Here is a 55,560-nt window from a genome sequence, read left to right on the forward strand (position 1 = left end):
GCACGAACCCGTCACGGGTCTGCACCGCTGAGCGACCGCGACCAACAGCGAGAGCCACCGATGAGACAACGCCCCGACCTACCGGCCGTCCTCGACGTCCAGGTGACGACGCACGGCCAGCTGCCCGGCGCCGACGACTATGCCCGCACCAAGATCGGTGAGCTCGGCCACCTTTGCCACGAACCGGTGCTGCACGCCCACGTCAGGCTGAGCGAGCACGGCGACCCCGCGGTGGCCCGCCGGGTGATCGCGCAGGCCAATCTCGACGTCAACGGCCGACCGGTGCGTGCGCAGGTGGAAGGCGTCACCGCGCGGGAGGCGATCGATCGTCTCGAGGCGCGGTTGCGCCGGCAATTGGAACGCGCCGCCGAACACTGGGAGGCCAAGCGGGGCGGTGTCCCCGGCCGCGGCCCCCGCGAATGGCGGCACGAAACGGAGCCGACGCACCGGCCGAAGTACTTCCCCCGGCCCGAAGGCGAACGCCGAATCATGCGGCACAAGTCCTACAGCCTGCCCACCTGCACGGTCGAAGAGGCCGCGCTGGAGATGGAGCAACTGGACTACGACTTCCACCTCTTCACCGAGGAGGGCACCCGGCGGGACAGCGTCATCTATCGCGAAGGCCCGGCCGAATACCGCCTGGCACAGGTCGATCCGGCCGCCGCCGACGAGCTGGCGCCCTTCCAGCTGCCGCTGACCATCAGCCCGCAGCCGGCCCCGCGGCTGACCGTCGACCAGGCCATCGAACGGATCGGGCTGCTCGGGCTGCCCTTCATGTTCTTCGTCGACACCGCCCGGGACCGGGGGAGCGTGTTGTACCACCGCTACGACGGGCACTACGGGCTGATCACACCGGCCAGCTGAACACCGCTAGACCAACTGAATCCGCGGCGGTCCCGGCATCCCCCTGTCCGGGACCGCCGCCTCAAAATCTTTGCGGCTCAGTATTTTTCGCTCTTATGCGCCGCGACGGTGGGTCCTGTCGCCCGCGGCGTAGCGCAGCAGCGCACCCACGCCGTCCGCGGGCGCGATCAGCTCGCCGGCCCGGGTCAACGAGGCGCCGACGGCGATCGCATTGAACGGCAACGCCTCATCGGCGCGGGCGACCCGCCCCACCGGTTCGCCGAGTTCGGACAGCGCGTCGGCGTCGGGCGCGATCGTGGTCAGCGCCGTGCCGGTGACCACGGTGGCGTCGGCAAGCTCGCCGACGATCAGCGTGGCGACGTTGCCGTCGCGCAGTGCGCGGCAGACGGCGGCGAGGCCTTCGGCCGCGCGCCCCGAGCCGCGGCCGACCTCCGCCTCGAAACGTTCGGCGAGGGCGGACATCTCGAGGCCACGGCGACGGGCGAACTCCTCGCCCGTCAGTTCGCTCAGCTCTTCGTCGTCGCAATGACTCTTCCGGGTCCCGGCGTGCAGCTGCGACACCCGCTCGGCCACCCGCTCCGGCAGCTCGGCCGCCAGGTCCGCAAGCGAACGCACCTCGCCACACAGGAACACCACTTCCGGGTCCGCGTCGTCCACCAGGCGCGTGAGTTCGTCGGCGACCGCGCGGCAGTTCATCCGGATGGCTTCCTCGGTCGTGTGCTGCAGGTCGCCGTAACCGTTCCAGCCGGCGGTGACCGGTTTGTGCACCGGATAGCCGCCGCCGTCAACGGTTTCGGAGCTGACCGTGCCCCCGCGATGCAGGCTGATGTCGGCCCCGGCGCGATCGATCGCGGCGAACACGTAGGTGGGACGCCGCATTTCGGCGTCGATCAACGGAACGAGGTATGGGTAGTCGGACAACCGGATCACGGTGGCCGGCGGCGGGCTGAGCAGCTTCTCGTTGATCAGTACCTGCTCGGCCGTCGCGATCACCGCGCGGCCGCGCCGCCCGACGGTCGGCCGATGGTGCAGCACAGCCTGCTCCACCATGTCGACGATGTCCGCACCCGCGCCCATGTCGTGCAGCTGCTGGCGGATACCGTGCCACTTGGCGTCGAGCTGCTCGGCGGCGTCCAGGGTGTCGTGCGAGTCGTCGAAATACACCGAGGCGAACGGGCCTTTCGCTTTGACCAGCCATCTGAGGCGATCTGTTTGCATGTCATCCCTCTCCACTGCTGCCATTGCGGCTATGCGCCAACCGTAGGAACGACGGCCGCGGCTCCACGAGAGTCGTTAGCCCCGAGATGCGGGTCTTAGGTCCCGGGTGAAAGGCGCGGGCCGTCATTGCGCGTAGAGGGCCTCGAGGCGATCGGCGAATTTGTCGATGACCACCTTGCGCTTGAGTTTCATGCTCGGCGTCAGATCGCCCGACTCCACCGTGAATTCGCGGTCGGCGATCGCGAACCTCTTGATCTGCTCCCAGCGGTTCAGCTCGGCGTTCAGCGCGTCGATGTATCCGGCGATCAGCTCCTGTGTCTTGTCGTCGTGCGCGATGTCGGCGAAGGACTTGCCCGCCAGGCCGTTCTTGTTGGCCCAGTCGGTGATCGCCTCGGTGTCCAGGCTGATCAGGGCGACACAGTATGGCTTGCCCTCCCCGTAGACCACGATCTCGCTCACGTACGGGCAGGCACCTTTGAAGCGCGCGTCGATCGCCGACGGCGCCACGTACTTGCCCTGCGACGTCTTGAACATGTCCTTCTTGCGGTCGGTGATTCGCAGGAACCCGTCGGCGTCGATCTCCCCGATGTCGCCGGTATGGAACCATCCGTCCCCGTCCAGCGCCTCGGCGGTGGCGTCCGGCAGGTCGTGGTAGGCGGTCATCACACCGGGCCCCTTGAGCAGGACCTCACCGTCTTCGGCGATCCGCACGTCGGTGGCGGGGAACGGCCAGCCGACGGTCCCGAATCGATAAGCGTTGGGGCGGTTGATAAATGATGCCGCCGCGGTTTCGGTCAACCCGTAGCCCTCGAGCACGATGATCCCGACGGCGTCGAACCACTGCGCGACATCGCGGTCCAGCGCGGCGGCGGCGGAGACGAAGAAGCGCAGGCGGCCGCCGAAACGCTCCCGGATCGTGGTGAACACCAGCCGGTCGGCGACCTTGTAGGCCAGCGACGACGCCAACGAGGGCTTCTTCCCGGCCTGCCGGGCCTCTGACACCTTCGTGCCGACCCCGATGGCCCAGTCGAAGACCATCTTGGTGACCTTGCCGCGATCGGCGGCCATGTCCTGGATCCGGGCGTGGGCCTTCTCGAAGATGCGCGGCGCCGCGCCCATGATGGTCGGCCGCAGGGCCGCGAGGTTGTCGATGATCCGCTCGACGCGGCCGTCGATGGCGGTGGGGAAGCCGATCTGCAAGGGCAACGCCAGCATCACCTTGCCGAACGCGTGCGCCAGGGGCAGCCAGAGGAAGTTGAGGTCGTCGGGACCGAGGATGTCCAGCGAATCGATGGCGGCGGCGGTGTACGTCCACGCCCCGTGCGTCAGGCGCACGCCCTTGGGCCGGCCGGTGGTTCCGGAGGTGTAGATGAGGCTGGCCAGCTGTTCCGGGCCGACGGCCGCGACCCGCTCGTCGACGGCGTCGGGCGTGTCCGCGAGCAGTTGCTTGCCCAGCAGGTCCAGATCGGCCAGCGAGATCACCCAGTCGCCGTCGCCGTTGCCGTCGATGAGGACGACCTTGCTCACGTCGGGCAGTTCGGCCCGGTGCTCGAGCAGCTTGTCCAGCTGGGTCTGGTTTTCGGCGATCACGACGCGGCTCCCGGAATTGGCGACGATGTAGGCGACATCGGTCGCGTTCGTCGTCGGATACACCGTGGTGGTCGCGCCGCCGGCGCACATGATCGCGAAATCGGCGAGCACCCACTCGTACCGTGTCGCGGAGGCGAGCGCGACGCGGTCCTCGGGCCCGATGCCCAGCGCGATCAGCCCCGCGGCGAGGTTGGTGACGCGTTCGCCGACCTGCTGCCAGGTCACGCTCGCCCAGGTGTGGTCGAGCGGGTACCGGAAGGCCTCCGCGTGGGGGGTGGCGGCGACGCGATTGACGAACATCTGTGCCACGGATGGCGCGCGGTTCTCGATCTTGCGGAAGTCGGGCCTCTCCATTGAGGCCAACGGTGCTTTCATGACGCGATCCATTGCTGCCGAACGGATACCGGGACGTGGTCGATCCGGTAGGTACCGTTCGATCCTGCGAAGGCGCGGGGGTTACGCGGTAGAGACGAAAGTCATGTGGGGATCGGCAAACGTCCCCGGACGGGCGTCAGTCGGCCAGGGCTATCTCGATGGACAGGCATTCACCGAGGGCGTGCGCGGCGGACCAATCGCCGCCGCGGACCGCGCGCTCGAGGTCGTCGACCAGCGGGCTGTGGGCGCCCAGCTCGGCCAGCCAGGCCGACACGGTCGCGGGGATCTGATGGGCGGGTACGCGCGCGACATGTCCCTCGTGCAGGCGGTCGGTGAGCTGATAGATCGTGGCCGGCGGCCTGCGCTGCGACCAGTGCTGCCGCCACTTCGCTGTCTTCATGTTCCCTCCCCGCTAGCCTCAACGGTCCATCCGACCAGACCCGAGGGTCCGGCCGTAGAGGCCAAGAGCACGATCGCCCAAAGGCTTTGGTCTCGCTTCCAGCCTGCCGAGGTCCCAGTCCGGCAGGGTCTTATGTCACTGCGGTCACCTACCTACTTCTCCCGCCAGGACGGCGCTGGTCGCGTACCGTACATCGGGAGATGGTGCATCGCCACGTTACTCGTTTCAAGGGCGCCGGATCGCCAAATCGGCGAGATGACCGATTTAGCAACGGATTCGCAATCGGGGCGTGATTCGGGCCGCGGCCTCGGGTGGAGAGGTGGGCAGACGTGAGGGCTGTCAGCGCCGACGAGCTGGCGGCGCTGCCCGTTTTCTCCGGCGTTGCGGCGGAGGACCTCACCGGCCTGGCCGGGCTGTTGGAGCCCCTGCATGCGGTCGCCGGTGAGGTGCTGATGCGGCAGGGCGAGCGAGCGGAGTCGTTCGCGATCATCGCGTCCGGCCGGCTCGAGGTGAGACACGTCGGGCCGAAAGGCAAAGTCACGACCACCGAGCTGTCGTCGGCGACGATCGTCGGCGAGATCGCGTTGCTGCGGCACGCGCCCCGAACGGCGACGGTGACCGCGCGCGAGGACGTGCGGGGTTACATCGGATACGGCGCCGCCTTCGACTGCATGCTGGCGATGCCGGTCCTCGCCGACCGGATGCTGCGCACCGCGCGGCAGCGATTGGCCGCCTTCATCGCCCCCATTCCGGTGTCGACCAGGGACGGCGCGCCGCTCTCGTTGCGCCCCGTCCTGCCGGGCGACGCGGAGCGGTTCAAGACCAGCGGTTCCTTCTCCCGGGAGACCCTGTACCGGCGGTACCAGGGTGGCGCCCCGACCGATGCGCGCCTGGCCTATCTTTTCGAGGTCGACTACGTCGACCACTTCGTCTGGGTCGTCACCGACGGCGTGGCGGGGCCGGTCGTCGCGGATGCCCGCTTCGTCCGCGACCAGGACGACCCCGCGTCGGCCGAGGTCGCGCTCACCGTGGCGGACGGCTACCAGGGTCGCGGGATCGGGACGCTGCTGCTCGGTGCGCTGGCCGTCGCGGCGCGCGTGGACGGCATCAAGCGTTTTCATGCCCGGGTGCTGTCCGACAATCCACCCGCCCGGGCGCTGGGCGACAAGGTGAACGCGCGCTGGGCGCACGAGGAACCGGGTGTGGTCACCACGACGGGCGAGATACCGCGCTTTCGTGATCTCCCCCTCGATCGCGCCGTCTATCAGCAGATCCGGGATGTGGCCCGTCAGGTGATCCAGGCCTTCGACTAGCGGTCGCAAGTGACGAATGCCCCGCGATTCGATGGCTTTGCGCCCTTCCCGGAGGCGCGGATGCGCCCGCAGCATGGGACGTGTTCGCCAGTTCAAGGAGCCGCCCCGTGGAGTCGCTCACCGTCTGCGCTGTGAGGCCCGCCGGCCGCGCCCGCGCGGTGGCTGGCCGGTGCGCTGGATGAACGATGGCGACCCAAGATTGCGCCCCTGCGGTCCTCGCGCTGGTGCGCGGTCTGGTGGCGGAGGTTCATGCCCGGGCCGCGCCGCCCCGCGTCACGCTTGACAGCTCGTTCGACACCCTGGGAATCGGCAGCCTGGAGCTGGCCGAACTGCTACTGCGCGTCCAGGACAAATTCGGGGTGACGCTCCCGCCGCACATCCTGGCCAGCGCGGAGACGCCGCGTGACCTGGTGGCCGCGCTCAACCCGGCCCTGGTTCTGAGCCGTCCCGCGGTGCGGGCGGACCGTGGCGCCGTCCCACCGCCGGCCACCGCATCACCCGCCGCGGAGCCGGAGTCCGCGCCGACCCTCAACGACGTTCTCAACTGGCACGTCGGCGCGAGCGCCGACCGCACCCATATCCGCATCCTCGACGATGCGGGCGACGCCGACATGACCTATGCGGCCCTGCACCGGGAGGCGGCCGCCGTCGCGTCCGGGTTGATCGCGCACGACGTCATGCCGGGCGAGGCGGTCGCGATCATGTTGCCCACCTGCCGGGCGTATTTCGTGACGTTCGCCGGTGTGGTCCTCGCGGGCGCGGTGCCGGTCCCGGTCTACCCGCCGTCGCGGCCGTCCCAGCTGGCCGACCACCTGCGCCGCACCGCCGGCATCCTCGCCAACGCGCGCGCCACGATGCTCGTCACCGTGCCGGAGGCCGTCACCCTCGGTCACCTGCTGCGCTCGAACGTGGAAACCCTGCGTCATGTCGTGGTTACCGAAACACTCACGCGCGCAGTCGAACACGGCACCACATCGCTTCCCCGGCCCCAGGCCGGGGACCTCGCGCTGGTGCAGTACACCTCGGGCAGCACCGGGCAGCCCAAAGGCGTCGCGCTCACGCACCGCAACCTGCTCGCCAACATCCGGGCGATGGGCGGGGCCGCGGCGGCCACCGGCTCGGACACGTTCGTCAGTTGGCTGCCGCTGTACCACGACATGGGTCTGATCGGTGCGTGGTTGGGTTGCATGTATTTCGGCGTGCCCCTGGTGGTGATGAGCCCGCAGGCGTTCCTGATGCGCCCGTCGCGCTGGTTGTGGGCGATTCACGACAACCGGGCCAGCATGTCGGCCGGCCCGAACTTCGCCTACGAGCTCTGCCTGTCGAAGATCCGCGACGACGAGATCGAGGGGCTCGACCTCAGTTGCTGGCGCCTGGCCTACAACGGCGCCGAGCCGGTGAGCGCCTCGACCATAGAACGATTCGGTGATCGCTTCGCCCCCTACGGGTTTCGCCGCGAGGCGATGACGCCGGTCTACGGGCTGGCCGAGTCGTCGGTGGGTCTGGCCTTCCCACCGTTGGGCCGCGGTCCGCTGATCGACCGAATCCGCCGAGACGCATTCGCCCGGTCCGGCCGGGCCGAGCCCGCCAGGCCGGGGGAGCGGGACCTGCGATTCGTCGCCTGCGGCCGGCCGTTGCCGGGGCACGAGATCCGGATCGTCGACGCGGCCGGCAACGAATTGGGGGATCGCCGTGAGGGTCGCGTCGAGTTCCGCGGTCCGTCGGCGACCGCGGGCTACTTCAACAACCCGGCGGCCACCCGCGCGCTGTTCCACGGCGACTGGCTCGACACGGGCGACCTCGGATACACGGTCGAGGCCGACCTCTACGTGACCGGCCGGATCAAGGACATGATCATCCGGGCCGGACGCAACCTGCACCCCGCGGAACTCGAAGAGGCGGTGGGCAACATCCAGGGCGTCCGCAAGGGGTGTGTGGCGGTGTTCGCCTCTCCCGATCCCTCCGGCGGGCCGGAACGGCTCGTGGTGATGGCCGAGACCCGAGCGGTCAGGGACGACGCCCGAGCCGCGCTGCGCTCCGAAATCGCCTCCGCTACAGTCGATCTGCTCGGCGTTGCGCCCGACGAGGTAGTGCTGGCGCCGCCGCGCACGGTGCTCAAGACGTCCAGCGGCAAGATCAGGCGGGCCGCCAGCCGGGCGCTGTATCAGGCCGGCAGGATCGGCGCGCGACCGCGCGCGGTGTGGTGGGAACTGGTACGGCTCCGCCTCCGTGGGGCAGCGCCGTCGCTGCGCCGCGCGCGTCGGGCGGCGGGCGACGTGGCCTTCGCCGGATACGCCTGGGCGGTGTACACCGTCCTCGGCATGCACGTCGCCCTGTTGCTGCTGCTGCTACCGCGGGCGGACTGGCGCCGGCGGGTGGCCCGCGCGGCGGTCCGGCTGCTGGCTCGCCTCACGGGGACACCGATCAGCGTGCACGGCCTCGACGGCCTCCCGTCGGGCACGTCGATCGCGGTGGTCAACCATCCCAGCTGGATCGATCCGTTGGCGCTGGCGGCGGTGATGCCGCAATCGTTCCGCTTCGTGGCCGCCGAAGTCCTTGAGCACCAGGGCGTGAACGGGTTCGTGCTCAGGCGGCTGGGCCACCAGTTCGTCGAACGGCACGAACGTGAACACGGCGTGGCGGACACCGACCGCCTGACCGGCCTGGTGCGTGCCGGTCAGTCATTCGTGATCTTTCCCGAAGGTCGCCTGGCCCGCGCCCCGGGGTTGCGGCCGTTCCACATGGGCGCGTTCGTGGTGGCCGCCCGAACCGGCGTGCCGGTGACCCCGGTGGGGATTCGCGGGACCCGGACCATCCTTCGTCCCGAGCACCATTTCCCGCGGCACGGAGCCATCGACATCACGGTCGGTCAGCCGATCGCGCCCGCGGGCGACAACTGGGCCGCGGCGGTCGAACTGCGACACGCCGTCCGCGACGCCGTCCTGATCCTCTCGGGGGAGCCGGACGTCGAATGATCCGACGGTCCGGACTATTCGTCGTGCTTGCCGACCGCCTGGCCGGCGCTGCGCACCACGCTGCGGAAGAATTCGATGCGCGCGGTGACCAGTTCGTCGGCCAGGTCCAGGGCGGCGTCCACGACGGTCTTGCGTCGTGACTGCTCGGGGAGCACCGGGCTGATCTGGTCGACGAACTTGCGGACCGCCTCGATCGCGTGCTTGCGGCCGGTCTCGACCGATTCGAGCACGTCGTCGGAGAGTTCGGCCCAGCGCGGCTCGGACTTTTGCGGTGCCTCGCTCATGATCCCACTCCTAATCGACAAGGGGGCGTCGGAGATGCCTGTGGCCGCTCCGACGTTACGACTGGCCGGGCGCAGGCGCGAGTGACGAAAGACCCTTCGGGCCCGGTCATTGGGCCCGGGGTGCCGCGCTGCCGTCGGCTTGCCGGCCAAGGACTTTCGCGGCCGCTGCCGGGCCGTAAGTCCCTAACACGCCGATTTGGGCGCCTGCTAGTTTGCCCCCATGGCGGTATCGACCAACGACGGCGGTTCCCGGCGCCCGGGTGTATTGCCCTTGAGCCCGCCCGGAGGCGTCGGCTTGAGCAGCGCCGTCAAGCCGTTCACCAGCACCGGCCGGTACCTCGCCGAGTCGTGGCGCGATTACCTCGGGCAGGCGCCCGACGAGCTTCCGATCGCCCGGCCCACCCTCGCCCTGGCGGCACAGGCGTTTCGCGACGAGGTCGTCCTGATGGGCCTGAAGGCGCGGCGCCCGATCAGCCGGCCGGAGGACTTCGAGCGCATCACGGGCGAGGTGGTCGCGGGGCTGAAGTTCTACGGCGACCGCGGCTGGCTCGACCATCCGAAGAGATTTTTCCGCCCCCCGCCTCCGCTCAAGGACGTCACGATGCGGCAGGTCACGAAGGGCAGGCGGACCTTCTACCGGATGTCTTTCGACAGCGGATACCTGCCCCGGCCGGGTGAACCCGGCGCCCAGCGGTGGACGAGCTACACCGCGAACAACCGCGAGTACGCCCTGTTACTGCGCCACCCGCAACCGCGGCCCTGGCTGGTCTGCATTCACGGCACTGAAATGGGCCGCGCCGCTTTGGATCTCGCATTGTTCCGGTCCTGGCGATTGCACGAAGACCTGGGGCTGAACGTTGTCATGCCGGTGCTCCCGATGCACGGCCCGCGGGCCCGGGCCCTGCCGAAGGGCGCGGTGTTCCCCGGGGAGGACATCCTCGACGACGTGCACGCGACGGCGCAGGCGGTGTGGGACATCCGGCGGCTGTTGTCCTGGATACGCCGGGAAGAGCCGGAATCGCAGATCGGGCTGAACGGGCTGTCGCTGGGCGGCTACATCACCGCACTTCTCGCCAGCCTCGAACCGGGCCTGACCTGTGCGATCCTCGGTGTTCCCGTCGCGGACCTGGTCGGGTTGCTGAGCCGGCACTCCGGCCTCGCCGCCGACGATCCGCGCCGTCAGACGATCGAACTGGCGGAGCCCATCGGGCGGATGACGTCGCCGCTGTCGCTTGCCCCGCTGGTGCCCCTGCGCGGCCGCTTCATCTACGCCGGCGTCGCCGACCAGGTGGTGCATCCGCGCGAGCAGGTGGTCCGCCTGTGGGAGCACTGGGGCAGGCCCGAAATCGTCTGGTACCGCGGCGGACATACCGGCTTCTTCCGTGCGCGACCGGTACAGCGGTTCGTCGAGGCGGCGTTGCAGCAGTCGGGCCTGTTGAACGGGGCCGCGACGCAGCGCGACCTCCCCGCCTAGCCGCGGCGGCCGAAGGTGAACCCGCTGGATCCGTTGGACGCGGCGATGATGACCGCGGAGGCGGTGTCCAACCCGATGCACGTCGGCGCCGTGCTGATCCTGTCGCCCCCCGCCGGTGCCGGGCCGGACTACGTCGACGAATTGCACCGGGCGACGCTCGCCGGGAACGACTCGATCGATCCACGGCTGCGCCGGTACCCGCACCGCGGCGTGGACACCGGCGGGCTGTGGGTGTGGCGGCACGCGGATTCCGTTGACGTGAGCCGGCATTGCCAGCGCCGGACGGTGATCGGGGACGGGTTCTGGCGGCTGATCGGCGAGCTGGACGCTTTGCGCCTGGACTGGAGCCGGCCGATGTGGATGTCGTATCTGATCGACGGCCTCGACGGGGGCCGCTTCGCCTTCTACATCAAGGTGCATCACACCGTGACCGACGGGGTGGCGGGTTTCCAGATGATCACCGACGCGCTGAGCAGCGATCCCGATCGCCGTTCGATGCCACCGTTTTACGCGGACTGCCGCCCGCAGGCCGCGCCGCCGGCCCCGGGCGGGCTGGTGTCCCGTCTCATCGCACCGTTGCGATCGCTGACCGGCGCGGCGGCGTCGGGCGTGGGGCTGGTCGGGCGGGTGGCCACCGGCGAAATCGCTACGGTGCTGGACACTTTGGTTGGGCACACCACCGTGCTGCCCCTCGGGGCGCCCTACACCCGGTTCAACGGCCGCCTGGGCCCCGAGCGTGCGGTCGCCGCGGGCAGCTGGGCGAAGGATCGCATCCAGGCGGTGCGGCGGGTGGCCGGCGTGACCGGCAACGAGGTGCTCACCGCGATGGCGGCCGGTGTGGTGCGGCGCTGGCTGTGCGACCGCGGCGAACTGCCCAAACGCCCACTGGTGGCCGCCTGCCCCATCACGGTGCGCGACCCCGACCACGACACGCCGAACGACCGGCATGGCAACAGGTTCGGCCTGTGGATGTGCCCGCTGGGCACCGACCTGGACGATCCGCTGGCCCGGCTGGACGCGATCCATCGGTCGATGTCGGAGGGGAAGCACTGGGTGGCCAAGCGGGGAGCGGCGGCGTCGCTGCTGACCAACGCCGGGAGCATCGCCGCGACGGCAATCGGCCCACTGCTGCCGTTCACCCCGAAGATCCGCACCGGTTACAACCTGCCGATTTCACACGTGCGCGGCCCGGCGACCGAAATGTATTGGAACGGCGCCCGTATCGAGGCGATGTATCCGGTGTCGACGGTGTACGACGGTCACGCGCTCAACATCACGACGTGCTCGTACGCCGACCGGATCGGGTTCGGCTACGCCGCGGGCCGAGAGGTGGTGCCCGACATCGAGACGTTCATCCCGATGACCGAGGAGTGCCTGGCCGAGCTGGAGCGCGCGCTCGGCGCCGGCTGACCGCGGCACGCGGTTCGCCAGGGCCACGCGCCGAACGAGGACGAACGGCCCTAGAGGACGGCGCGCTCGGGCCCATAGGTTGGGCATCGGACGCCGGTGGACCGGGCGTCCCGCGAGCGGTTCGGACCTCGATTTCGGCGGATACAGGTGGCAAGGCTGTGGCATTTTTCAAGGTGGTCGCAGTCGACTTCGACGGCACCCTCACCTCGAGCGCCAACCTGGACCCGGCGACCCTGCAAGCCGTCGACCAGTCGAGAAGCGACGGCCTGGCGATCGTGGTGGCCACCGGCCGCATCGGCGCCGAATTGCGCGCGGAATTCCCGCAATTGGCCGACCACGTCGACGCGCTGGTGCTGGAGAACGGCGCCGTCGTCGTGTTCGGCGGCCAGGCGCACGCGCTGGCGCCGCCGGTCGATCCCGATCTCGACCGGGCGCTGGACGAGCGGGGGATACCGTACCGGAGGGGCGAGGTGCTGGTGGCCGTCGCCGGTGAGCACCTGGCGGCCGTCGTCGAAGTCATCGCCGAACTGGGAATGGACTACCAGCTGATCCGCAACCGGGCCGCCCTGATGGTGCTGCCGGCGGGGATCACCAAGGGAACCGGGCTGACCGCGCTGTTGGAGATGATGAATCTGTCCCCGCACAACACCGTGGCGGTGGGCGACGCGGAGAACGACCTGTCGTTGCTGGCCGTCGCCGAGGTCGGCGCCGCGGTGGCTGACGCGGTCCCGTCGTTGCGGCGCTTCGCCGACGTGGTTTTGGGCGCTCCGGGGGGCGCGGGCGTCGCCGGGTTGCTGGCCGGCCCGTATCTGTCTGGCGCGGAACGCTTGTGCCCCCCGCGCCACTGGCTCGAGATCGGCGCATTCGACGACGGGACCCCCACCCGGTTGCCGGGGAGCCAGGCGCGCATCCTGGTGACCGGGCCCGCCGCGTCGGGAAAGAGTTACCTCGTCGGCCTGATGGCGGAGCGATGGCTCTCGGCCGGCTACTGCGTGCTGGTCATCGACCCCGAAGGCGATCACCTGCAGCTGCAGCAACTCAGCCACGTGCAGGTCGTCGACGGTGGTCACCACCTGCCGGAACCGGCCGAGCTGGTCGACGCGCTGCGCCCGAACTCCGGCCTGGTGGTGGACCTGTCGGGCCTGGCCGAGCCGAGCAAGACCGACTACGTGCGCCGGCTGCGGTCGACCGCCGAGGCGCACCGCGAACAGTACGGATTTCCGCACTGGGTCATCTACGACGAGGCCCATCTCCTCGGCAACGGGGAGGAGGCGCACTGGGCCCGCCGCGGCGGTTATGTGTTGTGCTCGTTCGTCCCGGCGTCGTTGCCCGCCCACGAGCTCGACAGCAGCGACGTGGTGCTGGCGCTGACGAGGCCCGACACCGCGACGGATCTGGGGTCGCGGCGTTGCGCCACCGTCCGATTCGGCTCGGGGCCGCCGCGCGAATTCACGATCGGCGAACGCCACACCAAGCACGTGCGGCACCGCCACAAATACGCCGATATCCGCCTCCCCGCGGAGCGGCGGTTCTACTTCCACACCACCGACGGCCTGCCGATCGCCCCCGCCGCGACGATGCACGACTTCACCGTCGCGCTGCGGCGGCTCGACCAACAGGCGCTCGAATACCATCTCGAACGAGGCGACTTCTCCCACTGGCTGGAAGGCACCATCGCCGACAAGGAGCTCGCGGCGCGGGTGGCGGCCTGGGAGGACGACCTCGAGGCCCGCCGCGCCGCCGACGTGGAGCGCATCCGCCAGCAACTGGTGCGGGCGGTGGAGAAACGTTACCTGCCTTCCGAGCAACGCCGGTGAGCCGGCCGGCGCGGGGTCGCGTCAGCCCGTGGCCTAGTTCGCGATCCGGGCGGCCCGACGGCTTTGTCGGGGCTGCAGAGGCTTTCGCGACAGGGCGCGGGTCACCAAGCGCGCGACGCCGAGTTCGATGCCGCGGGCCAGCTCGTCGACGTCCGGTGCGGCTTCGTAGTCGGCGGTGATGCCGATCGCCAGGTCGTCGACGTAGCTGAGCATGCTGATCACCGTGCGCAGCTGCAGTGCGATCGGCGGGATCGGCAGCAACTGCTCGACCGGACGCCCCAGGACCTGGAGCCGCTGGCGCGGACCGGGCACGTTGGTGGCCAGCGTGACGACGCTGCGCTGCGGGAGCCGGGTCAGCGCCCGCACCGTCCACGCGTTCACGGCGAACGGCAGGTAATTGGTCAGCGTGACAAAGGCTTTCGCGGCTTGCCGCTCACCGCTGGCCTTGAGCCTGCCGAGCCGCGCGTGCACCGACTTCAGTCTCCTGACCGGATCGCGTTCTTCGACCGGCAGCGAAGAAAGCATCGCCGAGACCCGGATGTCGGTGCGGTCCATGGTGTTTGGCGAACGAACCGACACCGGGATCATGGTGCGCAGGGAGTTGCGCCGGAGTTTCTCCCCGCGGCGCAGCAGCACGGTCCGGAAACTGTCCGTTATCGCGGCCAGCGCGACATCGTTGAGCGTCACGCCAAAGGTCTGGCAGACTGTCTCGACGTCTTTCATCGACACCCGCGCCGCGCTGTAGCGGCGCATGGTGCTGACCGGTCCGCGCAGCGACGTCCCTCCCGCCGGCGCGAGCAGGCCGGCGATGAATTCGGTTGCCCCCATGGCGGTGTGCGCGGCGGTAGTGGTGGTGGCCACCGACGCGCGCCACACGCCGCGGGCCCACGTCCGCGGGTCACGACTGAGCCCCGCCGACGAGACGATGGACGGGGCCGGTTCCCTGGCGGCGCGGATGTCGCCGGCGTACGTTTCGCCGGTGCCCGGGTCCGCAAGGCGGGTGATCATCCGCACGATGGCGATCCCGTCGGCCAGGCAGTGGTGAATCTTCACCAGCATGGCCCACCGCCCAACCGGCAGGCCCTCGATGACCCAGCACTCCCACAGCGGATGATCGCGGTCCAGCCGGCGTTCCATGAGATCGGCGATCAAGCGGAACAACGCCGAATCGTCGCCCGGGGGAGGCAAAGCCACCATGCGCACGTGATGGCCGATGTCGAAATTGGTGTCCTCGATCCATCCCGGCGCCGCCAAATCGAAGGCATGCTTGCGCACGAGCTGGGTGAACCGGGGCACGTCGCGAATGCGTTCGGACAGCGTCGCGGCCAGTTCCTGCGGGTCCGGCACCGGCCCGTCGATCACGGCCAACGTGCCGATCGCCATACTCACGTGCCGGTCGGCGTCCTCGGCCTCCAGGAAACTCGCTTCCAGGGTGGTTAGCTGTTCCATGCCCCGCTCATCTCCGCTTCGCACTGATCGGGATCACTATCCGTCGCGCGGCGCGAGGGCCGATAGTGCCGTTGGTCCCGAAGCGGTGGGACCGGTCTGCCTCCGGCGGGCCGGCTAACGCCGGGCCGGCCGCGAAGCGCGGCCCACATGGCCCAGGATGCGTTCCAGGACGATGTTGGCCAGGTCGCCGTCGTCGGCGACGCGCGCCAGGCCGCGGCGCCGAAGGAACGTGTCGAGGCGTCGATCGGGCGACCAGTCGGCATAGATCGGGCCGAGATAGCGCGACTGCAGGAATTCCCACGCCAGTGCGTCCACGTCAGAGTCGGTCAACAACAACGGTGGGGTACCACCCATGGCCGTCATACTCCCTTGTTCAGCCGCAACCGGCACCAGCCAAGTTACGTCAGACGGCGCCCCCATTCCGTCACGCGCAGATTGCGGATCGGGTCCAAAGTCATCACCGGATTCGGCCGTGCGGGCCCGGGCCACGCTGCCCGGGCCCGTGCTTCGGCCGACTACTTGGCGGCGACCTTGACGTGCTTCTCCTCGGGTACGGGCTGCGAAACCGGCACGGACACAGTCAAAATGCCCTTGTCGTACGTGGCCTTGATGTCGTCCTCGTTCGCGCCCGACGGCAGCGACACGGTGCGCACGAACGAGCCGTAGGAGAATTCCGAACGGCCGTCGAATTCTTTCTTCTCGCTGCGCTCGGCCTTGATCGTGAGCTGACCGTCGCGGATGGTGACATCGACGTCCTTGGCCGGGTCGATGCCGGGAATCTCGGCGCGCACCTCGTAGCGGCCGTCAACCATCTCGTCTTCCAGCCGCATGAGCCGGGTGTCGAACATCGAACGGATTCCGGCGAACGACGGGAACCCCGAGAAGAAGTCCGAGAACTCGGGGAACAGCATGTGCGACTTCTGCGTCGCGGGCACGGTGGTGGTCATGGTCTTTCTCCTGAGATGTCTGTTGCTGAAACGGACGCCTCCGATCCGACCATGCGAGCCGGTTCCGCGGTAGGGACGGAAGTCCCTATCACGTTTCGGGCGACGACTTTTGGCCCGGCGGGGATACTCGAGTGATGGTCGGGACAGCGCGGTCCGCGCGGTGGCCGTCGAACGTCCGGCGCCGGGACGGGCGCCTGGTGCCCTTCGACCTCGCTCGCATCGAGGCCGCGATCGCCCGGGCCGCGCGCGAGGCCGGACACCGCGACCCGACGCTGCCCGGCCCGCTGGCCAGGTCGGTCGCCGACGCCCTGGCGGGCCGGTTCCGCGGCGGGATCCCGACGGTCGAGGGCATCCAGGACCTGGTCGAGGCGCGGCTGACGGCGGCCCGCCTGGACGACGTTGCCCGCGCCTACGCCGCGTACCGCCGGCACCATGCCGAACTGCGCGCGACCAAAGAGCTGCTGGGCGTGCGCGACGAACTGAAGTTGAGCGTGGCCGCCGTGACGGTGCTGGGCGAGCGCTACCTGCTGCGCGACGATCAGGGCAAGCCCGTCGAATCGACCGGCGAGATGATGGATCGCGTCGCGAACCACGTCGCGGGCGCCGAAGAGAAGTTTCGGCCCGGCTCCTCGGCGCTGTGGGCCCAACGGTTTTCGGCGCTGCTGCGCGGCCTCGAGTTCTTACCCAACTCGCCGACGCTGATGAATGCCGGCACCGAACTGGGCCTGCTGTCCGGGTGTTTCGTTCTGCCCGTAGATGATTCGCTGCACTCGATCTTCACCGCGCTCGCCCAGGGCGCGGACATTCACCAGGCCGGTGGGGGGACCGGCTACGCGTTCGGCCACCTGCGGCCCGCCGGCGACCTGGTCGTCCGCACCGGGGGAACGGCCAGCGGGCCGCTGTCGTTCCTGCGGCTGTTCGACTACGCCGCCGCGGTCATCTCGATGGGCGGTCGCCGGCGCGGCGCGTCGATGGCCGTGCTCGACGTGTCGCACCCCGACATCTACGACTTCGTCACCGCCAAATCCGGCTCGCCGAGCGAGCTCAACCAGTTCAACCTGTCGGTGGGGGTGACCGACGAGTTCCTGCGCGCCGTCGGGCGCGGCGGCAGCCACCGACTGGTCAACCCGAGGACGGGCAGGACGGTCGCGACGGTGGCCGCGGCCGACCTGTTCACCGCCATCTGCGAAGCGGCACACCGGTGCGGCGACCCCGGACTGGTGTTCCTCGACACGATCAACCGCGCCAACCCGACGCCCGCGCTGGGGCGGATCGAGGCCACCAACCCGTGCGGCGAAGTCCCGCTGTTGCCGTACGAATCGTGCAACCTGGGCTCCATCAACCTGGCCCGGATGGCCGGCGGCGGCGGCGTCGACTGGGAACGACTCACCGCGGTGGCGGAGCTGGCCGTGCGTTTTCTCGACGACGTCATCGACGTCAGCCGCTTCCCCTTCCCGGAGGTGGAGGCCGCCACCACGGCCACCCGCAAGATCGGCCTGGGGGTGATGGGCCTGGCGGAGCTGTTGGCCGGCCTGGGCATCCCGTACGACAGTGAGCGCGGGGTCCGGCTGGCCGCCCGGATCGCGCGCACCGTGAACCGGGCCGCGCACGCCGCCTCCGAGCGGTTGGCCGAGGAGCGCGGACCGTTTCCGGCCTTCGGCGTCAGCCGGTTCGCGGGCTCGGCGCCGCGGCGCAACGCCCAACTCACCTCGATCGCCCCGACCGGCACCATCTCGCTGATCGCCGGGACGAGCGCCGGGATCGAGCCGATGTTCGCGATCGCCTACGTCCGGGCGGTGATCGGGCGGCGCCTGCTCGAGGTCAACCCGTGCTTCGACCGGCTCGCTCGCGACCGCGGTTTCTACCATCCCGACCTGGTCGCCGAAATCGCCCGGCACGGCGGCGTGCGCCAGGACCCGCACGTGCCCGCCGAAGTTCGGGCGGCGTTCCCCACCGCCGCGGAAATCACCCCGGCGTGGCACCTGCGGATGCAGGCCGCGGTGCAGCGGCACGTCGACGCCGCGGTGTCCAAAACCGTCAACCTGCCGGCGGAATCGACCGTCGACGACGTCCGCGCGATCTATCTGGCCGCGTGGGAGGCGAAGGTGAAGGGCATCACCGTGTACCGCTACGGCAGTCGGGCCGGACAGGTGCTCAGCTACGTCGGTACCGACCAGGCGCTGCTCGCCGCCGACGCCACGTTCAGCGGCGGATGCCTGGGGCGCCGGTGCGAATTCTGACGCGTCCCACGCGGGCCGGTCGTCCGCCGCGCCCGGGGGTCCAACGGCCCTAGCGGCGAGCACGGCGTGGCCATACCGTCGGGTGAGGGGCGCAGTCAACCGCCCCGCCTCGACGACTTCGGAGGTCTGTGTGCGCGATGCGATTCCGATCGGGCGGATCGCCGGTTTTCCGGTGAACGTCCACTGGAGCGTGCTGGTGATCCTGTGGCTTTTCACCTGGAGCCTGGCCAGCACGCTGCCCGGCAGCGTCAAAGGGTATTCGCACGGCGCCTACTGGCTGGCCGGGGCGTGCGGCGCGCTGGTGCTGTTGGCCTCGTTGGTGGCGCACGAACTCGCGCACGCCGTCGTCGCGCGCCGCGCCGGGGTATCCGTGGGCAGCGTGACCCTCTGGCTGTTCGGCGGGGTGACCACCCTGGGTGGCGAGGCGAAGACGCCCAAGGCCGCCTTCCGCATCGCGATCGCCGGCCCGGCCACCAGCCTCGCGCTGGCGGCGATCTTCGGGGGCCTGGTTGTGGCCCTGCCGATCGTGGGGGCCGCCCCCATCGTGGTCGGCGTCGCCTCCTGGCTGGCCGGCATCAACCTGTTGCTGGGCCTGTTCAATTTGCTGCCGGGTGCGCCGCTGGACGGTGGCCGGGTGCTGCGGGCGTTCCTGTGGCGCCGCCACGGGGACAGCGTGCGCGCGAGCATCGGCGCGGCCCACGCCGGACGGGTGGTGGCGTTCATCCTGATCGGGCTGGGACTGGCCGAATTCCTGCTGGGCGGGATGGTGGGCGGCGTCTGGCTGGCCTTCATCGGCTGGTTCATCTTCGCGGCCAGTCGCGAGGAGGAGACGCGGATTTCGACCCAGCAGATGTTCTCCGGGGTGCGGGTCGCCGACGCGATGACGGCCCGGCCGCACACCGCCCCGGGATGGATCACCGTCGACGATTTCGTCCAGCGCTACGTGCTCGGCGACCGGCACTCGGCGTACCCGGTCGTCGACCAGAGCGGGTCGGTCACGGGTCTGATCACGTTGCGGCAGTTGCGCGACGTCGCGCCCGGGCGGCGCGGCACCACCACCGTGGCCGAGGTCGCGCAACCGCTGCACGAGGTGCCCTCCGGCGCGCCGCGGGAACCGCTGACCGCGCTGCTGGAGCGGATGGCGCCGGCCGGTCCGCGCAGCCGCGCCCTGGTGTTCGAGGGCGACGAGGTGGTCGGCATCGTGACGCCCACCGACGTGGCGCGGCTGATCGAGGTCTACCGGCTCGCCCATCCCGACGACGCGAGACCGGCCTCGGCGCAGAGCATTTAGGCGACGCCGCTCACCGTCGGGGCTCGCTTGTCCGGCTTGCGCAGCTGCCGGACGCCGAGTTCGTCGACGGACACGGCCTCCCCCGAACCCCTCGTTTTTACAAGTAAGGTTGTGTAAACTACAGCGCATGACGTACGTGATCGGGAAGCCATGCATCGACGTGATGGACCGCGCCTGCGTGGACGAGTGTCCCGTCGATTGCATTTACGAGGGCGGCCGGGCGCTCTACATTCATCCCGACGAATGCGTGGACTGCGGAGCGTGCGAACCGGTGTGCCCGGTCGACGCGATCTACTACGAAGACGACCTGCCCGAGGAGCTCAAACCGTACCTGGCCGACAATGCAGCGTTCTTCGCCGAAACGCTGCCGGGACGCGATGCGCCCTTGGGATCCCCGGGCGGGGCGGCGAAAATGGGTCCGCTCGGTGTAGACACGCCTTTGGTGGCCGCTCAACCGAGGGCCGACCAAGCGGAAGGAGCGTGAGGGTCCCGTGAAGTTGCCGCCCACGTCGATCCGGGAATCCGCGAGCCGCCGCCGCGAGGTGCTGCGGGTGTTACGGAGGTCGCCCGATCCGATGAGCATCGCCGCGATCGCCGACGTGTTGGGTGTGCACCCCAATACCGTCCGCTTCCACCTCGACAGCCTGGTGGGTGACGGGCAGGTGGAGCACGTCGAACTCGACCGCAAGGGTCCGGGGCGCCCTCCGCTGATGTTCCGCGCCGTCCGTCAGATGGACCGCGGCGGCACGCGGCACTATCGCCTGCTCGCCGAGGTGCTGGCGACGGCGTTCGCCGCCGAGCCGGACGCCGGTGCCAAGGCGGTGGCCGCGGGCCGGGCCTGGGGGCAGAAGCTCGAATCCAGCCTGGAAGCGGTGCCGGCCGGGCCGGCCAGCGCCGAGGAGGCCATCGACCACCTGGTCAACATGCTCGACGAGCTCGGCTTCGCGCCCGAACGCCGAACCGCCGACGGGGAGCAACAGGTCGGCCTGCGGCACTGCCCGTTCCTGGAGCTGGCCGAAAACCGGACGGCCGTCGTCTGCCCGGTGCACCTCGGCCTGATGCAGGGCGCGATGGACGCGTGGGGGGCGCCCGTCTCGGTCGACCGGCTCGAGGCCTTCGTCGAGCCCGATCTTTGTGTGGCGCACCTGGCGTCGCAGCCGGCGGCCACATGAGTGCCGCAGCGGCGGTCGCCGTCGCGGTCACCTTCGTGTGGCTCGGCATGGTCCTGGCCATCTCGTTCCTGGAGGCCCCGCTGAAGTTCCGCGCGCCCAACGTGACGCTGCAGATCGGGCTCGGCATCGGGCGGCTGGTGTTCCGGGCCCTCAACACCGTCGAGGTCTGCTTCGCCCTGTTGGTCGTGGCGATCGTGGTCGCCGGCCCGGCGCCGGTGGGCATCACCGCGGCGCTCTTCGTCGCCGCCGGCGCGCTGGCCGTCCAATTGATCGCGGTGCGCCCCGCGTTGACGCGCCGGTCCGACAGCGTCCTCGCCGGCTCGGACGGACCGCGCTCCCGGGCCCACTACGTCTACGTCGGCTTCGAGGTGGTCAAGGTCGTCGCGTTGATCGTGGCGGGGATACTGCTATTGACGGCCTGATCGCGTCCGCTCAACCGCAAAGGACTCAGCTATGGAATCGATCTCGTTGACCGGCCTCGCGTCCGAAAAGCTGGCCGAAGCCAAGGAATCGCACAGCGGTCGGGCCGCCCACACCATCCACGGTGGCCACACCCACGAACTTCGGCAGACCGTGCTGGCTTTGCTTGGCGGCCACGAACTTTCCGAACACGACAGCCCGGGTGAGGCGACGCTGCAGGTGCTGCAGGGCCACGTGCGCCTGACCACCGGCGGTGACGCCTGGGAAGGCAAGACCGGCGACTATGTCGCGATTCCGGCCGAACGGCACGCCCTGCTCGCGGTCGAGGATTCGGTGGTCATGCTGACCGTGCTGAAGACCATTCCCTCGGCTCACTAGCCGGATGCTTGCCACGCCCTGGTCGCGGGAATTCGGGCTGCGGGTACCGATCGTCAACGCGCCGATGGGCGGCGTCGCCGGTGGCCGCCTGGCCGCGGCGGTCACCGCCGCCGGCGGTCTGGGCATGGTCGGGATGGGCAGCGCCGCCACCCGGCAACTGCTCGGGGCGCAGCTGCAGCACGTGCGCGGGACGTTCGGCATCGGCCTGGTCGACTGGGTGATGCGCACCGAAGCGGGTCTGCTCGAGGATGCCCTGGCCGCGCGGCCGGCCCTGCTGTCGGTCAGTTTCGGCACCGACTGGTCCTGGGTCGCCAGGGCGCACGACGCCGGGATCCCCACCGCCACGCAGGTCTACGACAGCCTCGGGGCGCGCCAGGCGGCCGACGCCGGCGTCGACGTGCTGGTGGCACGCGGCTCGGAGGGCGGCGGCCACGGGGAGACGAAGCTCGCGACCCTGCCGTTGCTCGACAGCGTGCTGGACGCCGTCTCGGTGCCGGTCCTGGCGGGCGGCGGCGTCGCGTCGGCGCGCAGCCTGGCCGCCGTGCTGGCCGCCGGTGCGAGCGGGGCGTGGGTGGGCACGCGCCTGGCCGCGTGCCCGGAGGCGCTCTCGGGCGAGGGCAGCCGCCGGGCGCTGATCGCGGCCCGCGCCACCGACACCGCGGTCACCCGGGCCTTCGACGTCGCCCAGGCCCGGCCGTGGCCCGCGCGGTTCCCGTCGCGGGTGCTGACCAACGATTTCGTCGCGCGCTGGACCGGCAAGGAGGACGCGCTCGACCCGCAGGCCTGCGACGAGCTCGCGGCCTCCATCGCCGCCGACGACCGCCGGGTCGCCCCCGTGGACGCCGGTCAGGGCGTCGGGATGATCCGCGACGACGCTTCGGTGGCCGAGGTGATCGACGAAATGTGTTCGGGTGCAGAGCGTTTGCTGACGGCCTGGGGCTCGTAGCGCCCGGGCGTCGCGAGCTCACGACCGGTTATCGCGCCCGGCCGTCACGCTTGCGTGACGCTCGGCGGGCGGCGCCACGCTGGCGTGACACTCGGCGGCGAAGGGCGACGGCCTGGGGCTCGTAGCGCGCCGACGAGCCCGGCGGCTCAGACCCCGCGCAGATAGCGTTTCGCGATGACGCGCTGGGCCACCGACACCACCGGCCTTGCGGCCTTGCTCCACCAGGTCGCCGGCCGGGAGAACGCCGTCACCTCCGCGAACACCGCGTCGGTGGCGGGGTCGCGCCGGACGACGAAACGCTCCTCGCCGGACTCCGGATGACCCGGCAGCGTGCCGTAGGCGAACCCGCGGATGTCGGGCTCGTCGATGACGTACACCACCCGGCACGGCGCGGGCAGGAAACCCATGCGCACGACCACAACCGTGTCGAGTGCCGCGACCTCGGAGCTGGCCCGCACCCGCAGGCCGGCCCCGCGCTGCATGCCCCAGCGCATCACGGCGTCGGCGGCCCGTTCGAAGCGCTCCCGGCCCGTGCCGATCTGGGCCTCCGTGTGCAGGTGGCCGTATGCCGCGGGCAGCTTGCCGGACGCGGTCGCCCCCACCTCGGCGTACGTCAACGGGAGTTCCTCGAGCGCCGTTAAGTCCATTCACCCAGCTTGCCACGCCGACATGCGCGGCCACATTCGCGGCGTACGGTCGTAAAAGTGACCGCACAAAACTCGAAAACAGTTGCAGAAGCGTCCGGAACGTTCACTCTCGGCGGCGACCTGACGGTCAATCGGCTCGGCTTCGGCGCGATGCGCCTGACCGGCAAGGGCGTGTGGGGGCCGCCCGCCGACCGCGACGAGGCCGTCCGGGTGTTGCGGCGGGCCGTCGAACTCGGCGTGAACTTCATCGACACCGCGGACTCCTACGGCCCCTACGTCGCCGAGGAGATCATTCGCGAGGCGCTGCATCCGTACGACGGGTTGGTGATCGCGACGAAGGCCGGACTGCTGCGTACCGGACCCGACGTCTGGATCCCGCTGGGCAACCCGAGCTATCTGCGCCAGGAATGCGAGATGAGCCTGCGCCGCCTGGGCGTCGAGACCATCGACCTGTTCCAGCTGCACCGCATCGACCGCGATTTCCCGCTGGCCGACCAGGTGGGCGAGCTGCTGACCCTGAAGAACGAAGGAAAGATCCGCCACATCGGCCTGTCCGAGGTCAACGTCGATCAGCTCACCGAGGCTCAGCGGACCACCGAGATCGTGTCGGTGCAGAACATGTACAACCTGTCCGCGCGGGGCGCCGAACCGCTGCTGGACGCCGCGACCAGCCAGGGCATCGGCTTCATCCCGTGGTTCCCGCTGGCCGCCGGCCCGCTGGCCGCCGCCGACGGGCCGCTGCAGCGCATCGCCGCCGAGCACGACGCGAGCCCGTCGCAGCTGGCGCTGGCCTGGTTGCTGAAGCGGTCACCGGTGATGCTGCCCATCCCGGGCACGTCGAAGGTGGCGCACCTGGAGGAGAACGTCGCCGCCGCCGAGATAGAGCTGTCCGACGAGGAGTTCGAGACGCTTTCGAAGGCCGGGGCCCAACAAACGGTCTGACTTCGGCCCGCGAAACTGTATTCCACGACGCGTTTCGCGGGTAGGGCCGTCCCTAATTGCAGTCTCGCGGCCCGGATACGGTGTCCGGGTGACCAGCGAACGCGCCGGGCATCGCGGCGGGGGGTTCAACCCGCCGGAGCCGACGACCAAGGGCGGGCCGGATTACGGCAGGTTCGTCGACGCCGTGCGCACCCTGCAGGACCACGCCCGTGCGGTCGACGCGCCCGACGCGGTGATCACCGAGGCCGCCGACCTGCTGGACAAGGTGTCCGCGTTGCTGAGTCCGTTCGACGCCGACGAGTGGGAATCCCCGTCCGGGCGCCGCATGGACCTGCCGATGCGCGGCAACATCCTGACCGTGCCCATGCAGGCCCGCAAGACCGACGACGGCCGCATCCGGGGCACCGCCCGGTTCGCCCGATTCCATCTGGGCCGCAACGGCGCCGTGCACGGCGGCTGCCTCGGGATGCTGTTCGACAGCGTGCTCGGGCTGACGTCCTCGGTGCTCACCGGGGGCCCCTACCAGCGCACCGCCTACCTCAAGATCGACTATCGCCAGATCGTGCCGATCGAGAAGGATCTGCAATTCGACGCCGGCATCGACCGCGTGGACGGCCGCAAGATCTTCGTGTCGGGCCGGCTGACCGACGGGGACACCCTGCTGACCGAAGCCGACGCCCTGTTCGTGCGGCTCAAGCCGGGCCAGCCCTGACGGTCGCCGCCATGCCGCGTCGAAAACCGTTGTTTGGTAAGGCGTATGACTGCCCCACGCACAAGCCGGGCCGGGCGCCTGCGCCCGCGCATCGCCCGATTCCGCGTGGGTACACGCAACGTTGGGCCGTGTCAGGGAAGGGGGTTTCGGCGTGGCGCTGGCCGACCTGACAATGGCCGACCTCTTCCGTGCGGTCGACCTGACCGGCGTGCTCGGCAACGCCCTGCTGGGCGGCGTCGTCGCCCGCAGGGAGAAGCTGGACCCGGTTGGCTTCGCCGCCCTCGCCGTGCTGTCGGGCCTGGGCGGCGGCATGATCCGAGACACGTTGCTGCAGCATGGCACCCCCGTCGCGCTCACCGACTACGCCTATCTGTTGACGGCCGTGGCGGGAGCCGCGATCGCGTTCGCGTTCCGGGTGGAGGGCCGGGTGTGGAACTGGGTGTGGCCTGTCGTGGACGCCCTGGCGTTGGGATGCTGGGCGGCCACCGGCGCGCACAAGACGCTCGCCGTCGGCCTCGGCTGGCTGGCCGCGCTGCTGCTGGGCACGATCTCGGCGGTCGGCGGAGGCGCCGCCCGCGACATCGTGATGCGCCGCGTGCCGGGCATCTTCGGCGGTAACACCTTGTACGCCACGTGTGCGCTGGCCGCGAGCGGTGTGCTGGTGTGCTTCAACTACCGCAACCACCCGACCGCCGGCCTGCTGGTGGGAACGCTGACCGGGACCGTGCTGTGCTGGCTGGCGCAGCGCCGCGGCTGGATGTTGCCCGCCGTTGGCGCCTGGTCACCGGCGACACTTTTCTCCCAGCGTCCATCACGCCGGGCGAGGCCCGGGGCCCACGACACCGAGGAGGACTTCGAGGATGGTTGCTGACTCGGCGTCCACGCTGGTGCTTGCGGGGCTGCGCGATGCCCGTGGCTGGCAGGAGGACTTCTACCGCAACCTGCACCGGCACCCGGAACTGTCGCACCGGGAGCACGACACGGCGATCGCCGTCGCCGAACGGCTGGGCGGCTGCGGCTACCACGTGCACGAGGGCGTCGGCGGCACCGGCGTCGTCGGGATTCTGCGCAACGGCGACGGCCCGGCCGTGTTGCTGCGCGCCGACATGGACGCGCTGCCGGTGCGGGAGGCCACCGGGCTGCCGTATGCCAGCACGGCCACCAGCACCGACGCGGACGGCAACGACGTGCCGGTGATGCACGCCTGCGGGCACGACGTTCACGTGACCTGCCTGCTCGGGGCGGCCGCGCTGCTGGCCGGGGCCCGCGCCCAGTGGACGGGAACGGTGATCGCGTTGTTCCAGCCCGCCGAGGAGGTCGGTGACGGCGCGCGCGGCATGGTCGACGACGGACTCGCGAGGTTGGTCGGCCCAGTGGACGTCGCCCTGGCCCAGCACGTCCTGCCCCTGCCCGCCGGCCGGGTCGGCGTGCGACCCGGGCCGGTGCTGGCGACCGCGGACAGCATGCGGATTACCGTGCACGGCCGCGGTGGACACGCCTCTGCGCCCCAGGCGACCGTCGACCCGGTGGTGCTCGCCGCCATGATCGTGATCCGCCTGCAGACCGTCGTCTCCCGTGAGGTCGCGCCCACCGATCCCGCGGTGTTGACGGTCGGCAGGATCGAGGCGGGAACCAAGAGCAACATCATCGGCGACCGTGCCGTGCTGGACCTGAACCTGCGCGCCTACAGCGAGCAGACCCGCACCAGGATCCTCGACGCGATCCGGCGCATCGTCACCGCCGAATGCCGGGCGTCCGGGGCGCCCGCGGATCCCGAGTTCGAACTGTTCGACCACTACCCGGCGACCGTCAACGATCCGACGGCCACCGAGCGGGTGCGCGCCGCGTTCGACGATTATTTCGGCGACCGATCGTGCGAGCTGCCCCTGCAGCCCGCGAGCGAAGATTTCAGCGACCTCCCCGCCGCGCTCGACGCGCCGTACTGCTATTGGGGTATCGGCGGCGTCGACCCCGACACCTATCGCAAAGCCGAGCGGGCCGGCCGCGTCGGCGAGGACATCCCGGTCAACCATTCGCCGACGTTCGCGCCCGTCATCCAGCCCACCATCGACACCGGTACCCAAGCGCTGACCGTCGCCGCGCTGGCCTGGCTCGCGCGGTCATAGTCCCTGCGCCGCAACCGCTTTCCCGTCGGGGCCTCATTGGCCGCGCCGGTCTTGCGGCGCGCTCACCGGCAGTGTCACCTCTTCGTGGTCGAGTTCACGTTCGAGCACGCGCAGACTCCGATCCGGCAGCATGCCGGCGTCGCGCCAGCGCACCAATTCGTCGCGCTCCGCACTGATGGCCGCCCGCCGGACCGCCACGGCGGCCTCGTATTCGGGGTAGTCGGGCAACTCGTCAGAATCCGAAAGCAGATCGAGCCGGCGTTGATACCGGTCCAGCCGGATGCACAACTGCCGCCGCACCGCCTCGACGGCCCGGGCGTCGGCATCGTCGCCGGCCTGCTCGCCCATCTCGTCGAGCATGTCGAGGGCAGCCCGCACGGCGGCCGTGCGCGCCCGGTTACGCAGCCGCACCTCGTCGACGGCCTTGGCGTGCACGCCCAGGGCGCGCACCACCGGGCCGAAGGTGCTGCCCTGCCCGATCAGCGTGACCAGCACGACGACCAGGGTGCAGAACAACAACAGGTCCCGCACGGGAAACCGCCCGCCGGCGTCGGTCGTGAAGGGCACCGCGAAGATGGCGGCGAGGCTGACGACACCGCGGGTGCCCGCCCAACTCAGCACGAAAATCTCGCGGCCACTGAGTCGATCCGCGTCGCGGTCGCGCCGGCGGCGGGCTTCGGCCGGGTCGCCCGCATCGTCGTCGGCGGTCCCCGAGACGTTTCCCAGCCGGGTGTGCAGCGACCCCGGCAGCGACTGGGTGAGCAGCAGCCACAGCGGCCGCACCAGCAGCACCACCGCGGTGGTGACGGTGGTCGCCACGACGATCGTCGACACCGAGTAGCCACCCAGGCCGTCGAGGATGGCCGGGAACTGCTGACCGATCAGCAGGAAAACCAGGCCTTCCAGCAGGAAGTTGGCCAAGCGCCACACGGCGCGGGTCTGTAACCGGCTCGCGCCCGACTCCGACCGGGGCGAGTCGTGGCCCACGATCAACCCGCACACCACGACCGCGAGCACGCCCGACGCGTGGACCTTCTCGGCCGCCAGATAGGTCAGGAACGGTGTGGCCAGCGAGATCGCGTTGGCCGTCATCACGTCGTGCGGCAGCCGCCGCAACAGGCGGCGGCCCCAGGCGAACGCCAGCCCGATCACCAGGCCCCCCACGGCCGCCAGGGCGAACTCCCGGATCGCCGACGGGAACGAGAAGCCCCCGCCCCTGGCCACCGTGATGGCCACCGACAAGGTGGTCAGCGCGGTCGCGTCGTTGAGTAACCCCTCACCTTCGATGAGGGTGACGATGTTGAGCGGCAGACCGACCTTGCGGGCGACCGCCAGCGCGGCCACCGGGTCGGTGGGCGCCACCGCGGCACCCAGCACCGCGCCCGCCGCGAGCGTCGCCCCGCTGACGAGCACCGCGACGGCGGCGCCGACCGAGGCGGCGGTCAGGAGCACGAGAATGACCGACAGGCTGATCACGGTGCGCAGGTTGCGGCGAATCCCGACCAGCGACGACTCCAGGGCCGCGTTGTACAGCAAGGGCGGCAGGATGCAGGTCATCACGATGTCGGGCCGAAGGCCGACGTTGGGTCCCGGCAGCAACCCGTAACCGATACCGACGAGACTGAGCAGCGCCGCGCTGGGCAGCCCGGTGCGTTCGCTGATCCAGTTCACCACGACGATGGCGCCGACCGCGGCGAGCAGCAATGCCAAAGCCGTCTGCGCCCCCATCGGCCCCATTCTGCCTTGGCGCCCGTCCGGCCAGGCCCGCGTCGGGCGCAGTAGCGGCCCTGCTCGGCTCCGGGCCACCCCCGATAGCATGGTCGTCGACCCGACGAGCCCTGGAGACCGCCACCATGACCGCCCCCGCAAACCCCGCCCCGGGAGCCGACGGCGGCGACCCGCAGCGCCCGGCCGCGCCGGGCGTGCGATCGCCGCGAGCCCCCCTGCGGGTGCCCGCCGGGACCACCGCGGCCGCCGCGGTGCGGGAGGCGGGGCTGCCGGGCCGGGGGGTGCCCGACGCGATCGTGGTGGTGCGCGACGCCGACGGCAAGCTGCGCGACCTGAGCTGGGCGCCCGACTCCGACGTCGAGGTCATCCCGGTCGCCGCCGACACCGACGAGGGGCGCAGCGTGATCCGGCACTCGGCCGCGCACGTGTTGGCCCAGGCCGTGCAGGGCCTGTTCCCGGACGCCAAGTTGGGGATCGGGCCGCCCATCACCGACGGCTTCTACTACGACTTCGACGTCGCCGAGCCGTTCACGCCCGAGGACCTGGCGGCGCTGGAGAAGCGGATGCGCCAGATCGTCAAAGACGGGCAGCTCTTCGAGCGCCGCGTCTACGAGTCCAAAGACCAGGCGCGCGCGGAGTTGGCCGACGAGCCCTACAAGCTCGAACTCGTCGACGACAAATCGGGTGACCCAGACATCATGGAGGTCGGCGGCGACGAGCTGACCGCCTACGACAACCTCAATCCCCGCAGCCGGGAACGGGTTTGGGGCGACCTGTGCCGCGGGCCGCACATCCCCACTACCAGGCACATCCCGGCGTTCAAGCTGACCCGCAGCTCGGCCGCCTACTGGCGCGGCGACCAGAAAAACGCCAGCCTGCAACGCATCTACGGCACCGCATGGGAGTCGCAGGAGGCGCTGGACCGCCACCTCGAGCTGCTCGAGGAGGCCCAGCGCCGCGACCACCGCAAGCTGGGCACCGAGCTGGACCTGTTCAGCTTCCCCGACGAGATCGGTTCCGGGCTGGCCGTCTTTCACCCCAAGGGGGGTGTGGTGCGCAGGGAGCTGGAGGAGTACTCGCGGCGCAAGCACATCGAGGCCGGCTACGAATTCGTCAACACCCCGCACATCACCAAGGCGCAGCTGTTCCACACCTCCGGGCACCTGGACTGGTACGCCGAGGGGATGTTCCCGCCGATGCACCTGGACGCCGAGCTCGGCGACGACGGGACGGTGCGCAAGCCGGGGCAGGACTACTACCTCAAGCCGATGAACTGCCCGATGCACACGCTGATCTTCCGGTCGCGGGGGCGGTCGTACCGCGAATTGCCGTTGCGGCTCTTCGAGTTCGGCACCGTGTACCGTTACGAGAAATCCGGCGTGGTGCACGGGCTGACCCGGGCGCGCGGGTTCACCATGGACGACTCGCACATCTTCTGCACCCGCGAGCAGCTGCACGGCGAGCTGGCGTCGCTGCTGCGGTTCGTGCTCGAGCTGCTCGGCGACTACGGCCTGGAGGACTTCTATCTGGAGCTCTCCACCAAGGACCCGGAGAAGTTCGTCGGCACCGACGAAATGTGGGAGCAGGCCACCAACTCGCTGGCCGAGGTGGCGGCCGAGTCGGGGCTCGAACTGGTGCCCGACCCCGGCGGCGCGGCGTTCTACGGGCCCAAGATCTCGGTGCAGGCCCGCGACGCCCTGGGCCGCAGCTGGCAGATGTCGACGATCCAGGTGGACTTCAACTTCCCGGAGCGCTTCGAGCTGGAGTACACCGCGCCCGACGGCACCCGCCAGCGGCCCGTGATGATCCACCGCGCCCTGTTCGGGTCGATCGAGCGGTTCTTCGGGATCCTCACCGAGCACTACGCCGGGGCGTTCCCGGCCTGGCTGGCGCCCGTCCAGGTGGTCGGCATCCCCGTCGCCGACGAGCACGTGCCCTACCTGGAAAGCATTGCCGCGCAGCTGAAGTCGCACGGCGTGCGGGTGGAGGTGGACGGCAGCGACGACCGCATGGCCAAGAAGATCGTCCACCACACCGCCCAGTTGGTGCCGTTCATGTTGCTGGCCGGCGACCGCGACGTGCAGGCGAAGGCGGTGAGCTTCCGCTTCGGTGACCGCACGCAGATCAACGGCGTGCCCCGCGACAGCGCTGTCGACGCCATCGTCAAGTGGATCGCCGACCGCGAGAACGCCACCCCCACAGCCGAACTCGTGAAGGTGACCGGCGGTGAGTGATCCCGAGGAGCGCGCCGACGACACCATCCTGGACCGCGGCGTCGGCGAGAGCGATCACCTGCAGCGGCTGTGGACGCCGTACCGGATGACGTATCTGGCCGAGGCGCCGATGAAGCGCGACCCCAACGGGTCGGGCAAGAGCGAGCAGCCGTTCACCGACATCCCGCAGCTGTCCGACGAGGAAGGCCTGGTGGTCGCCCGCGGCGAGCTGGTCTACGCCGTCCTCAACCTCTACCCGTACAACCCCGGCCACCTGATGGTGGTCCCGTATCGGCGGGTGTCCGAGCTAGAGGACCTCACCGTGGAGGAGAGCGCGGAGCTGATGGCCTTCATCCAGAAGGCCATTCGCGTCATCAAGAACGTGTCGCGGCCGCACGGTTTCAACGTCGGCCTCAACCTCGGCACGTCGGCCGGCGGGTCGCTGGCCGAACACCTGCACGTGCACGTCGTGCCGCGCTGGGGCGGCGACGCCAACTTCATCACCATCATCGGCGGGTCGAAGGTGATCCCGCAGTTGCTGCGCGAAACCCGCCGGCTGCTGGCCACCGAGTGGTCCCGGGAGCAATGAGGCGCTCATGAGCAAGGTGCCGTTCCTGTCGCGGGCGGCGTTCGCGCGGCTCACCACGCCGACCGCCCGCGCGTGCCTGCGGATCGGATTGACCCCGGACGCGGTCACCATCCTGGGCACCACCGGATCCGTGGCGGGGGCGCTCACGCTCTTCCCGATGGGCAAGCTGTTCGCCGGCGGCTGCGTGGTGTGGTTCTTCGTGCTGTTCGACATGCTCGACGGCGCGATGGCCCGCGAGCGCGGCGGAGGCACCCGCTTCGGCGCCGTGCTGGACGCGACCTGCGATCGCGTCAGCGACGGTGCGGTGTTCTGCGGCCTGCTGTGGTGGATCACCTTCGGCATACACGACGCACTGCTGGCGGTGGCGACGATGATCTGCCTGGTCACGTCGCAGGTGATCTCCTACATCAAGGCGCGGGCCGAAGCCAGCGGGCTGCGCGGCGACGGCGGCATCATCGAACGACCGGAACGGTTGATCATCGTGCTGGTCGGCGCCGGGGTGTCGGACTTCCCGGTCGTCGCGTGGCCGCCCGCGCTGCCGGTGGCGATGTGGCTGCTGGCGGCGGCCAGCGTGGTCACCTGCGTGCAACGGCTGCACACGGTGCGGACTTCGCCCGGCGCGACGGAGCGCATGCCGTGACCCCGGGACGGGGAGTGGTCACCGCACCGCGCCGGTTCGCCGGGCGCCTGCTGTCGGGCACCGTGACCGACTGGTCGTATGCGGCCGGCTGGATGGCCGTGCGGGCGATGCCGGAATTCGCCGCGCGCTCCGCGTTCGACGCCGGAGCCCGCTACGCGGCGCGCGGCGGCGGGCCGGAGCAGCTGCGCAAGAACCTGGCCCGCGTCATCGGCGTCCCCCCGGCGGAGGTGCCCGACGCGCTGATGCGGGCCTCGCTGGCGTCCTACGCCCGCTACTGGCGGGAGGCGTTCCGCCTCCCGTCGATGGATCAGCGGGAGCTCGGCCGCCGGCTCGAGGAGACGACTAAGGGTGCGCACCATCTGGATACGGCGCTGGCCGCCGGCCGCGGCGCCATCGTGGCGTTGCCGCACAGCGGCAACTGGGACATGGCCGGGGTGTGGTTCGTGCAGACGCGCGGCACCTTCAGCACCGTCGCCGAGCGACTCAAGCCCGAGTCGCTCTACCGTCGCTTCATTGCCTATCGCGAGGGCCTCGGCTTCGAAGTGCTGCCGCTCTCGGGCGGCGAACGACCGCCCTTCGAGGTGCTGTGTGAGCGGCTGCGGAACAACGGGCTGGTGTGCCTGATGGCCGAGCGTGACCTCACCCGCACCGGTGTCGAGGTCGACTTCTTCGGCGAACCCACCCGGATGCCGGCGGGGCCGGCCAAGCTCGCGATCGAAACCGGGGCCACCCTGGTGTCGGCGCACTGCTGGTTCGAGGGCGACGGCTGGGGCATCGACGTGGCCAGTCCGGTGGACTGCGGCAGCGGCGACGTCCGCGCCATCACCCAGACGCTGGCCGATCGGTTCGCCGCCAACATCGCCGCCCACCCCGAGGACTGGCACATGCTGCAGCCGCAGTGGCTGGCCGACCTGTCCGACGCCAGACGGGCGCGGCTCAGGGAGGCCTGATGAGGATCGGGATGGTCTGCCCGTACTCGTTCGACGTCCCGGGCGGGGTGCAGTCGCATGTCCTGCAGCTGGCCGAGGTGATGCGCCGGCGCGGGCAGGAGGTGAGCGTGCTGGCGCCCGCTTCGCCGCACGCGGTGTTGCCCGACTACGTCGTCTCCGCCGGCAAGGCGGTGCCGATTCCCTACAACGGCTCGGTGGCCCGGCTGCGGTTCGGCCCGGCGACCCACCGCAAGGTGAAAAAGTGGCTCGCCGAGGGGGAATTCGACGTCCTGCACCTGCACGAGCCCAACGCGCCGAGCCTGTCGATGCTGGCCCTGAACATCGCCGAGGGGCCGATCGTCGCGACGTTTCACACCTCGACCACCAAGTCGCTGACACTGACCGTGTTCCAGGGCATCCTGCGGCCGATGCACGAGAAGATCGTCGGCCGGATCGCGGTGTCCGATCTGGCCCGCCGCTGGCAGATGGAGGCGCTGGGCACCGACGCCGTCGAAATCCCCAACGGGGTCGACGTCGACTCGTTCGCCTCGGCGCCGCTCCTGGACGGCTACCCCCGGCCGGGCAAGACCGTCCTGTTCCTGGGCCGCTACGACGAGCCCCGCAAGGGCATGTCGGTGCTGCTCGACGCGCTGCCCGGGGTGGTCCAGCGCTTCGGTGACGTGCAGCTGCTCATCGTCGGCCGTGGCGACGAGGCCCAATTACGCAGCCAGGCGGGCGAATTGGTGAAACACATCCGGTTCTTGGGGCAGGTCGACGACGCCGGGAAGGCCTCGGCGATGCGCAGCGCCGACGTGTACTGCGCTCCGCACCTCGGGGGTGAGAGCTTCGGCATCGTCCTGGTCGAGGCCATGGCCGCCGGCACCGCGGTGGTGGCCAGCGACCTGGACGCCTTCCGGCGCGTGCTGCGCGACGGCGAGGTCGGCTGCCTGGTGCCGGTCGGCGACGGCGCTGCGCTCGCGGACGCCCTGGTTTCGGTGCTAGAAAACGATGTGCTGCGCGAACGGTATGTGACGGCCGGTACGGCGGCGGTCCAGCGCTACGACTGGTCGGTGGTGGCCAGCCAGATCATGCGGGTGTACGAGACGGTCGCCGCGTCCGGCGCCAAAGTCGAGGTGGCCGGTTGATGACCGGGCTGGTCGTTGTCATGGCGGTGCTCGTCGGGCTGCTGGCCATCCTGGGCGCCTGGGCCTACCGCACGGCCAACCGGCTCGACCGGCTGCACGTCCGCTACGACCTGTCCTGGCAGGCGCTCGACGGCGCGCTGGCGCGCCGCGCGGTGGTCGCCCGCGCGGTCGCCATCGACGCCTATGGCGGCGCCTCCGAGGGCAGGCGGCTGGCCGCGCTGGCCGACGCCGCCGAGGCGGCGCCGCGGCCCGCGCGGGAATCCTGCGAGAACCAGCTCTCCGCCGCGCTGGCGATCGTCGATCCCGCCTCGCTGCCGGCCGGGCTGATCGCCGAGCTGGCCGACGCCGAGGCCCGGGTGGTGCTGGCCCGCCGCTTCCACAACGACGCCGTCCGCGACACGCTGGCGCTGGCCGAGCGGCGCCTGGTGCGGCTGTTCCACCTCGCCGGCACCGCCGCGCGGCCCAGTTATTTCGAGATCGTCGAGCGGCCGCACGCGCTGGCCCACGGCGACCACGGGGTGCTCGACCACCGGACGTCGGCGCGCGTCGTGCTGCTCGACGAAACCGGGGCGGTGCTGCTGCTGCGCGGTTCGGATCCGGCGATCCGCCGCGCGGACGCGCCGAAATGGTGGATCACCGTCGGCGGCGAGGTGCGCAAGGGGGAGCGGTTGGCCGAGGCCGCCGCGCGGGAGCTGGGTGAGGAGACCGGCCTCCGGGTGCCGCCGGGCGAGATGGTCGGCCCGGTCTGGCGGCGCGACGAGGTGTTCGAGTTCAACGGCTCGCTGATCGACAGCGAGGAGTTCTATTTCGTCTATCGCACCCGCCGGTTCGAGCCGTCCGTCGCGGGCCGAACCGATCTGGAACGCAGCTACATCGACGGCCATCGCTGGTGCGATGCCGCCGACATCGCCCGGCTGGCGGCGGCCGGCGAGACGGTGTATCCGATGCAGCTGTCCGAGCTGCTTTCCGACGCGGCCGCCCTCGCCGGCGGCCGGGCCCCGGGCCCGCTGCAGTCCATCCGCTGACCGCGCGGGCTACAGCCGGTCGACGGCGACGGGGAAGTCGGGCGGCGGGCCCAGCAGCGCCCCGAGTGATTCGGGAATGGCTTGCGCCGCAACCGGAGTCAGGCCACCGGCGGCGGTCACCGAGATGGATTGGAACGGTCCGGGCAGCCCGGTGGCATAGCCGAAGTCGATGAACGGCCGAAGGAACGGCTGGAGCAGGTCGGCCAGCGGGTTGCCCAGGACGGGGATCATGCGCAGCGGGTCCAGCAGCGGCAGGTTCGCGGTGGGGATCAGATAGTAGGTGGTCACGCCGATGTGCGTCTGGATAGCGGTGGCCAGTTGCGCGGCGGTGAGGGTCGGATAGGTGGAGTGCAGGTAGGGGAAGCCCAGCAGGGCGTTGAGGTCCGCCGCGATGTTGAAGATGCTGTGCGGGAAGTACGCGATGGGGTCGTATTGGACCGTGTAGATGGCGGTCTGGTAGAGGGTGTCCACCGGGGTCAGAACGTGGAACGCGCCGAAGCCGGGAATGACGTGTGTGAGGATGCCGGTGCCCGGCACGTTCGGGTCGGACAGCAACACGAACGACAGCAGGTCTGAACTCGGCCGGATGGCCGCGGGCAAAGCGTCGAGGTAGCGCATTTCCAGGGTCGCGATCGTCGCGCTCTGCGAATACCCCAGCACCACAACATGATTGCCCGCGCCGGTTTGGGTCAGGATGGCGTTGTTGAGTATCGCCACGCCCTGCCGGACCGACTGCCCGAAGGTTTCGCTGGTGAGGCCGGTGACGGGCCAGAAGTCCTCGGGCGTGGTCAGCCCCACCGGGCTGTAGCCGGGGTAGTGCGGGGCGATGTAGGTGTTGTAGACCGACGTCACGTAGCCGGGCGTGGGTTGTGGGTTTCCGGTCCCGCCCATGATCAGCGCCACGTTGGTCGACGACGTCGTCGTCGGAGTGCTCTGCAGTGGGCTTGCCAGGCTCGCGCTTCCGGTCACCGTCTGCTGCGCGGGCAGCGCCGGCGCCAGTTGCGTGGCGGCCGCGTTGGAGGCTTCGGCCTGGGCGTAGGAATCGCTGCTGCCGACCAACGTCTGCACCAGCTGCGCGTGGAAAGCCTCCGCGCGCGCGGCGATCTGCTGGTATTGCTGGCCGTACGCGGCGAATAGCGCCGCGGTGCGCACGGACACCGCGTCCGCGGCCGGCGGGAACACCGCGGTCGTCGGGGTGGCCGCCGCCCCGTCGGCGGCGGCGATCGCCGAACCGATTCCCTGCAGGTCACCGGCGGCCGCTGCCAGCGTGTCCGGGGCCGTGATCACGAACGACATCGCGCGGCCGCCTGACTAGCCGACCACCGGTCGCGCCACCGCGGCGGAGCGCTGCGCCTCGGCAGCCGGGGTGAGGCCGGCCACCGCGCGCCCGCCCGCGCTGACCGGGGGCTTGAACGGCACCCTCGGCACACCGGATGCCACCTGGCTCACCCCGGGGGTCGGCAACTCGGCGACCGGAGCGGCCGGCGCGGACGCCTGCGCCTCGGTGGCCCAGCTCGGCGGAACCGACAGCGGCCCAACCGATCCCGCCCTGCCCGCATCCGCCAGCACCGCGGGAGCGCCCAGCTGCGCGGACGGCGGCGCCCCCATCGCCGAGCTTGCGGACGCCAGGGCCGAACCCATCGACGGCATGCCGCCGACGGCACCGCTCATCAGCGGGTTGGCGCCGCCCATGAACTGGCCCAGGACCTGGCTCATGAGCATGCTCATGGGTTGCAGGGCGAACTCGCCGGACACCGACAGCATCTCCAGCGGCGAGAGCCCGGAGGCCGACGACGGGGACAGCCCGAACGACTGGAACAGCGACGACATCAGCTGCGCGTCGGAGATGGCCGATTGCGCCTGGGTCGCCACCGACGCCGCCGCGGTAGGGACGCCGTCGACGGCCTGCGGTACCCCGCCGAGGCCGTCCGGCGGTTCGGCGAAGGACGACAACTGCGCGGCCGCCGCCAGCGTGCCGGCATCGTAGGTGGCCATCGCGGTGGCGTCCTGGGCCCACATCTGGGCGTAGTGCGCCTCGGTGGCCATGATCGCCGGGGTGTTCTGACCGAAGAAGTTCGTCGAGATCAACGCCATCAACTGAGCGCGGTTGGCCGCGATCACGGGCGGCGGCACCGTCATCGCGAACGCCGCCTCGTAGGCGGCGGCCGCGGCCGCCGCCTGGGTCGACACTTGCCCGGCCTGCACCGCGGTGGCCGCCAGCCAGGTGACGAACGGGCTGGCCGCGGCCGCCATCGCGACGGCCGACGGACCCAGCCACGGCCCGCTCGTGAGCGCCGAGACGACCGCACCATACGACGAGGCCGCCCAGCCCAGCTCGGCGGCCAGCCCGGCCCAGGCGGCCGCGGCGGCCAGCATCGACCCCGAACCCGGACCGGCATACATCAGCCCGGAATTGATCTCGGGCGGCAACAGCCCAAAATCCGGCACCATCCCGACCCTCCTCAGCCAGGGCGGCGGCCGCCGTTACCGCAACTGGGTGGCCACGCTGTCCGTCCATCCGATCGACGGTTGTGAGCAAAGTAACGATCAAGTGTGTAGCAAGCGGTCGATTTACGGGCCTAGGGCCGATCGGCCCTTTGTGCGTCCCGCGGTGGGGAAACTCGCCTGCCGCCCCCACTAGACTGGATCGACAACGGTTGAAGGAGATCAGCAGTGGATACCGCCGCTTCACCCAACGGCAGCGGGCGAACCGGAACGGCGCGCGTCAAGCGCGGCATGGCCGAGATGCTCAAGGGCGGCGTCATCATGGACGTCGTCACCCCGGAGCAGGCCCGCATCGCGGAGGCCGCCGGCGCCGTCGCCGTGATGGCGCTGGAAAGGGTGCCCGCCGACATCCGCGCCCAGGGCGGCGTGTCCAGGATGAGCGACCCCGACATGATCGAGGGCATCATCGCCGCGGTCACCATCCCGGTGATGGCCAAGGCCCGCATCGGGCACTTCGTCGAGGCGCAGATCCTGCAGAGCCTCGGCGTGGACTACGTCGACGAATCCGAGGTGCTGACCCCGGCCGACTACACCCACCACATCGACAAGTGGAAGTTCACCGTGCCGTTCGTGTGCGGGGCGACCAACCTGGGTGAGGCCCTGCGGCGCATCAGCGAGGGCGCGGCCATGATCCGGTCCAAGGGCGAGGCCGGCACGGGAGACGTCTCCAACGCGACCACGCACATGCGGGCCATCGGCGGCGAGATCCGCCGGCTGACCTCGTTATCGGAAGACGAATTGTACGTTGCGGCAAAGGAATTGCGAGCGCCCTACGATCTTGTCGTCGAGGTGGCCCGGGCCGGCAAGCTGCCCGTCACCCTGTTCACCGCGGGCGGCATCGCGACCCCCGCCGACGCGGCGATGATGATGCAGCTCGGGGCCGAGGGCGTCTTCGTCGGCTCCGGCATCTTCAAGTCGGGGGACCCGGCGCAGCGCGCCGCCGCCATCGTCAAGGCCACCACGTTCTTCGACGACCCCGACGTGCTGGCCAAGGTGTCGCGCGGCCTGGGCGAGCCCATGGTGGGCATCAACGTGGAGCAGATCGCGCAGCCCCACCGGCTGGCCGAGCGCGGCTGGTAAGAACAGTCCGTGGCGATCGAAGAGATCCTTGATCTCGAGCAACTCGAGGTCAACATCTACCGCGGGCGCGTGTTCAGCCCGGAGTCCGGATATTTCCAGCGCACGTTCGGCGGCCACGTCGCAGGCCAATCGCTGGTGTCGGCGGTGCGGACCGTCGACCCGCGCTACCAGGTGCACTCGCTGCACGGGTACTTCCTGCGGCCCGGGGACGCCAACCAGCCCACGGTGTTCATCGTCGAGCGCACCCGCGACGGCGGCTCGTTCGCCACCCGGCGGGTCAACGCGATCCAGCACGGGGAAATCATCTTCAGCATGGGGGCGTCCTTCCAGACCGACCAGGAGGGCATCCACCACCAGGACGCGATGCCCGCCGCGCCGCCCCCCGACGGGCTGCCCGGCCTGGACTCGATCAAGGTTTTCGACGACGCCGGGTTCAAGCAGTTCGAGGAGTGGGACGTCTGCATCGTGCCCCGCGACCAACTGCGGCTGTCGCCCGGCAAGGCCTCCCAGCAGCAGGTGTGGTTCCGCCACCGCGACCCACTCCCGGACGATCCGGTGCTGCACATCTGCGCGCTGGCCTACATGAGCGACCTGACCCTGCTGGGATCCGCGCAGGTCAACCACCTCGACGTGGGCGAGCATCTGCAGGTGGCGTCGCTGGACCACGCGATGTGGTTCATGCGGGCGTTCCGGGCCGACGAGTGGCTGCTGTACGACCAGTCGTCGCCGTCGGCCAGCGGCGGCCGCTCCCTGTGCCAGGGCAAGATCTTCACCCAGTCCGGCGAGATGGTGGCGGCGGTCATGCAGGAGGGGCTGACCCGCTTCCCGCGCGGATTCCAGCCCACCGGGCAGTGAGCGCGCCGCGCATCGGCGTGCTGGCGCTCCAAGGTGACACCCGCGAGCACCTCGCCGCGCTGCGCGAGGCCGGGGCCGAGTCGATGCCGGTGCGGCGCCGCGGCGAGCTGGAGAAGGTGGACGGGCTGGTCATCCCCGGCGGGGAGTCCACCACGATGAGCCACCTGCTGTTCCACCTCGAGCTGCTCGAGCCGCTGCGCGGGCTGCTGGCCGACGGGCTGCCCGCCTATGGCGCCTGCGCCGGCATGATCATGCTGGCCAGCGAGATCCTGGACGCCGGCGCGGGCGGCCGGGAGGCGCTGCCGCTGCGCGCGATCGATATGACCGTGCGGCGCAACGCCTTTGGGCGACAGGTCGACTCCTTCGAGGGGGACATCGGGTTCGCCGGTCTGGACGGCCCGGTGCGCGCGGTGTTCATCCGGGCCCCCTGGGTCGAGCGGGCCGGCGCCGGCGTGCGGGTGCTGGCCGAGGCGTCGGGGCACCCGGTCGCGGTGCGGCAAGGCGCCAAGCTGGCAACGGCGTTTCACCCCGAGATGACCGGCGACCGTCGCGTCCACCAACTGTTCGTGGACATCGTCAACGGCATCGCCTGACCGCTGACGCCTGCTCCATCGAGTGTGGGGGCTATGGACGAATTCGAGGCCGATCACGTACTTAAGGCCCACGCTCGGCGTGCACGTAGACTCGTCTGGCGAACTTTCGAAGACAGAAGAGGTAGAAGACACCGATGAGCGGCCATTCCAAGTGGGCCACCACCAAGCACCAAAAGGCCGTCAAGGACGCGCGCCGGGGCAAGGAGTTCGCCCGGCTGATCAAGAACATCGAGGTCGCCGCGCGCACCGGCGGCGGGGACCCGGCGGGCAACCCGACGCTCTATGACGCCATCCAGAAGGCCAAGAAGACCTCGGTGCCCAACGACAACATCGAGCGCGCCCGCAAGCGGGGCGCCGGCGAGGAAGCCGGCGGCGCCGACTACCAGACGATCATGTACGAGGGCTACGGCCCCAACGGCGTGGCGGTGCTGATCGAATGCCTGACCGACAACCGCAATCGCGCGGCCGGCGAGGTCCGGGTGGCGGTGACCCGCAACGGCGGCACGATGGCCGACCCGGGCTCCGTGTCGTACCTGTTCACCCGCAAGGGCGTCGTCACGCTCGAGAAGAACGGCCTGACCGAAGACGACGTGTTGATGGCGGTGCTCGACGCGGGCGCCGAGGACGTCAACGACCTGGGCGAGAGCTTCGAGATCATCTCGGAGCCGACCGATCTGGTCGCCGTGCGGACGGCCCTGCAGGACGCCGGCATCGACTACGAATCCGCCGAGGCCAGCTTCCAGCCCTCGGTCAGCGTGCCGGTGGACGTCGACGGCGCCCGGAAGGTGTTCAAGCTCGTCGACGCGCTGGAGGACAGCGACGACGTGCAGAACGTCTGGACCAACGTCGACCTGTCCGACGACGTTCTGGCCGCCCTCGACGAGGACTGACGCAAGCCCGGTCGTCGATCGCAAGCGCGGCGTGCAGCGCCGGGCGCTGGGGGCACCTCCCGCTTGCGGGGGACGGGTCGGCGACCATCGGAGCTAGTCGTACCCGTGCCGCATGTCCTCGACGATGCGCGGATTGTCCAGCGTCGAGGGCTCCAGCGGGCGCGGCCGGGTGTCGTCGGGGAACACCGTGGCGGCGTCCAGGACGTGCTGGTTGAGGAAGCGCAACGGGGGCGCGTCGGGCGGCACGGTGGGGGTGGGCGCGCTACCCCCCCGGCGCGCCAGCGCGAAGCCCCAGTCGCCGAACGTCGGCACGTAGACGTGATACGGCGTGACCGCGTAGCCGGCGGCCCGGATCGACGAAGTGGTGCGCCAGAACGCGGTCTGCGTCGAGAACGGGCTGCCCGCCTGGACGACCATCAGCCCGCCGGGGGCGAGCGCGTGCCCGACGAGCGTGTAGAACTCGGTCGAGTAGAGCCGGCCCAGCACCGGGGTGTCGGGGTCGGGCAGGTCGACGATGACCGCGTCGAAGCCGGCGGCCGGGACGACGTCCGGGTGCGGTGAACGCAACCAGCGCATCGCGTCGTCGATCACCACCTCGACCCGCGGGCTGTCCAGCGAACCGGCATTGGCCCCGCGCATCGTGGTGCGCGCCAGGTGGATCACCGCGGGGTCGAGCTCCACCTGCACGATCCGCCCGATACCCGGCTGACGCAGCAGTTCGCGGGCCGCCAGCCCGTCGCCGCCCCCGAGGACCAGCACGGAGCGCGCGCCGGCCCCGAGCGCGGGGTAGACCAGGCTCTCGGTGTACCGGTATTCGTCCCGGGTGGAAAACTGCAGCCCGCCGTCGAGGTAGAGGCGCATGTCGTTGCCCCGCCGGGTGACCACGATCTCCTGGTAGGCCGAGTGCTGGTAGGCGATGATCGGGTCGGCGTAGAGCCGCTGCCGGCTCGTCGTCTCGATGTCGGCCGAACGGGCCAGCAGGGTGCCCAGCAGGGCGAGCGCGGCGGCGAGCCCGCACAACGCCGTCGCCAGCTGCCGGGTCGACACGACCCCGCGCAGCACGAACAGCGCCACCACGCCCGCGGCCAGCAGGTTGACGATGCCCGCGGCCGCCGCGCCGCGGATCATGCCCAGCTGGGGCAGCAGCACGAACGGCCACACCAGCCCGCCCAGCAGCGCGCCGAGGTAATCGGCCGCGTTGAGGTTGGCCAGCGTCCGGCCGGTGTCGGGGGCCCGGCCTTTCTCGGGGCGTATCCGCCCCTGTTGCAGCATCGTCATCAGCAGCGGTACCTCGGCGCCGACCAGCCCGCCGATCAGGGCCGTGCCCAGCGCCAGCATCCACATCGACTCGTCGTCGACGAACGCGAACACCGTGTACAGCGCCGCCGCGGACAACCCGCCGACGACGCTCAGCAGCACCTCCACCGCGACGAAGGCGATGGCCGCGTGCGCCAGGAACGGCTTGACCACCAGGGCGCCCAGCCCGAGCGCGGCGATGTACCCCGCGACGATCAGCGAGGTGGCGACGATGCCGCCGCCGTTGAGGCTCGCCGCCAGCGTCAGCAGCGCGAGTTCGTAGATGATGCCCGACGCGGCGCACGCCGCGACGGCCGCCAGCAGCACGGCCCGCCAGCGCACCGACGGTTCCGCGGGCCGGCTCACGTCCGACCCGGGCAGCCCCACCGAGGTCATGACACGGCGGCGGCCGTGACGCACCCCACCGCGAGCAGTATCAGCGCCACCGCGAACGATCCCGGATGCAGCTCGGGATCGCCGATGTGTTCGTGGAAGCTGCCCGGTATCAGCAGGTGCATGGCCAGCATCGCTATCCCGAGCAGGATCACCCCCATCAGCCCGTACACCGCCACGCCGACCAGCCCCTGGCCCAGCTGGCTGTAGCTGTTGGCGATCGCGCTGACGATGACGACGGTCAGGGCGATGTACATCGCGCCCGCGACGATGACGGCGTTGGGGCGGCGGTCGATGAAGACCAGGCGGCGCAGATTGCCAGGGGTCAACACGTCGACCGCATAGAACCCGACGAGAAGTACGGCCATGCCGACGCAGAAGTACAGGATCGTCGCGACGGCGCCTTTCAGGACGGGATTGAGGTCGACGGTGCCGATCTCGACGGCGAGGTACATGGTTTTCTCCTTCTGTGGTGGGCCGTCACTTGGTTCCGCCGGGGCCGCCGGGACTGCCGCCGGACCCGCCCGAGGGCGAGCCGGGGGTGAATCCGGGGCCGAGGAAGATGAAGGCGCCGTGGCTGTATCCGGCGTTCAGGCTTTCCAGCCGGATGCTGCAGGGGCGGTTGCCGTCGGGGCCCACGATCACGATGTTGCTGCTGTAGCGCAGGTATTCGCTGGCACCGTCGGCGGCGCGCGCCTGGGGCGCCTCGTACTCGGCCAGCGTGTCGGCCACGTCGTCGGGCGGTCCGCTGCACTCGTACCGCGTCCCGTTCGCGTCGCGGGAGTACTCGTGATAGTGACTGGCGATGTAGGACCCGATGTTCTTCTGCAGCAAGATGATTCCGGGCACCAGGCAGGCGACGGCGGCGACGGCCAGCGCACCGGCGATCACGAACAGGCGGTTGCGGCTCACGGGTGCCACCGGCTCGCCGTGTGGACCACCTCACCGCCGGACCCAAAAGCGTTGTGGGGATACAGGTGCCAGGTCCGCCAGTGCCATCCCGGGCCGTCGGGTTCGGCGGCCAGCGCGGTCAGCGCGGCGTCGTCGCCGGGGAAAGAGCCCCCCAGCCAACCGTTTTCCCGCGCGCACCGCTCGCGCAGGTCACCCGCCATGCGGCGGAAGGTTCCCTCGTCGTACGTGTCGGTCCGGGATTCCAGCGAGTAGCCGACGGCGGCCGTGCGTTCCGGCAGGGCACCCCCGAAGCCGCGTGCGGTGCAGGAGACCTCCTCGCAGAACCGGCCCGCGGCGTGTTCGACCGTGACGACGTGCGACGCGCCGAGCACCCCGAGCAACAGGGCGCCGCCGTCGGGGTGGTGCAGGAGGCAGGTCGCCAGCGGCGGCGGCGCGGGCGCGTTGAGCGCGAGCCCGAGCCTTCGCCCGGACACGTCCGCAGGAGCCACGGCGAGCTGATGAAGCGGCACCGGCGCGCTCCTAAGTCGAGGAGGGCGGGGGCGCCGGATAGACGGTCAGTTCGCCGGCCAGCACGGGCTTTCCCGTCGAGACCTCCCATGGCATGCCCGGCGCCCAGCGCTCGAAGGAGAGCAGCACGGACTCATCGGAGTTGGCGCAGTCGACGAACTCCATCTCGCCGCCCGCCGGCAGGCCGGTGGTGCCCTCGGTGGTGAACGAGGCGCGACCGCGCTCGGACTCGTGAAACGTCACCCCGTCGACGACGTACTGGTCGCCCGGTTGCAGCCGGACGTCCTTGCGGCTGATCCACATCGCCAGCTCGAGGCGCCCGTCGTCTTCCTCGACGCTGAACCAGATCGGCTGGTCGCCGCCCTCCAACAGGTGCTCCCACCACACGAACGGGCCCTCGCGGTACGTCACCGAGCCGCGCACCACATAGTCGACCCCGCCATAGCTGACGATGGCGCCGGGCCCGAGCTGGCGGGGCCCGAACTCCGGCATCGCGTTGAACGAGAGCGGATCCTGGCGGCCGCGCGGGGGGCCCGGCCGCTTGGGGCGCCGCAAAGCGATGACGAGCACAACGATGGACGCGATGAACAGCACGATCGCGATAATGACCAGCAGTGATCCCACGCGAGCCCTCCCGTTGCCACCTTGCTCGAGCGAACGTCGGCTAAAGCTAACAGCTTTTGTGTGGGTTCGGCGCTGTAACGTCCCGACCGGGAATCGGCGCCGCCGCCGCGTGTCCTCCGTGAACCGGTCGGTCGCGCCCGCTAGGGTATCGAACAGCTGTTCTACAGGTGGGAGCGGGCAAATGCGCGTGATGGGCGTCGACCCCGGACTGACCCGTTGCGGACTGTCGGTCGTGGAAAGCGGGCGCGGACGCAACGTGATCGCCCTGGACGTCGACGTGGTGCGGACGTCGTCGGACGCGCCGCTGGCCCAGCGGTTGCTGGCCATCAGCGACGCCGTCGAGCATTGGCTGGCCACCCACCAGCCCGACGTGGTGGCCATCGAGCGGGTGTTCTCCCAGCTGAACGTGTCGACCGTGATGGGCACCGCGCAGGCCGGCGGGGTGGTGGCCCTGGCGGCGGCCAAGCGCGGCATCGACGTGCACTTCCACACCCCGAGCGAGGTGAAGGCCGCGGTGACGGGCAACGGCGCCGCCGACAAGGCTCAGGTCACCGCGATGGTCACCAAAATCCTTGCGCTGCAAGCCAAACCGACGCCGGCCGACGCCGCCGACGCGCTGGCCCTGGCGATCTGTCATTGCTGGAGGGCGCCGATGATGGCCCGGATGGCCGCGGCCGAGGCGCTGGCTGCGCAACAGCGCCACGCATACCTGGCCAAGCTGAAGGCCGCGCGATGATCGCTTCGGTCCGCGGCGAGGTGCTCGAGGTGGCGCTCGATCATGCGGTGATCGAGGCCGCCGGCGTCGGCTACCGGGTGAACGCGACGCCGTCGACGCTGGCGACGCTGCGCACCGGCACCGAGGCGCGGCTGATCACCGCGATGGTGGTGCGCGAGGACTCGATGACGCTGTACGGGTTCACCGACGCCGAGGCGCGCGACCTGTTCCTGACGCTGTTGACGGTGTCGGGCGTCGGGCCCCGGCTGGCGATGGCGACGCTGGCGGTGCACGACGCCGCGGCACTGCGGCAGGTGCTGCACGACGGCGACGTCACCGCGCTGACCCGGGTGCCCGGGATCGGCAAGCGCGGCGCCGAACGGATGGTGCTCGAGCTGCGCGACAAGGTGGGCGCCCCCGTGGCGGCCGGGGGAGCGCCGGCGGTCAACGGGCACGCGGTCCGCGGCCCGGTGGTGGAGGCGCTGGTCGGGCTGGGCTTCGCCGTCAAGCAGGCCGAAGAGGCCACCGACAAGGTGCTGGCCAGCGAGCAGGACGCGACGACATCCGCCGCCCTGCGCGCCGCGCTGTCGCTGCTGGGCAAGTCGCGATGAGGCGCGCCGGCGACGAGGCAGTGGGGGTAGGCCCCCTCGCCGCTGGGCGGTTGGGGGTGCCCCCACCCGCTTGTGGGGGAGAGCGGCGCGCATGACGGACGAACCGTTCGACCGCGACGTCTCCCCGGCGCTGTCCGTCGGCGAGGGCGACATCGACGTCAGCCTGCGGCCGCGTTCGCTGCGGGAGTTCATCGGCCAGCCGCGGGTGCGCGAACAGCTCCAACTGGTGATCGAGGGCGCCAAGAACCGCGGCGGCACACCGGACCACATCCTGCTGTCGGGGCCCCCCGGGCTCGGCAAGACGTCGCTGGCGATGATCATCGCCGCCGAGCTCGGCTCGTCGCTGCGGGTGACGTCCGGCCCCGCCCTGGAGCGCGCCGGTGACCTGGCGGCCATGCTGTCCAACCTGGTCGAGCACGACGTGCTGTTCATCGACGAGATCCACCGCATCGCCCGCCCCGCCGAGGAGATGCTGTACCTGGCCATGGAGGACTTCCGCGTCGACGTGGTGGTGGGCAAGGGTCCCGGCGCGACGTCGATCCCCCTGGAGGTGGCCCCCTTCACCCTGGTCGGCGCCACCACCCGGTCCGGCGCCCTGACCGGCCCGCTGCGCGACCGGTTCGGCTTCACCGCGCACATGGACTTCTACGAGCCCGCCGAGCTGGAGCTGGTGCTGGCCCGCTCCGCCGGCATCCTGGGCATCGAGCTGGGCGCCGAGGCCGCCGAGGAGATCGCCCGCCGCTCGCGCGGCACCCCGCGCATCGCCAACCGGCTGCTGCGCCGGGTCCGGGACTTCGCCGAGGTCCGCGCCGACGGGGTGATCACCCGCGACGTGGCCAAGTCCGCGCTCGCGGTCTACGACGTCGACGAGCTCGGCCTGGACCGGCTGGACCGGGCGGTGCTGTCGGCGCTGACCCGCAGCTTCGGCGGCGGCCCGGTGGGCGTGTCGACGCTCGCGGTGGCCGTGGGCGAGGAGGCCGCCACCGTCGAGGAGGTGTGCGAGCCATTCCTGGTGCGCGCCGGGATGGTCGCGCGCACGCCCCGCGGCCGGGTGGCCACCGCGCAGGCGTGGACGCATCTGGGCATGAGCCCGCCGGCGAACGCCACCGGGTTGGGCCAGGCCGGCCTGTTCGACTAGCGCTGGGCCCCGCCCCGCCAATTTGCGGCCGAATCGTGACCTTTCCGCCGAGCCGGCGCGCGCACGGTCGCCGGCCTGCCCAAACCGCGCGACACGCCCGGCGCGGCGGGCGACAGCAAACGATCGGCGCGGTCCGCGGTCGGTTATCCGTCTGCGCGGCAGGGTAACCAGGCTCACAGCAGCAATACCTGTTGAAGGAGATTCTGATGAGGACCAAGCGCTACGACTACCAACGCCCTCGTGCGCTGTACATGCCGCGCACCCGTGGCGCGCTGACCGGGCTACTCCTGATCCTGTTGGGTGCCTGGGGCGCGTTGGTGCCGTTCTTCGGCCCACACCTCGATTGGGCGTACACGAGTGACCCGGCGTGGACGTGGACCGCGGCCAAAGGATGGCTGGAGGTGCTGCCGGGTGCCGCGGCGGCACTGGGTGGCCTGCTGGTGCTGTTGTCCGGTAATCGCGCCAGCGCCGTGCTGGGCGGCTGGCTGGCCGTCCTGGGCGGCGCCTGGTTCGTGGTCGGCCGCCCGTTCGCGTCGACCCTGGGAATCGGGGACGTCGGTCAGCCTGTGGCCTCGACGGACGTCAAGCGGGCCCTGCTCGAGGTCACCTACTTCACCGGCCTGGGTGCGCTGATCGTTTTCCTGGGCGGGGCCGCGGTGGCCCGGCTTGCGGTCCGGCACGCGCGCGACGTGGTGGTGACCGAGCCGGCGCCGGTGGCGGCGGGCGCCGCGCCGGCGGGTGGACCGGCCAACTACGACGAGACCCGCGGCGCGACGCGCGGGCGCACGGACCCGGAGGCGGCCGAGCCGGAGCACCGCGGTCGCGGCCTGTTCGGCCGGCGCACCGGCGGCGGCCTGTTCCACCGGCATCACCACGCCGGCGTCTAGCGAGGCCACTGACAACGCGGCAGGCGCCGGTAGCCCCTCGGCTACCGGCGCCGTTTCGCGTCGAGGGGCGGCCGCAGGTCGGTAGAGTCCACCGCGCAGGCCTCGACCGACCAGGGGGAGCGATGATCACCGCCGGGCTGGTATTCGCCGCGCTGGCGGTGTTATTGCACGTCTACATCTTCGTGATGGAATCGTTGACCTGGACCTCGGCGCGCACCCGGGCGACGTTCGGGACCACGGCCGAGGAGGCCGAGACCACCAAGCTGCTGGCGTTCAACCAGGGCTTCTACAACTTGTTCCTGGCGGTCGTCAGCGCCATCGGCATCGCCGCTATTGTCATGCGGCACAACGCCGTTGGCGCGGCGCTGGTGTTCGCCGGCGTGGGGTCGATGGCCGCGGCCGCGGTGGTGCTGCTGTTGTCCGCGCCGGAGAAGGCGCGGGCCGCGGTGACGCAGGGCGCCTTTCCGGCGATCGCGATCGTGCTGCTGCTGCTCGGCCTCCGCTAGTAACACCAGCCTCACCAGCCACAACCGTCACCGGCGGGGGTGGCGTTCGCCCGCCGCATGGGTTACGAGTGGAAACCGCCGGGTACCCATCTCCGGCCGGAAATAGGCCCGGTATTCAACGAGGGGAAATCATGAAATACGCAGAAGACGGCCAACCCCGCGGGCTGAGTATGCCGCGCTCGCGTGGCGCGGTCAGCGGATTGCTCTTGGTCATCCTGGGGGCTTGGGGGGCGTTAATACCGTTTGTCGGACCTCGCTTCAATTTCGCCTACACACCCGACCGGGCGTGGGCGTGGAGTTCGGCGCGAGGGTGGCTCGAGGTGCTGCCGGGAGCCGCGACCGTGCTGGGCGGTCTCTTGCTGATCGTCGCGGGCAACCGCCTGGCGGCGATGCTGGGCGGCTGGCTGGCGGTGCTGGCCGGCGGGTGGTTCGTCGTCGGTGGTCAGTTCGCCCCGCTGCTGGGTATCGGCTCCGCCGGTGACCCGGTCGCCGCCACCGAGCGAAAGCGGGCGGTACTCGAAGTCGCCTATTTCTCCGGACTGGGTGCGCTGATCGTCTTCGTCGGCGGTGTGGTGCTGGCCCGCACGGCCGTGCGCCTGGCGCGCGACGTCCAGCCGCCGGCGCCGGCGGAAGCCGCGGCCGCGCCGGGCGTCGAACCGTACCGGGAGCCGGCGTACGAACCGGCCGAGGTGTCCTCGGGCGCGCTGACCAAGCCGCGTACAGCCGTCGACCCGCAGCCGAAGCGCGGCTGGCGCCGCAACCGCCCGGCGTCGGGCGCCAACGCCGCGTACCTGCGCTGGCCGCATCCTCAGCAGTAGCCCGCGCGCAACCAAAAGCAATCGCCCAGTCCCGGACGGGACTGGGCGATTGCCGTCTTGCCTTTACAGCAGTCCGAGCAACTGCAGGTCGGTGGCGTACTTGACGATGATCGGCGGCGAGACATGTGGGATGTCCTTGTCCGGGCCGATCTTCGCCTCCTGCACCGCGGCGCGGAAGCGGTCGGTCGGCGCCATCGATCCGTTGATCGGCTTCTCGGGCTGCTGGTAGTTGTGCAGCAGCGGCAGCAGCGAGTACTGGCGCTGCCGCTCCGGCAGGCCCCGCATGGTGCCCTCGAACCGCCGCAGCCATTCGCCGTAGTCGGCGATGCGCTGGATTCCGTAGCCGGCGTCGATCAGCCAGTCGACGTACTCGTCGAGGCCGATGCCGTCGTCGTACGGGTTCATCACGTGGTACGTCTGGAAGCCGTCCCGGCCGGAGGCGTTGTCCAGCACCTGCGTCCCCAGCGTGGAGATCGCCGCGGCGATGAACTCGACCGGCAGGCCGTCGTAGTGCGAACGCTGCCGGTTGCCGTCGGCGTCCAGTTCGTAGAACGAACCGGGCGCGACACCGGTCGCGACCAGGCTCAGCATCAGCCGGGTGAACATGTCCGGCAGGTTGAGCTGCCCGGCGTAGGTGGTGTCGGCCAGGATCATGTCGCACCGGAACACCGCGACCGGCAGGCCGCACAGGTCGTGCGCCTCGCGCAGCAGCACCTCGCCGGCCCACTTGCTGTTGCCGTAGCCGTTGGCGTAGTTGTCGTTGACCGCGCGGGTCGCGCTGATCTGCCGGATGTCGGCGTCCTCGACGAACTGGCCCGGCTTGATCTGGTCACCGACGCCGATTGTCGACACGTAGGTGTACGGCTTCAGCTTGGTGGTGAGCGCGATGCGGATCAGCTCGGCGGTGCCCAGCGCGTTGGGACCGAACAGCTCGCTGTACGGCAGCACGTGGTTGACCAGGGCGGCCGGGTCGACGATCACGTCGACCGTGTCGGCCAGCCGCTGCCAGGTCTGCTGGTCCAGGCCCAGGTTGGGCTCGCCCTTGTCGCCGGCGATCACCTCGAGGTGGTCGGCGGCCAGTTCCCGGTAGTGGGCCACCAGCTTCGGGTCGCCCTGCGGGGAGCCGACGCCGAAGGTCTTGTCGAGCCGGGCGCGCGCCTCGTCGTCGGACTTGGCCCGCACCAGGGCGATCACCTTGCCGTCCACCAAGTCCATCCGCTCGAGCCACTCCAGCGCCAGGTAGCGGCCCAGGAAGCCGGTCGCGCCGGTCAGCAGCACCGTGCGCACCTCGGTGGTGGGCTTGGGCAGGCTGGGCGCGGCGGCCAGCGTCTCGGCCTCGAGGAACTTGTCCAGGGTCAGGTCGCTGGCGTGCACCGTGGTCGCCTCACGGCCGTGGACGGCCGCGAACGTGGGCCGCTTGCTGCCCTGGCGCTCGCCCTCGATGTAGTTGGCGATGGCCTGCAGGTCGCTGGCCGGGCTGACGATGACGCCCACCGGGACGTCGATGTCGAAGATCTCGCGCAGCAGGTTGCCGAACGTCAGCGCCGACAACGAGTCCCCACCCAGATCGGTGAAGTGCGCGTCGGGCGAGAGGTCGGTGGCGGCGGTGCCCAGCATGGCGGCGGCGGCGCGGCTGACCGTCTGCAGCACCGGCGCGTTGGCGCCGCTGCGGCGCAGCTCGGCCAGCTCGTTGGCCTGGCCCTCGGCGAGCTCGGCGTAGAGCTGCTCGAGCCGTTCGCCGTAGTGCTGCTTGAGCTTGGGCCACGCCAGCTTGCGGATCCCGGTCAGCAGCCCGTTCTCCAGGCTGAACGGGGTGGTCTCGATGATGAAGTCGCGCGGCACCTCGTAGGACTGCAGGCCGGCCTGACGGGCGACGTTCTGCAGCGAGTCGGCGATCTTTCCCTTGAGCGCCTCGGGGTCCCAGCGCCCCAGGGCTTCCTGGGTCGGCACCACGACGGCCAGCAGGTAGGGCTGCGCGCTGTTGCCGTAGACGTAGATCTGGCGGACCAGCGGGCTGTTGCCGAACTCGGCCTCCAGCTTGGCCAGCGTCACGAACTCGCCCTGCGCCAGCTTCAGCACGTTGTTGCGGCGGTCCACGTAGACCAGCTTGTCGGGCGCGACCTCGGCGAACACGTCGCCGGTCCGGTAGTAGCCGTCCTCGTCGAACACGTTGGCCGTGATCTCGGCCCGCTTGTAGTAGCCGGGGAACATGTTCTCGGTCCGCAGCACCAGTTCACCGCGCGGGTGGGGCCGGTCCGTCCCGAAGTAGCCCAGGTCCGGCACGTCGACCAGCTTGTAGTCGATCACCGGTGGGCGCTGGATCTCGCCGTCGAAGAGCACCATGCCGGCCTCGGTGGAGCCGTAGCCGTCCATCAGGTGCATTTGCAGCAGGGACTCGACCCAGTTGCGCAGTTCCGGGGAGGTGGGCGCCGAGCCCGTCATCGCGAAGATGTACCGACCGCCCAGCAGGTACTGCCGCTGCTCGGCCAACACCTCGGCCTCGACAGCCTGCCGGTCTGCGCCGTCGGCGAGCCGCCGCTCCACCTGGCGCTGGAACTCGCCGAACAGGGTCTCCCAGATGCGCGGCACGAAGTTCAGCTCGGTGGGGCGCACCAGCTCGAGGTCCTCGAGCAGCGTCGAAAGGTCGCTCCTGGCCGCGAAATAGGCCGTGCCGCCGTTGCCCAGGGTGCCGTAGAGGATGCCGCGGCCCATGACGTGGCTCATCGGCATGAAGTTCAGGGTGATCGACGCGGCGCTCTCGCCGAACCAGTTCCGGCTGCCGCGCCGCCAGATCTTGGCGACGTTGCTCTGCGGGTACATCGCGCCCTTGGGCGCGCCGGTGCTGCCGGAGGTGTAGATCAGCAGCGCGAGCGGGTCGGGCTCGTCGCTGGCCGGGAGTTCCGCGTCGGGCAGCGCCCTGCCGCGCTCGAGCACCTCGGCGAGCGTCTCGACGACCACGCCGGCGTCCGCCAGCCGCGTGCGGGCGGTTTCGACGGCCTCCCGCTCGTCGTCCACCTCGGGGTGGTAGTCGAACACGACCAGCTTGGCGGGCCGGTGGCCGCTCAGGATCAGCTCCACCGCGTCGGGCAGCTGGTTCGCGCTGGCCGCGATCACGGTGGGCTCGGTCTCGGCCACGATCGGGTGCAGCGACGTCAGCGACGCGCTGGTCTGCAGCGGGACCGACACCGCGCTGACCGTGGCCAGCGCCATGTCGATCGTGGCGTAGTCGACGCTGTTGAAGCCCAGGATGCAGACCCGGTCACCGACGCGCACCTCGTCATGGGCCCACGCGCGGCCGAGCGCTGAAACCCGGTCGCCGAGCTCGCGGTAGCTGAGGGTCTCGAAGCGGGGGAGCAGCTCCAGCCTGGTGCGGCCGCTCGCCGAGTCCTCGACGAACTCCACCGCCCGGTGCGCCAGCGCCGGGCGGTCCGCGTACCCGTCGAGCACCGTCCTGATCACCTGGGGGAGCCGCAGGCCGGGCTCCTCGAGGGCCGCCTCGATCGCCGGATCCGGGCGGGCGGCGGCGAACTGCGGGTCGTTTGCGGTCAGTTCCTCGATACGGCGCTCGAGCCGCTCGTCGTGATTGATGGTCGACATAAGCAATTCCCTCGCAATGAAAGTTAGTGAGTCATTTTGGCGCCGATGCGCTGACGGTTAAAACGTTAGCTAAAGTAACGTTATTCCACCATGGCCGCGCCGCGGCGGAGGTTGTGACATTGGCCACGCGGCCGGACATGTCCCCAGGTCTTACAGGTCGCCCAGCAGCCGGCCCAGGATGTCGAGCCCCTCGTTCAGCAGCTCGTCCCCGATGGTCAGGGGCGGCAGCAGCCGGATGATGTTGCCGAACATCCCGCAGGTCAACACGACGACGCCGGCGGCGTGCGCCGCGGTGGACAGCTTCTGAGTCAGCTCGGCATCCGGCTCGGCCGTTCCCGACTTCACCAACTCGATGGCGACCATGGCGCCGCGGCCGCGCACATCGCCGATCCGGTCATCGCCGGCCTGCAGCCGCAACAACGGTTCGGTGATCAGCCGTTCCAATTGCCTGGCCCGCTCGATCAGGCCGTCACTTTCGATCGTGCTGATGGTGGCCAGTGCTGCCGCACAAGCGACTGGGTTGCCGCCGAATGTGCCGCCCAAACCGCCGGCATGGGAGGCATCCATAATCTGCGCCCGGCCGGTGACCGCCGACAGCGGCAGCCCGTCGGCGATGCCCTTGGCGGTGCAGATGAGGTCCGGCTCGATGCCCTCGTGCTCGCAGGCGAACATGGCGCCGGTGCGCGCGAATCCGGTCTGCACCTCGTCGGCGATGAACACCACGTCGTTTTTCCGGCACCAGTCGAGCAGGGTGGGCAGGAAGCCGTCGGCGGGCACGATGAAGCCGCCTTCGCCGGCGATCGGTTCGATGATGACGGCGGCGAGGCTGTCGGCGCCCACCTGGCTTTCGATCACGTCGATCGCGCGGGCGGCGGCCTTCTCCCCGTCGGTGGCCAGCTCCTTGTCGAGCAGCCCGTCCCGGTAGGGGTAGGACACCGGGGCCCGGTAGACCTCCGGCGCGAACGGGCCGAAGCCGCTCTTGTACGGCTTGGACTTGGCGGTCAGCGCCATCGCCAGGTTGGTGCGGCCGTGATAGGCGTGGTTGAACGCCACGACGGCGGGTTTGCGCGTGTACGACCGCGCGATCTTGACGGCGTTCTCGACGGCCTCGGCGCCGGAGTTGAACAGCACCGAGCGCTTCTCGCCGGACCCCGGAGTGATCCGGTTGAGCTCCTCGGCGACGGCGACGTACTGCTCGTACGGCACGACCATGAAGCAGGTGTGGGTGAACTCGGCCACCTGCGCGCGCACGGCCTCGACGACCCGCGGGGAGGAGTTGCCGACGGTGGTCACCGCGATGCCGGACGCCAGGTCGATGAGCCGGTTGCCGTCGACGTCCTCGATGATGCCGCCGAAGGCGCGCGCGACGAACACGGGCAACGAGACGTTCACCCCGTGCGACACCGCCGCGGCGCGCCGCTTGGTCAGTTCCAGCGAAGCGGGACCGGGGATTTCGGTGACCAGCTGGCGTGTCTGCTCGAGGCCGGCCACGATCTTCTCCTCACCGCGGCGCGCCTTTCGCGTCGCCACTAAAGCCTATCGGGCGCCGCGGCTGCGGGCCTCCCGCGCACGCGGGGCTCGGGTGCTACCTGCGGCAATGGCACACTGGCCGATAGGAGGTGCGCGGCCCGCGGGTCGTCCCGGCGCCGATGCCCGAATACCACTACGAAAAGACAGGCCTGTTGATGGAGAGTTTGATCCTGTTCCTGCCCTTCCTGCTCATCATGGGTGGGTTCATGTACTTCGCGTCGCGGCGCCAGAAGCGCGCGATGCAGGCCACCATCGACCTGCACGAGTCGCTGCAGCCGGGCGATCGCGTGCACACGACGTCGGGCCTGCAGGCGACGGTCGTCGCGATCACCGACGACACCATCGACCTGGAGATCGCGCCCGGCGTGGTGACCACCTGGATGAAACTCGCCATCCGTGACCGGATCCTGCCCGACGACGAAGACCTGGCCGACGACGACCTGGCCGACGATGACGGCGCCGACGGCTTGGCGGCATCCGACGACGGCCGGCTGACCAAGGATTCCTGACCGGGATCCCTGACCGCTTGCGCAGCGGGCGGGTGCCCGACACTAGGCTCTGTCCGGGGTACGAACCGATACTCGAGGAGATAGAAGGAACGTGGCATCGTCTTCCGCGCCGGTGCACCCTGCCCGCTACCTGTCGGTTTTCTTGCTGCTGCTCGTCGGCGTCTACCTGCTGGTCTTCCTGACCGGGGACAAGCGCGCGGCCCCCAAGCTCGGCATCGACCTTCAGGGTGGTACCCGCGTCACGTTGACGGCGCGCACACCGGACGGTTCGCGCCCGAGCCGCGACGCGCTGGCGCAGGCGCAGCAGATCATCAGCGCGCGGGTCAACGGGCTGG

Annotated in this window: 53 protein-coding genes and 1 pseudogene (1 of these 54 cut by a window edge); 36 read left to right on the top strand and 18 right to left on the bottom strand. The window is 70.4% G+C overall.

The window, feature by feature from the left end; all coding sequences use genetic code 11:
- Positions 1–31, top strand: the final stretch of a protein-coding gene (locus BST44_RS02935; RefSeq protein WP_083175105.1) for a DUF1876 domain-containing protein. Its footprint begins 251 nt before the window's first position; 31 of the gene's 282 nt are visible here — the last part of the coding sequence; its start codon lies beyond the left edge, outside the window; its stop codon occupies positions 29–31.
- A gap of 29 nt (positions 32–60) precedes the next feature.
- Complete coding sequence (locus BST44_RS02940) at positions 61–864, top strand: ribosome hibernation promotion factor (protein WP_083175007.1); 804 nt, start codon at positions 61–63, stop codon at positions 862–864.
- A 93-nt stretch (positions 865–957) separates the two neighbouring features.
- Here BST44_RS02940 and BST44_RS02945 read toward each other — a convergent pair whose 3' ends face one another.
- From BST44_RS02945 to BST44_RS02955, 3 genes are all read right to left on the bottom strand, one after another.
- Positions 958–2,082, bottom strand: a complete 1,125-nt coding sequence (locus tag BST44_RS02945; RefSeq protein ID WP_083175009.1) for an Rv2629 family ribosome hibernation factor — start codon at positions 2,080–2,082, stop codon at positions 958–960.
- A gap of 123 nt (positions 2,083–2,205) precedes the next feature.
- Entirely contained in the window at positions 2,206–4,047 is a 1,842-nt protein-coding gene (locus BST44_RS02950) for an AMP-dependent synthetase/ligase (protein WP_083175106.1), read from the bottom strand.
- A 136-nt stretch (positions 4,048–4,183) separates the two neighbouring features.
- Positions 4,184–4,447: an Rv2628 protein family gene (locus tag BST44_RS02955; protein ID WP_083175010.1), complete on the bottom strand. Its 264-nt coding sequence runs from the start codon at positions 4,445–4,447 to the stop codon at positions 4,184–4,186.
- Positions 4,448–4,776: 329 nt separating this feature from the next.
- Between BST44_RS02955 and pat the strand changes: the two genes are divergently transcribed.
- Together pat and BST44_RS02965 are read left to right on the top strand one after the other, a co-directional pair.
- Entirely contained in the window at positions 4,777–5,760 is a 984-nt protein-coding gene (gene pat, locus BST44_RS02960) for an acetyltransferase Pat (RefSeq protein WP_083175012.1), read from the top strand.
- A 185-nt stretch (positions 5,761–5,945) separates the two neighbouring features.
- Positions 5,946–8,735 carry an AMP-binding protein gene (locus tag BST44_RS02965; protein ID WP_083175013.1) on the top strand — a complete coding sequence of 930 codons (2,790 nt, stop codon included), beginning with the start codon at positions 5,946–5,948 and terminating at the stop codon, positions 8,733–8,735.
- Between the two features lie 14 nt (positions 8,736–8,749).
- On the opposite strand, the gene BST44_RS02970 is transcribed toward BST44_RS02965, so the two are convergent.
- Positions 8,750–9,019, bottom strand: a complete 270-nt coding sequence (locus tag BST44_RS02970) for a hypothetical protein (RefSeq protein WP_007172055.1) — start codon at positions 9,017–9,019, stop codon at positions 8,750–8,752.
- A gap of 220 nt (positions 9,020–9,239) precedes the next feature.
- Here BST44_RS02970 and BST44_RS02975 point away from each other — a divergent pair, with 220 nt between their 5' ends.
- The 3 genes from BST44_RS02975 to BST44_RS02985 all read left to right on the top strand — a co-directional run bounded on the left by BST44_RS02975 (position 9,240) and on the right by BST44_RS02985 (position 13,720).
- Complete coding sequence (locus BST44_RS02975) at positions 9,240–10,493, top strand: alpha/beta hydrolase family protein (protein WP_083175015.1); 1,254 nt, start codon at positions 9,240–9,242, stop codon at positions 10,491–10,493.
- A gap of 15 nt (positions 10,494–10,508) precedes the next feature.
- A complete protein-coding gene (locus BST44_RS02980) occupies positions 10,509–11,903 on the top strand; it encodes a wax ester/triacylglycerol synthase family O-acyltransferase (RefSeq protein WP_083175016.1) in 1,395 nt (464 codons plus the stop codon).
- A 158-nt stretch (positions 11,904–12,061) separates the two neighbouring features.
- Positions 12,062–13,720, top strand: a complete 1,659-nt coding sequence (locus BST44_RS02985) for an HAD hydrolase family protein (protein WP_083175018.1) — start codon at positions 12,062–12,064, stop codon at positions 13,718–13,720.
- A gap of 33 nt (positions 13,721–13,753) precedes the next feature.
- On the opposite strand, the gene BST44_RS02990 is transcribed toward BST44_RS02985, so the two are convergent.
- The 3 genes from BST44_RS02990 to BST44_RS03000 all read right to left on the bottom strand — a co-directional run bounded on the left by BST44_RS02990 (position 13,754) and on the right by BST44_RS03000 (position 16,116).
- A complete protein-coding gene (locus tag BST44_RS02990) occupies positions 13,754–15,169 on the bottom strand; it encodes a WS/DGAT/MGAT family O-acyltransferase (RefSeq protein WP_083175019.1) in 1,416 nt (471 codons plus the stop codon).
- Between the two features lie 114 nt (positions 15,170–15,283).
- Positions 15,284–15,499, bottom strand: coding sequence for a hypothetical protein (locus BST44_RS02995; protein WP_208619718.1), 216 nt, complete (start codon positions 15,497–15,499; stop codon positions 15,284–15,286).
- A 185-nt stretch (positions 15,500–15,684) separates the two neighbouring features.
- Entirely contained in the window at positions 15,685–16,116 is a 432-nt protein-coding gene (locus tag BST44_RS03000) for an Hsp20/alpha crystallin family protein (protein WP_083175021.1), read from the bottom strand.
- Between the two features lie 134 nt (positions 16,117–16,250).
- On the opposite strand from BST44_RS03000, the gene BST44_RS03005 reads away from it, so the two are divergent.
- The 7 genes from BST44_RS03005 (at position 16,251) to BST44_RS03035 (ending at position 22,563) form a co-directional block, all read left to right on the top strand.
- A complete protein-coding gene (locus BST44_RS03005) occupies positions 16,251–18,356 on the top strand; it encodes an adenosylcobalamin-dependent ribonucleoside-diphosphate reductase (RefSeq protein ID WP_083175023.1) in 2,106 nt (701 codons plus the stop codon).
- A 130-nt stretch (positions 18,357–18,486) separates the two neighbouring features.
- A complete protein-coding gene (locus BST44_RS03010; RefSeq protein WP_083175024.1) occupies positions 18,487–19,647 on the top strand; it encodes a site-2 protease family protein in 1,161 nt (386 codons plus the stop codon).
- A 127-nt stretch (positions 19,648–19,774) separates the two neighbouring features.
- Positions 19,775–20,131, top strand: a complete 357-nt coding sequence (fdxA, locus tag BST44_RS03015) for a ferredoxin (protein WP_083175026.1) — start codon at positions 19,775–19,777, stop codon at positions 20,129–20,131.
- 7 nt (positions 20,132–20,138) lie between these two features.
- The gene (locus tag BST44_RS03020) at positions 20,139–20,819 is read left to right on the top strand and encodes a helix-turn-helix transcriptional regulator (protein ID WP_083175027.1); all 681 of its coding nucleotides are present in this window, start codon (positions 20,139–20,141) and stop codon (positions 20,817–20,819) included.
- Complete coding sequence (locus BST44_RS03025; RefSeq protein ID WP_083175029.1) at positions 20,816–21,241, top strand: hypothetical protein; 426 nt, start codon at positions 20,816–20,818, stop codon at positions 21,239–21,241. The genes BST44_RS03020 and BST44_RS03025 overlap by 4 nt, the downstream gene beginning before the upstream one ends.
- A gap of 31 nt (positions 21,242–21,272) precedes the next feature.
- A complete protein-coding gene (locus BST44_RS03030) occupies positions 21,273–21,617 on the top strand; it encodes a cupin domain-containing protein (RefSeq protein ID WP_083175030.1) in 345 nt (114 codons plus the stop codon).
- 4 nt (positions 21,618–21,621) lie between these two features.
- Positions 21,622–22,563, top strand: a complete 942-nt coding sequence (locus BST44_RS03035; RefSeq protein ID WP_083175032.1) for an NAD(P)H-dependent flavin oxidoreductase — start codon at positions 21,622–21,624, stop codon at positions 22,561–22,563.
- A gap of 146 nt (positions 22,564–22,709) precedes the next feature.
- On the opposite strand, the gene BST44_RS03040 is transcribed toward BST44_RS03035, so the two are convergent.
- Complete coding sequence (locus BST44_RS03040) at positions 22,710–23,210, bottom strand: DUF1990 domain-containing protein (RefSeq protein ID WP_083175033.1); 501 nt, start codon at positions 23,208–23,210, stop codon at positions 22,710–22,712.
- Between the two features lie 57 nt (positions 23,211–23,267).
- Between BST44_RS03040 and BST44_RS03045 the strand changes: the two genes are divergently transcribed.
- The 4 genes from BST44_RS03045 (at position 23,268) to BST44_RS03060 (ending at position 26,990) form a co-directional block, all read left to right on the top strand.
- The gene (locus BST44_RS03045; RefSeq protein WP_083175035.1) at positions 23,268–24,152 is read left to right on the top strand and encodes an aldo/keto reductase; all 885 of its coding nucleotides are present in this window, start codon (positions 23,268–23,270) and stop codon (positions 24,150–24,152) included.
- Between the two features lie 88 nt (positions 24,153–24,240).
- Positions 24,241–24,864: a PaaI family thioesterase gene (locus BST44_RS03050; protein WP_083175036.1), complete on the top strand. Its 624-nt coding sequence runs from the start codon at positions 24,241–24,243 to the stop codon at positions 24,862–24,864.
- Between the two features lie 151 nt (positions 24,865–25,015).
- Positions 25,016–25,735, top strand: a complete 720-nt coding sequence (locus tag BST44_RS03055; protein ID WP_083175037.1) for a trimeric intracellular cation channel family protein — start codon at positions 25,016–25,018, stop codon at positions 25,733–25,735.
- Positions 25,736–25,751: 16 nt separating this feature from the next.
- Positions 25,752–26,990 carry an amidohydrolase gene (locus BST44_RS03060; RefSeq protein ID WP_208619719.1) on the top strand — a complete coding sequence of 413 codons (1,239 nt, stop codon included), beginning with the start codon at positions 25,752–25,754 and terminating at the stop codon, positions 26,988–26,990.
- A 33-nt stretch (positions 26,991–27,023) separates the two neighbouring features.
- Here the strand turns inward: BST44_RS03060 and BST44_RS03065 are convergent, their stop codons facing one another.
- Positions 27,024–28,727: a cation:proton antiporter gene (locus BST44_RS03065; protein ID WP_083175039.1), complete on the bottom strand. Its 1,704-nt coding sequence runs from the start codon at positions 28,725–28,727 to the stop codon at positions 27,024–27,026.
- Between the two features lie 116 nt (positions 28,728–28,843).
- Between BST44_RS03065 and thrS the strand changes: the two genes are divergently transcribed.
- Genes thrS through BST44_RS03100 form a run of 6 tightly spaced genes read left to right on the top strand, consistent with a single transcriptional unit; the run spans position 28,844 to position 35,259 of the window.
- Entirely contained in the window at positions 28,844–30,952 is a 2,109-nt protein-coding gene (thrS, locus tag BST44_RS03075) for a threonine--tRNA ligase (RefSeq protein ID WP_083175040.1), read from the top strand.
- Positions 30,945–31,520: an ATP adenylyltransferase gene (locus BST44_RS03080; protein WP_083175042.1), complete on the top strand. Its 576-nt coding sequence runs from the start codon at positions 30,945–30,947 to the stop codon at positions 31,518–31,520. The genes thrS and BST44_RS03080 overlap by 8 nt, the downstream gene beginning before the upstream one ends.
- Before the next feature lie 7 nt (positions 31,521–31,527).
- Positions 31,528–32,160: a phosphatidylinositol phosphate synthase gene (pgsA, locus tag BST44_RS03085; protein ID WP_083175043.1), complete on the top strand. Its 633-nt coding sequence runs from the start codon at positions 31,528–31,530 to the stop codon at positions 32,158–32,160.
- A gap of 14 nt (positions 32,161–32,174) precedes the next feature.
- Positions 32,175–33,110 (top strand): phosphatidylinositol mannoside acyltransferase, encoded by a 936-nt coding sequence (locus BST44_RS03090; RefSeq protein ID WP_142274348.1) that lies wholly within the window; start codon positions 32,175–32,177, stop codon positions 33,108–33,110.
- Positions 33,110–34,234: a glycosyltransferase family 4 protein gene (locus BST44_RS03095; RefSeq protein WP_083175047.1), complete on the top strand. Its 1,125-nt coding sequence runs from the start codon at positions 33,110–33,112 to the stop codon at positions 34,232–34,234. The genes BST44_RS03090 and BST44_RS03095 overlap by 1 nt, the downstream gene beginning before the upstream one ends.
- Complete coding sequence (locus tag BST44_RS03100; RefSeq protein ID WP_083175048.1) at positions 34,234–35,259, top strand: NUDIX hydrolase; 1,026 nt, start codon at positions 34,234–34,236, stop codon at positions 35,257–35,259. Before BST44_RS03095 ends, BST44_RS03100 begins: the two co-directional genes overlap by 1 nt.
- Before the next feature lie 9 nt (positions 35,260–35,268).
- On the opposite strand, the gene BST44_RS03105 is transcribed toward BST44_RS03100, so the two are convergent.
- Both BST44_RS03105 and BST44_RS03110 read right to left on the bottom strand, forming a co-directional pair.
- Positions 35,269–36,555, bottom strand: coding sequence for a PE family protein (locus BST44_RS03105; protein ID WP_083175049.1), 1,287 nt, complete (start codon positions 36,553–36,555; stop codon positions 35,269–35,271).
- A gap of 15 nt (positions 36,556–36,570) precedes the next feature.
- Positions 36,571–37,710, bottom strand: a complete 1,140-nt coding sequence (locus BST44_RS03110; RefSeq protein ID WP_083175051.1) for a PPE family protein — start codon at positions 37,708–37,710, stop codon at positions 36,571–36,573.
- A 222-nt stretch (positions 37,711–37,932) separates the two neighbouring features.
- Here BST44_RS03110 and pdxS point away from each other — a divergent pair, with 222 nt between their 5' ends.
- From pdxS to BST44_RS03130, 4 genes are all read left to right on the top strand, one after another.
- A complete protein-coding gene (gene pdxS / locus BST44_RS03115) occupies positions 37,933–38,844 on the top strand; it encodes a pyridoxal 5'-phosphate synthase lyase subunit PdxS (protein WP_083175052.1) in 912 nt (303 codons plus the stop codon).
- A gap of 9 nt (positions 38,845–38,853) precedes the next feature.
- Positions 38,854–39,699 (top strand): acyl-CoA thioesterase II, encoded by an 846-nt coding sequence (gene tesB, locus BST44_RS03120; protein WP_083175054.1) that lies wholly within the window; start codon positions 38,854–38,856, stop codon positions 39,697–39,699.
- Entirely contained in the window at positions 39,696–40,292 is a 597-nt protein-coding gene (pdxT, locus tag BST44_RS03125) for a pyridoxal 5'-phosphate synthase glutaminase subunit PdxT (protein WP_083175055.1), read from the top strand. The genes tesB and pdxT overlap by 4 nt, the downstream gene beginning before the upstream one ends.
- Positions 40,293–40,426: 134 nt before the next feature.
- On the top strand, positions 40,427–41,182 hold the full coding sequence (locus BST44_RS03130) for a YebC/PmpR family DNA-binding transcriptional regulator (RefSeq protein WP_083175057.1): 756 nt from the start codon (positions 40,427–40,429) through the stop codon (positions 41,180–41,182).
- A gap of 93 nt (positions 41,183–41,275) precedes the next feature.
- Here the strand turns inward: BST44_RS03130 and BST44_RS03135 are convergent, their stop codons facing one another.
- The 5 genes from BST44_RS03135 to BST44_RS03155 are packed head-to-tail and all read right to left on the bottom strand — an operon-like array spanning position 41,276 to position 44,914.
- On the bottom strand, positions 41,276–42,874 hold the full coding sequence (locus BST44_RS03135; protein WP_083175111.1) for a polyamine aminopropyltransferase: 1,599 nt from the start codon (positions 42,872–42,874) through the stop codon (positions 41,276–41,278).
- The gene (locus tag BST44_RS03140) at positions 42,871–43,326 is read right to left on the bottom strand and encodes a DUF350 domain-containing protein (RefSeq protein ID WP_083175058.1); all 456 of its coding nucleotides are present in this window, start codon (positions 43,324–43,326) and stop codon (positions 42,871–42,873) included. Before BST44_RS03140 ends, BST44_RS03135 begins: the two co-directional genes overlap by 4 nt.
- A gap of 25 nt (positions 43,327–43,351) precedes the next feature.
- Complete coding sequence (locus tag BST44_RS03145; RefSeq protein ID WP_083175113.1) at positions 43,352–43,783, bottom strand: DUF4247 domain-containing protein; 432 nt, start codon at positions 43,781–43,783, stop codon at positions 43,352–43,354.
- Positions 43,780–44,292 carry a DUF2617 family protein gene (locus tag BST44_RS03150; RefSeq protein ID WP_083175060.1) on the bottom strand — a complete coding sequence of 171 codons (513 nt, stop codon included), beginning with the start codon at positions 44,290–44,292 and terminating at the stop codon, positions 43,780–43,782. Before BST44_RS03150 ends, BST44_RS03145 begins: the two co-directional genes overlap by 4 nt.
- A 10-nt stretch (positions 44,293–44,302) precedes the next feature.
- Complete coding sequence (locus tag BST44_RS03155; RefSeq protein WP_083175061.1) at positions 44,303–44,914, bottom strand: DUF4178 domain-containing protein; 612 nt, start codon at positions 44,912–44,914, stop codon at positions 44,303–44,305.
- Positions 44,915–45,095: 181 nt separating this feature from the next.
- On the opposite strand from BST44_RS03155, the gene ruvC reads away from it, so the two are divergent.
- The 6 genes from ruvC (at position 45,096) to BST44_RS03185 (ending at position 49,589) form a co-directional block, all read left to right on the top strand.
- Complete coding sequence (gene ruvC, locus BST44_RS03160; RefSeq protein ID WP_083175063.1) at positions 45,096–45,650, top strand: crossover junction endodeoxyribonuclease RuvC; 555 nt, start codon at positions 45,096–45,098, stop codon at positions 45,648–45,650.
- Positions 45,647–46,240, top strand: a complete 594-nt coding sequence (ruvA, locus tag BST44_RS03165) for a Holliday junction branch migration protein RuvA (RefSeq protein ID WP_083175064.1) — start codon at positions 45,647–45,649, stop codon at positions 46,238–46,240. The genes ruvC and ruvA overlap by 4 nt, the downstream gene beginning before the upstream one ends.
- 91 nt (positions 46,241–46,331) lie before the next feature.
- Positions 46,332–47,378 (top strand): Holliday junction branch migration DNA helicase RuvB, encoded by a 1,047-nt coding sequence (gene ruvB, locus BST44_RS03170; RefSeq protein ID WP_083175066.1) that lies wholly within the window; start codon positions 46,332–46,334, stop codon positions 47,376–47,378.
- 206 nt (positions 47,379–47,584) lie between these two features.
- Positions 47,585–48,265 (top strand): hypothetical protein, encoded by a 681-nt coding sequence (locus BST44_RS03175; RefSeq protein WP_083175067.1) that lies wholly within the window; start codon positions 47,585–47,587, stop codon positions 48,263–48,265.
- 122 nt (positions 48,266–48,387) lie between these two features.
- Positions 48,388–48,771, top strand: coding sequence for a DUF1304 domain-containing protein (locus BST44_RS03180; protein ID WP_083175069.1), 384 nt, complete (start codon positions 48,388–48,390; stop codon positions 48,769–48,771).
- Between the two features lie 131 nt (positions 48,772–48,902).
- Positions 48,903–49,589 (top strand): hypothetical protein, encoded by a 687-nt coding sequence (locus BST44_RS03185; protein WP_083175071.1) that lies wholly within the window; start codon positions 48,903–48,905, stop codon positions 49,587–49,589.
- Positions 49,590–49,652: 63 nt separating this feature from the next.
- Here BST44_RS03185 and car read toward each other — a convergent pair whose 3' ends face one another.
- Positions 49,653–53,186, bottom strand: coding sequence for a carboxylic acid reductase (gene car / locus BST44_RS03190; RefSeq protein ID WP_083175072.1), 3,534 nt, complete (start codon positions 53,184–53,186; stop codon positions 49,653–49,655).
- Positions 53,187–53,336: 150 nt separating this feature from the next.
- On the bottom strand, positions 53,337–54,677 hold the full coding sequence (gene gabT, locus BST44_RS03195; protein WP_083175115.1) for a 4-aminobutyrate--2-oxoglutarate transaminase: 1,341 nt from the start codon (positions 54,675–54,677) through the stop codon (positions 53,337–53,339).
- A gap of 194 nt (positions 54,678–54,871) precedes the next feature.
- On the opposite strand from gabT, the gene yajC reads away from it, so the two are divergent.
- On the top strand, positions 54,872–55,225 hold the full coding sequence (gene yajC / locus BST44_RS03200) for a preprotein translocase subunit YajC (protein ID WP_083175117.1): 354 nt from the start codon (positions 54,872–54,874) through the stop codon (positions 55,223–55,225).
- A 91-nt stretch (positions 55,226–55,316) separates the two neighbouring features.
- Positions 55,317–55,560, top strand: a pseudogene (locus BST44_RS03205) (protein translocase subunit SecD); the annotation flags it as partial.

It is taken from the genome of Mycobacterium scrofulaceum (assembly GCF_002086735.1).
GTDB lineage: Bacteria > Actinomycetota > Actinomycetes > Mycobacteriales > Mycobacteriaceae > Mycobacterium > Mycobacterium scrofulaceum.

Bases quoted from the DNA above. Each gene is read 5' to 3' on its own strand.
- pgsA (WP_083175043.1), top strand. From the start codon at position 31,528: ATGAGCAAGGTGCCGTTCCTGTCGCGGGCGGCGTTCGCGCGGCTCACC.
- BST44_RS03180 (WP_083175069.1), top strand. From the start codon at position 48,388: ATGATCACCGCCGGGCTGGTATTCGCCGCGCTGGCGGTGTTATTGCAC.
- BST44_RS02970 (WP_007172055.1), bottom strand. From the start codon at position 9,019: ATGAGCGAGGCACCGCAAAAGTCCGAGCCGCGCTGGGCCGAACTCTCC.
- BST44_RS03110 (WP_083175051.1), bottom strand. From the start codon at position 37,710: ATGGTGCCGGATTTTGGGCTGTTGCCGCCCGAGATCAATTCCGGGCTG.
- ruvC (WP_083175063.1), top strand. From the start codon at position 45,096: ATGCGCGTGATGGGCGTCGACCCCGGACTGACCCGTTGCGGACTGTCG.
- BST44_RS03130 (WP_083175057.1), top strand. From the start codon at position 40,427: ATGAGCGGCCATTCCAAGTGGGCCACCACCAAGCACCAAAAGGCCGTC.
- car (WP_083175072.1), bottom strand. From the start codon at position 53,186: ATGTCGACCATCAATCACGACGAGCGGCTCGAGCGCCGTATCGAGGAA.
- ruvA (WP_083175064.1), top strand. From the start codon at position 45,647: ATGATCGCTTCGGTCCGCGGCGAGGTGCTCGAGGTGGCGCTCGATCAT.
- BST44_RS02945 (WP_083175009.1), bottom strand. From the start codon at position 2,082: ATGCAAACAGATCGCCTCAGATGGCTGGTCAAAGCGAAAGGCCCGTTC.
- BST44_RS03030 (WP_083175030.1), top strand. From the start codon at position 21,273: ATGGAATCGATCTCGTTGACCGGCCTCGCGTCCGAAAAGCTGGCCGAA.
- BST44_RS02955 (WP_083175010.1), bottom strand. From the start codon at position 4,447: ATGAAGACAGCGAAGTGGCGGCAGCACTGGTCGCAGCGCAGGCCGCCG.
- BST44_RS03095 (WP_083175047.1), top strand. From the start codon at position 33,110: ATGAGGATCGGGATGGTCTGCCCGTACTCGTTCGACGTCCCGGGCGGG.
- ruvB (WP_083175066.1), top strand. From the start codon at position 46,332: ATGACGGACGAACCGTTCGACCGCGACGTCTCCCCGGCGCTGTCCGTC.
- BST44_RS03185 (WP_083175071.1), top strand. From the start codon at position 48,903: ATGAAATACGCAGAAGACGGCCAACCCCGCGGGCTGAGTATGCCGCGC.
- BST44_RS03005 (WP_083175023.1), top strand. From the start codon at position 16,251: ATGGTCGGGACAGCGCGGTCCGCGCGGTGGCCGTCGAACGTCCGGCGC.
- BST44_RS02940 (WP_083175007.1), top strand. From the start codon at position 61: ATGAGACAACGCCCCGACCTACCGGCCGTCCTCGACGTCCAGGTGACG.
- BST44_RS03040 (WP_083175033.1), bottom strand. From the start codon at position 23,210: ATGGACTTAACGGCGCTCGAGGAACTCCCGTTGACGTACGCCGAGGTG.
- BST44_RS03135 (WP_083175111.1), bottom strand. From the start codon at position 42,874: ATGACCTCGGTGGGGCTGCCCGGGTCGGACGTGAGCCGGCCCGCGGAA.
- BST44_RS02990 (WP_083175019.1), bottom strand. From the start codon at position 15,169: ATGGAACAGCTAACCACCCTGGAAGCGAGTTTCCTGGAGGCCGAGGAC.
- thrS (WP_083175040.1), top strand. From the start codon at position 28,844: ATGACCGCCCCCGCAAACCCCGCCCCGGGAGCCGACGGCGGCGACCCG.
- BST44_RS03140 (WP_083175058.1), bottom strand. From the start codon at position 43,326: ATGTACCTCGCCGTCGAGATCGGCACCGTCGACCTCAATCCCGTCCTG.
- BST44_RS03000 (WP_083175021.1), bottom strand. From the start codon at position 16,116: ATGACCACCACCGTGCCCGCGACGCAGAAGTCGCACATGCTGTTCCCC.
- BST44_RS02950 (WP_083175106.1), bottom strand. From the start codon at position 4,047: ATGAAAGCACCGTTGGCCTCAATGGAGAGGCCCGACTTCCGCAAGATC.
- BST44_RS03065 (WP_083175039.1), bottom strand. From the start codon at position 28,727: ATGGGGCCGATGGGGGCGCAGACGGCTTTGGCATTGCTGCTCGCCGCG.
- yajC (WP_083175117.1), top strand. From the start codon at position 54,872: ATGGAGAGTTTGATCCTGTTCCTGCCCTTCCTGCTCATCATGGGTGGG.
- BST44_RS02965 (WP_083175013.1), top strand. From the start codon at position 5,946: ATGGCGACCCAAGATTGCGCCCCTGCGGTCCTCGCGCTGGTGCGCGGT.
- BST44_RS03035 (WP_083175032.1), top strand. From the start codon at position 21,622: ATGCTTGCCACGCCCTGGTCGCGGGAATTCGGGCTGCGGGTACCGATC.
- fdxA (WP_083175026.1), top strand. From the start codon at position 19,775: ATGACGTACGTGATCGGGAAGCCATGCATCGACGTGATGGACCGCGCC.
- BST44_RS03025 (WP_083175029.1), top strand. From the start codon at position 20,816: ATGAGTGCCGCAGCGGCGGTCGCCGTCGCGGTCACCTTCGTGTGGCTC.
- BST44_RS03175 (WP_083175067.1), top strand. From the start codon at position 47,585: ATGAGGACCAAGCGCTACGACTACCAACGCCCTCGTGCGCTGTACATG.
- BST44_RS02975 (WP_083175015.1), top strand. From the start codon at position 9,240: ATGGCGGTATCGACCAACGACGGCGGTTCCCGGCGCCCGGGTGTATTG.
- BST44_RS03100 (WP_083175048.1), top strand. From the start codon at position 34,234: ATGACCGGGCTGGTCGTTGTCATGGCGGTGCTCGTCGGGCTGCTGGCC.
- BST44_RS03105 (WP_083175049.1), bottom strand. From the start codon at position 36,555: ATGTCGTTCGTGATCACGGCCCCGGACACGCTGGCAGCGGCCGCCGGT.